The following is a 52,652-nucleotide window of genomic DNA, read 5'->3' as shown; positions in this document are numbered from 1 at the left end:
AATACCCGGTCCCATCCCGAACCCGGAAGTCAAGCCCTTCAGCGCCGATGGTACTGCAACCGAGAGGTTGTGGGAGAGTAGGACGCCGCCGGACAAAATTTCAGGTAGAGGCCGCCCTTCGGGGCGGCCTCTACTGCTTTTACTGGCGAATTGATCTGCGGATCGTTCGAATTCGGCTGCGGTACGCAGCAGTGAGGAAGGCAGCTATGGCTGACGAGCGCCGTAGCAACAGAGGCGGAAAGCCCGCTGGACGCCCCGGGCGTCCGAAGAGCTCAGGGTCGTCATCCACCGGCGGCCGTGGCGGCCGATCGGGTGACGGCAAGCCGAGCGCTGGTCGACCGAGTGGCGGTCGGCCGGGTGCTGCTCGGAGCAGCGATCGCCGTGACGGCTCCGCTGGCGGCAGCGGTCGCGGCGGCGAGCAGCGTCGTGACGGTGGCCGCGGAGGCGACGAGCGTCGCACCGGCGGCCGTTCTGACGGCCCGAAGCGCTCTGACGGTCCGAAGCGTGGTGGCAGCAGCGACCGCAAGGGTGGCTACTCCAAGGACCGTGGCGGCCAGCCCGGTGGCAAGCCGCCACGTCGCTTCGACGAGCCGCGCGAGGAGCGCACTGCGGACCAGCGGATCTACGACGGTCCGGAGCTGCCGGAAGAGGTGACCGGCAAGGAGCTGGACCGTGCGATCTCGGCTCAGCTGCGAGGCCTGCCTGAGAAGCTGGCGGCGCGGATCGCCCGCCACCTGGTCGCTGCCGACATGTTCATCGATTCCGACCCCGAGCTCGCCTACCAGCACGCGAAGGCGGCGAAGTCGCGTACGCAGCGGATCGCTGTGATCCGTGAGGCGCTGGGCGAGGCTGCGTACGCTGCCGGCCACTACTCCGAGGCGCTCGCCGAGCTGCGTGCGGCGAAGCGGATGAACGGCGCGACGGCGTACCTGCCGATCATGGCGGACTGCCACCGCGCGCTCGGCCAGCCCGAGCAGGCGATCAAGCTCGCACACAGCCCGTCGGTGGCGAACTTCGAGGCGCCGGCGAAGGCCGAGATGACGATCGTCGAGGCCGGTGCTCGTCGGGACATGGGTCAGTTCGACGCTGCACTACGGATCCTCGAGCAGTCGCCGCTCAACAACAAGGGCCGCGAGGCCTGGGTCGTGCGGCTACGCTACGCGTACGCCGACACGCTCCAGGACGCCGGTCGGGACAAGGACGCGCTGACCTGGTTCCACCGCACCTACGCGATCGACTCCGAGGAGATCACCGACGCCGCGGCGCGGGCCGAGGTACTCGAGAAGACGGTCGAGAGGGACTGAGGTCCGCCGCAAACCCGCAATCAGTGGCGATCGGCAGCTATGCCGGTCGCCACTGGCCGTTTTGCTCCGATACTGGAGATCCTGGGCGCGGTAGGTAAGAATAGAAGGACAACTACATCCGTGTGATCACCGAAATGATCCTTCACGCATGATCGAGCCCGCTGGGGAAGGCGTAGCTCGCGCCGCAACGAAGGAGATATTCGGTGACCACTCAGATCAAGGACCCGAGCGCCTCGCGTGGCATCGCACGAGGCGTTGTGTTCGTGCATTCGGCTCCCTCCGCGCTCTGCCCTCACATCGAATGGGCCGTCGCGGGGGTGCTAGGTGTGCCGGTGAACTTCGACTGGACGGCGCAGCCCGCCCAGGCCGGCACCTACCGAGCCGAGCTCTTCTGGTCGGGTGCGGTCGGTTCCGCAGCGGCGATCGCGTCGGCGCTGAAGGGATGGACGCACCTGCGCTTCGAGGTCACCGAGGACGGTACGTCGACCTCTGAGGGTGCGCGCTACTCCTTCACCCCTGACCTCGGCGTCTTCCATGCCGTCACTGGGATGCACGGCGACATCATGATCCCGGAGGACCGGCTCAAGGCCGCGGTCGTCAAGGCCGCCCTCGGTGACACCACGCTCGAGCTCGAGGTCGACAAGCTTCTCGGCAAGCCGTGGGACGACGAGCTGGAGACGTTCCGTCACGCGGGGGAGGGTGCCCCCGTACGCTGGCTGCACCAGGTCGTCTGATCGACCCCGTCGGCCGCAGAGCACGGCCGACGACGACTGAGGCCCCGGAGCGCGAGCTCCGGGGCCTCAGTCTGTGTCTGAACGGTGTCGGTCAGAGTGGGATGTTGCCGTGAGCACCGCGGCGTACGCCGACGGTCTGGATCGCTTCCTCGAAGGCGGCCGCGATCGCGCCGCGGGTCGCCGACGGCTCGATGACTTCGTCCACGACACCGATCTCGACAGCCTTGTCGACACCACCGGCGAGACGCTCGTGCTCGGCCGCGAGCTCCGCCTCGACCTGAGGACGGAGGTCGGGGGCGACCTCGGCGAGCTTGCGGCGGTGCAGGATGCGGATGGCGGCGACCGGGCCCATGACCGCGACCTCCGCGCCGGGCCAGGCGAAGACCTTGGTCGCGCCGAGGGAGCGGGCGTTCATGGCGATGTAGGCGCCACCGTAGGTCTTGCGGGTCACCAGGGTGACCCGGGGGACCACGCACTCCCCGAAGGCGTGCAGGAGCTTGGCGCCGCGGCGTACGACCCCGTCCCACTCCTGGCCGACGCCGGGCAGGTAGCCGGGGACGTCGACGACGACGATCAGCGGAACACCGAGGGCGTCGCAGAGGCGTACGAACCGGGAGGCCTTCTCCGCGGAGAGGGAGTCGAGGCAACCGCCGAGCCGCAGCGGGTTGTTGGCGACGACACCGACGGTGCGACCGCCGAAACGACCGAGCGCGGTGACGATGTTGGGGGCCCAGCGAGCGTGCAGCTCCTGCATGGTGCCCTCGTCGAGGATGTTCTCGACCAGCGGGTGCACGTCATAGGCGCGCTTCTTCGACTCGGGCAGCTGCTCGGCGAGGTCCTTGTCCTCGACCGCGGCGACGTCGAGGCCACCCTGGGAGCCGAGGAGGGAGGTGACCGTGCGGGCCTTGTCGAGCGCCTCGCGCTCGGACTCGGTGAGGATGTGCACGACGCCGGAGCGGCGACCGTGCGGCTCGGGACCACCGAGGCGCAGCATGTCGACGTCCTCACCGGTGACGGAGCGTACGACGTCGGGACCGGTCACGAAGATGCGGCCCTCGGGGCCGAGGATGACGACGTCGGTGAGGGCCGGACCGTAGGCGGCGCCGCCGGCTGCCGGGCCGAGGACGACGGAGATCTGCGGGATCTTGCCGCTGGCCTGCGTCATCGCGTGGAAGATGCGGCCGACCGCGTGCAGGGAGAGTACGCCCTCGGCGAGCCGGGCACCGCCGGAGTGCCACAGGCCGATGATCGGGCTGCCGTCGGTCATCGCGCGGTGGTAGGCGTCGACGACCACCCGGCAGCCGAGGTCACCCATCGCGCCGCCCATGACGGTGGCATCCGAGCAGAAGGCGACCGCCCGGGTGCCGCCCACCTCGCCGACGGCGGCCAGCATGCCCGAATCGTCGTCAGGGGAGATGAGCTGGACGGTGCCCTCGTCGAAGAGCGTCCTGAGGCGGGTCAGCGGGTGACGGGGGTCCTGGTCGCGAGGAAGCTTCTGCTGCTTCCTCGCGGGAGCAGGCGAGGGGACCGTGATGGTCATCAGATGCTTCCGTAGACGACCGCGACGTTCGCTCCACCGAAACCGAAGGAGTTGTTGAGGGCCGCGATGTCGCCGACCGGCAGGTCGCGGGCCTTGGTGGCGATGTCGAGCTCGACCGCGGGGTCGAGGTTGTCGAGGTTGATCGTCGGCGGTGACTGGCGGTGGTGGATCGCCAGGACGGTCGCGACGGTCTCGAGGGCTCCGGCGCCACCGAGCAGGTGGCCGGTCATCGACTTGGTCGAGGTGACCACGACGTTCTCGACCTGCTTGCCGAGGGTGGCGTGGAGCATCAGGCCCTCGGCGATGTCGCCCTGAGGGGTCGAGGTCGCGTGGGCGTTGACGTGGACGATGGTGTTCGGGTCGATGTCGCCGTCCTCGAGCGCGCGCTTGATGGCGCGGCTGCCGCCACGACCCTCGGGGTCGGGCTGGGCGATGTCGTGGGCGTCGGCGGTCACGCCGGCGCCGAGGACCTCGGCGTAGATCCGGGCGCCGCGGGCCTGGGCGTGCTCGAGCGTCTCGAGAACGACGATGCCGGCGCCCTCACCGAGTACGAAGCCGTCGCGGCCGGTGTCCCAGGGGCGGCTGACCGCGGTCGGGTCGCCACCGTCGGGGCCGGAGGCGGTCTTGGACAGGGCCATCATGTTGGCGAACGCCGCCATCGGCAGCGGGTGGATCGCTGCCTCGGTGCCACCGGCGAGGACGACGTCGGCGCGGCCCAGACGAATCTGGTCGGCGGCCAGGGCGATCGCCTCGGAGCCGGAGGCACAGGCAGAGATCGGGGTCTGAGCTGCGGCGCGGGCGCCGTAGATCAACGAGATGTTGGCTGCCGAGGCGTTGGCCATCAGCATCGGGACGGCAAGCGGGCTGACCCGGCGCGGCCCCTTGGCCAGAAGCGTGTCGTAGTTGTCGAGCAGGGTGGTGACGCCGCCGATGCCGGTGGCGACAGCCACACCGAGGCGCTCGCCGTCGAGGCCGGCCTCGGTGGCCGTGCCTTCGAAGCCGGCGTCCTTCCAGGCCTGGGCCGCGGCGACCACGGCGAACTGCGCGGAGCGGTCCAGGCGTCGGGCCTTGACCCTCTCCAGGACCTCGGACGGCTCGACGGCGATGCGGCCAGCGATGCGTACGGGAAGGTCCTGGGCCCACTCCTCGGTGAGCTCGCGAATGCCGGAGCGGCCGGCGATCAAGGCATCCCAGGTGGTGGCTACATCTCCGCCTACCGGGTTGGTGGTGCCCAGTCCGGTGACGACGACTCGGGTGCGGCTGCTCATGTGGTCTCCGTGTGAGGTGTTGGCGCGTTGGGTCAGGTGAAGCAGATCCGGCGGCTCGGCCTGGGAGGGTTGGCCGAGCCGCCGGGGCGCGTCAGGCGTTCGCGGAAGCCTTCTCGATGAAGCTCACTGCGTCGCCAACGGTCTTGAGGTTCTTGACCTGCTCGTCGGGGATGGATACGCCGAACTTCTCCTCGGCAGCGACGACGACCTCGACCATGGACAGCGAGTCGACGTCGAGGTCATCGACGAAGGACTTGTCGAGCTGAACGTCGGCGACATCGATGCCGGCGACCTCGTTGACGATCTCGGCGAGGTCGGAGCGGATCTCTTCGGTGGTGGCCATATGTGGTGCTTCCTCTCGGATTTTTGTGTGGTGAAACTCTGGGGTGCTGCGGGACTACGGAACGACGACGACCTGGGCTGCGTAGACCAGACCGGCACCGAACGCGATGAGCAGGGCGGTGTCGCCCGACTCAGCCTGACCCTCCTCGATCATCCGTTCAAGGGCAAGCGGGACCGAGGCGGCCGAGGTGTTGCCCATGGTGGCGATGTCGCGGGCGATCTTGACCGACTCCGGAAGCTTCATGGAGCGGGCCAGGGCGTCGACGATGCGCATGTTGGCCTGGTGTGGGACGAAGCAGTCGAGCTCGTCGGCCGTGATGCCGGCCTTCTCGAGCGCCTCTTGGCCGACCTTTGCCATGGCGTAGGAGGCCCAGCGGAAGACGGGGTTGCCCTGCATCGTCAGCCAAGGAGTCTCCTTGGCCTCGTTCGCCTCGAACCAGTCGGGGGTCTGGATGTGGTCGGCCTTGTCGCCCGAGGAACCCCACACCACCGGGCCGATGCCAGGCTCCTCGCTCGGGCCGACGACCGCGGCGCCCGCGCCGTCGGCGAAGATGAAGGCGGTCCCACGGTCGTGCGGGTTCGTGATGTCGGAGAGGCGCTCGACACCGATGACGAGTACGTGACGGGCGCTGCCGCCGCGGACGAAGTCGCTGGCCATAGCGATGCCGTGGCAGAAGCCGGCGCAGGCCGCCGAGACGTCGAAGGCGGCCGGGTGGTCGGCACCGAGCTCGTCGGCGATCAGCGCGGCGACCGCGGGGGTCTGGCGCAGGTGGCTGACGGTGGCGACGATGACGCAGTCGATCTGGTCGATGCCGATCTTGGCGTGCTCGAGAGCCTTGCGGGAGGCGGCGACCGACATCATCTGCACGGTCTCCTCCTCGCCCGCCCAGCGACGCTCGGTGATGCCGGAGCGGGTGCGGATCCACTCGTCGGAGGAGTCGATCAGGTCGACGATCTCGCTGTTGGGGACCACCCGGGTCGGGCGGTAGCCGCCTACGCCGAGGATGCGGGCGTGCGGTGAACCTGTCGGGGCTGAGATCACGAGTTCTGGACTCCTGTCGGGTGCAGACGCAGCAGCGGCTGACCGGGGGAAACGAGGTCGCCGTCCTCGACGAGCCACTCTATGACCTCGCCGCCGTGGGCGGACGTGATCGCGATCGTGTCACGGAGGCTGGCGATGGCGCCGATCTCGGCGCCGGCCGGAATCACGTCGACCCCGGACACGGTCTCGGAGAGCTTGAAGGTGCCCTTGGACGGGGAGACGACCATGCGCCAGGTCGGCGTGGTCTCGATCGGATTGGACTCGCCATGCTTCTCGACGAACGCGCGGGCGTCCTCGAGCTGGTCGGGAGTCTTCAGGGCGAAGGTCTCGACGCCCTTGAGGGCGCGCTTGGAGATGCCGGTCAGGGTGCCGGCCGGCGGCATCTCCAAGATGCCGGTCACGCCGATGTCGGACATCGTGTCGAGGCAGAGGTCCCAGCGCACCGGGCTGGCGATCTGGCCGACGATCCGGTCCAGCGCCTTGGCACCGTCGTGGACGATCTGGCCGTCCTTGTTGCTGATCAGGCGCGTACGCGGGTCGTGGGTCGAGACGCTCTGGGCCAGCCGGGCGAGGTGGCCGACGGCGGGTTCCATGTGCTTGGTGTGGAAGGCGCCGGCGACACTGAGCGGCATCAGCCGGGCCTTGGCGGGCGGATCGGCGGCGAAGGCCTCGAGCTGCTCGAGGGTGCCCGCGGCGACGATCTGGCCGGGGCCGTTGTCGTTGGCGGGGGTGAGACCGTGCTTCTCGATCGCGGCCAGCACCTCCTCGCGGACGCCGCCGAGGACCGCGGTCATGCCGGTCGGCGTCTTCGCGGCGGCCTCGGCCATGGCCTTGCCCCGCTCGCGGACGAGCACCATCGCCTGCTCGGCGCTGATCGCGCGTGCTCCCGCGGCGGCGGTGATCTCACCGACGCTGTGGCCGGCGACGGCCCCGATCTTGCCGAAGGCGTCCGCGGGCTGCGGGAAGAGCTCGAGGGCCGCGACCAGGCCGGTGGCGACCAGCAGCGGCTGGGCGATCTCGGTGGCGCGGATGGTCTCTGCGTCGGCATTGGTGCCGTAGTCGATCAGGTCGATGCCTGCGACGGTTGAGAGCCACTCCATACGAGCGGCGAAAGCGGGGTCCTCCAGCCACGGGGTGAGGAATCCTGGTGTCTGAGCACCTTGTCCTGGGGCGACAATGACGAGCACGCAACGATAGTCCCGTCTGGAGGGGTGTCGGTTCACCTTCAGCGGCAACGAATATCTGTCACGCAATCTTGTAGGGGTTCTACAACTTGCGTCGCTGCCAGGGCTAGTGGTCCTGTTGCCGGCCGAGAATCAGGGCAACCTGGAGGGCGAGAGCGTCGCGGGAGTCGGTCGGAAGGAACCCGGTGAGCTCGGCGACCTGCTTGAGCCGGTAGCGCACGGTGTTGGGGTGCACGAAGAGCGTGCGACCGGTGGCCTCGAGGCCGCCTCCGGCGGCGAAGTACGCCGCCAGCGTCTCGATCAGGGTGCTGCGGGCCTCCACCAGCGGCCGATAGAGATTCTCGATCAGGTAGCGGTGGGCCCACGCGTCGCCGGCCAGGGCACGCTCGGGCAGGAACGACTGGCTGCGTGCCGGGCGAGGCGCGTCGGGCCAGCCGGGTGCGGCTCGGTAGGCGGAGAGCGCGGCCCGGGCGGACTCGGCGGCGGTGGCGAGCCCGGCCGCCATCGGTCCGACCACGACGGGACCGTCGGCGAACAGGTCGGCGATGCGCTCGGCCGCCTCCAGCGGGTCCTCGATGCCGCCGAGCAGGGCGACGAGGCGGTCACCCTGGACCGCGCACAGGGTGTGCAGGTCGTGGGCGCGGGCGCGGCGGCGTACCTCCTCCATGGCGGCGTCTAGGCGGACGCCGTCGGGGGCATGACCCAGCACCGCACATAGCGGCAGGTCGGCGTCCCAGCCGAGCGCGCTGGCCCGGGAGAGGACGACCTCGTCGGTCTCGGCACGCAGGACCGCGTCGACCACGAGCGCCTCGAGGCGGGCGTCCCAGGCGCCGCGCTGCTCGGCGGCGCGGGCGTACACCTCCGCCGTGGCGAAGGCGACCTCACGGGCATAGCGGCCGATCGCCTCGTGGACGTCGGCAGCGTCCTCGGGCCCGAGGAGGTGGTCGATGTTGGCCTCGACCACCTCGATGGAGAGGCGTACGAGGTCCACGGTCTGCTGAAGCGTGATGATGCCGGTCAGCGCACGGGGCGCGACGCCGAACATCGACGCTGCCAGGTCGGGCTTGGCGGTGTCGGCGGAGGCACCACCGCCATACCAGCCGACGAACTCCTTGATGCCGGCCTGGACGATCAGGCCGACGAGGGAGCGGTTCTTCGCGGAGAGGTCCTTGAACCACGGCATCGCGTCGTCCATGCGCGACGTGGCGGCCGTCGCCAGCCGGCCGGTCGCGCGCCGCAGCGCCGTCGCGGTCCGCCGACGCGTATCGAGGGTCGCCTGATTGGTCACACTGCTGATCCTTCCACCTGGAGATGCGGCTGGGGGCCCGGAACAGTTGCTCCGAGCCCCCGACCTGACGGACAGACGCTCAGGCGTCTCCGCCCTCCTGCATGATGCCCTTCGTCGACGTCGGGTCGTCGATGCGGTAGGTGTCGAAGGCCTTCTTCACCAACGTTGCGTCGATCTCGCCGGCCTCGGCCAGGGCCTGGAGGGCCTGGACGACGACGGACTGGGCGTCGATCTGGAAGAAGCGACGCGCGGCGGGGCGGGTGTCGGCGAAGCCGAACCCGTCGGCACCGAGGACGCGGTAGTCGTCCGGCACCCAGCGGGCGATCTGCAGCGGGACGGCCCGCATGTAGTCGGAGACCGCGATGACGGGGCCGCTGGACGCCGAGAGCTTCTCGGTGACGTACGGCGTGCGCGGGGTCTCACCGGGGTGGTTGAGGCTCCACTGCTCGGCGTCGATGGCGTCGCGAGCGAGCTCGTTCCACGAGGTGACCGACCAGGTGTCGGCCTTGACGCCCCAGTCCTCCTCGAGGATTCGGGCAGCCTCCTCGACCCACGGGAACCCGACACCGGAGGCCAGCAGGCGGACCTTCGGACCCTCGCCCTCGGCGGTCGAGACCTGGTGGATGCCCTTCAGGATGCCCTCGAGGTCGACGTTCTCGGGCTCCTTGGGCTGGCTGACCGGCTCGTTGTAGACCGTCAGGTAGAAGATGACGTTCTCGCCGTGCGGGTGCTCCTCGGAGGTGCCGTACATCCGCTCGAGGCCGCTCTGCATGATGTGCGAGACCTCGTAGGCGAACGCGGGGTCGTAGTGCACGACCGCCGGGTTCGTCGCCGCCAGCAGCGGAGAGTGACCGTCGGCGTGCTGGAGACCCTCACCGGTCAGCGTGGTGCGACCGGCGGTGGCGCCGACCAGGAAGCCACGGCCCATCATGTCGGCCATCGCCCAGATCGAGTCACCGGTGCGCTGGAACCCGAACATCGAATAGAAGATGTAGAACGGGATCATCGGCTCGCCGTGGGTGGCGTACGCCGTGCCGGCAGCGGTCGCCGAGGCCATCGCCCCCGCCTCCGAGATGCCCTCGTGCAGCATCTGGCCCTGCGCGGACTCCTTGTAGGAGAGCAACAACTTCCGGTCGACCGACTCGTACTGCTGGCCGCCCGGGTTGTAGACCTTCGCGCTCGGGAACATCGCATCCATGCCGAACGTGCGGTACTCGTCGGGCGCGATCGGCACGATGCGCTTGCCGATCTCCGGGTCACGCATCCAGTCCTTGAGGAGCCGGACGGTAGCCATGGTGGAGGCGATCTTGTTCTTGCCGGAGCCCTGCTTGAGCTCGGCGTAGACCTTCTCGCCCGGCAGGGTGAGCGGCTTGAACTCGACCCGGCGCTGGGGGAGCGGGCCGCCGAGCTGCTTGCGGCGCTCCATCATGTATTCGATCTCGGCCGACTCGGGACCCGGGTTGAAGAACGGCGCCGCACCGGTCTGCTCGTAGGTCGCCTCGAGCTCCTTGTCGGAGATCGGCAGGAGCAGACGGTCGCGGAACTTCTTCAGGTCCGCCATGGTCAGCTTCTTCATCTGGTGGGTGGCGTTCTTGCCCTCCAGAGCGTCGATCGTCCAGCCCTTGATGGTGTGGGCCAGGATGACGGTCGGCTGCCCGACGGTCTTGGTGGCCGCGTCGAAGGCGGCGTAGACCTTGCGGTAGTCGTGGCCGCCGCGGGGGAGCTTGCGGATCTGCTCGTCGCTCATCTGCTCGACCATCTTGCGCAGGCGCGGGTCGGAGCCGAAGAAGTTCTCCCGGACGTAGGCACCGGTCTCGACCGAGTAGGTCTGGAACTGGCCGTCGGGGGTGGAGTTCATCTTGTTGACCAGGGTGCCGTCGACGTCCTTGGCGAGCAGTTGGTCCCACTCGCGGCCCCAGATGACCTTGATGACGTTCCAGCCGGCGCCGCGGAAGTTGGACTCCAGCTCCTGGATGACCTTGCCGTTGCCGGTCACCGGGCCGTCGAGCTGCTGCAGGTTGCAGTTGATCACCCAGACCAGGTTGTCGAGCTCCTCGCGGGCGGCGACCCGGATGGCGCCGAGCGATTCGGGCTCACCCATCTCGCCGTCGCCGAGGAAGGCCCACACGCGCTGGTCAGAGGTGTCCTTGACGCCGCGGTTCTGCAGGTAGCGGTTGAACCGCGCCTGGTAGATCGAGTTGATCCCGGTCAGGCCCATCGAGACCGTCGGGAACTCCCAGAAGTCGGGCATCAGGCGCGGGTGCGGGTAGGAGGAGATGCCCTGGCCGACGCCGTGCTGCACCTCCTGGCGGAAGCGGAAGAGCTGCTCCTCGTTGAGCCTGCCCTCGAGGAAAGCGCGCGCATAGATGCCGGGGGAGGCGTGGCCCTGGATGAAGACCTGGTCACCGCCACCGGGGTGATCCTTGCCGCGGAAGAAGTGGTTGAAGCCGACCTCGTAGAGGCTCGCGGAGGACTGGTAGGTGGCGATGTGGCCGCCCACCTCGAGGCCCTTGCGGTTGGCGGAGGAGACCATGACGGCGGCGTTCCACCGGATGAAGGCCCGGATGCGTCGCTCGATGTCCTCATCGCCCGGGAACCACGGCTCGCGGTCGGAGGGGATGGTGTTGATGTAGTCGGTGCTGCGCAGTGCGGGGACGCCGACGGACTTCTCTCGGGCTCGCTCCAGCAGACGCAGCATCATGTAGCGGGCTCGCTCGCGTCCGCTCGACTCGAGCATCGCGTCGAACGAGCCGAGCCACTCACTGGTCTCTTCGGGATCGATGTCCGGAAGCTGGGTCGGTAGACCCTCGTGGATTACGGTCGGCTGGGCGGGGGTAGGGCCCTGCGGACCACCAGTCGTCTCGGTGGATTCTTCGGTCACATCCTCAATGGTCGCACGCGGTCGAGAGCGGTCGCCCACCCGCGGTGGGTTACTGGACAGTAGGCGGTTTCTGCTGGTCAACCCCGGAAAATTCGTTCGTACGCCGAGTTGCTAATCTGCCGCCGTGACTAGCCTGGATCGTGACAATGCCGCCGCTGACGTCTTGGTGGTAGGTGAGGCGCTGGTCGACGTGGTCACGACGGCCGATGGCGTGACCCGGGACCACCCCGGCGGGAGCGGCGCCAACGTCGCGGTCGCGCTGGGCCGGCTCGGCCGTCCGGTGCGCTACGTCGCCTCCTACGCCGACGACGCCCGTGGGCAGGCGCTGGCCGCCCACCTGGCCGACTCCGGGGTCCGGATGGCGTGCGACCCGCACGTGCTGCCCCGCACCTCGACCGCGCAGGCCACCATCACGGCCGACGGGTCGGCGACGTACGTCTTCGACCTGGAGTGGAAGCTCGGCGAGATCGCGGTGGGGACGCCGCGCTTCGTCCACGTCGGCTCGCTCGCGCCGGTGCTGTCGCCGGGCGCCGAGACGGTCTTCGCGCTGCTCGACGGGCTCCCCGACTCCGTCCGGGTCCTCTACGACATCAACATGCGCCCCACGCTGACCGGAACCGGCCAGGAGGTCGTCTCGCGGATCGAGCGGGCGGCGGCGTACGCCGATGTGGTCAAGGCGAGCGACGAGGACCTGGAGACGCTCTACCCCGGGGTCGGGCTCGACAAGGCGGCCGCGCGGCTGCTCGAGCTCGGTGCCGGTGCGATCGCGGTGACCCGCGGCGGCGACGGCGCCAGCTGGATCACCGCATCCGAGCGGATCGACGTCGAGGCCGAGAAGGTGACCGTGGTGGACACCATCGGCGCCGGCGACACCTTCTCCGCGGGCCTGGTCGACGCGCTCTGGGACGACTTCGAGCGCGACCGTCGCGAGGTGCTCGCCCACGGCGTCCGGGCGGCGGCGGTCACCGTCTCGCGCGCCGGTGCCAACCCGCCGACCCGGGCCGAGCTCGACGGTTAAGCCGCGAGCCGCTCGGCGAGCGTACGTCCCAGCCAGGCCGCGGAGCGGATGGCGCTGCCGCAGTTGGCGACGAGGACGCCTGGGCTGGGCTCGTCGACCACCAGCGTCTTCTGTGCGGTGTCGACGCCCCAGAGGATGTCGTCGACGCGGGCATCGCGTAGCCAGGGGAGCGTCGTGGCGAGCCCGCTGTCGAGGATCTCCTTCCAGTGGTCGACGGGGCCGGAGGTGTCCTCGTCCTCGACGATGTCCTCCTGCCCGACGACGACGCGCAGCTGGCCGTCGATGAGCTTCACGAAGACGTAGCCGAAGCCGTCGCCGATCGGCACGATCGTGTGGGGCAGCTGCTCCCGTTCGGGGGGAACCGGGAGGTCGAGCACGAACAGCTGGCGCTTCTCGGCCTCGACGCTGGCCTGCGGAAACACCGAGGCGTTCGCTGCGCCCATCGCGCCCAGGACTCGGCGGGCGCGGATCGCGCCGCGCGAGGTCTCGACCACGTGACCGCTGCCATCAGGGCGTACGCCGGTGACGAGCGCGTCGACGAACGTCGCTCCCGCTTCCTGCGCCTGGTCGCGCAGGAGCCCGACGAGTCCGGTCGCGGAGACGTTGAGCGCGGGGATGTGCTCTCCGGTGTGCAGCAGGTGGTACGTGTTCTCGATCATCTCCAGCTCCGCGCCGGCCGCGGCCCCACGGATGAACTGCTCGGTCTGGGTCGTCATCTCGCGCTTCACCGGATCGGGCCACGTCCATCGGATGCTGCCGCCCGCATAGCGGTAGGTCGCGACATGGGCGGGGTCGTCGGCGGGGTCGTGGTCGATGAGGACCACGCGCAGGTCGGACCGGGCCAGGAAGGTGGCTGTCGCAGCGCCGATCGGGCCTGCTCCACAGATCGCCACGTCGGCCTCTGCGGGCTGAGTCATGAGTTGGTCAGCGGTCAGGTCGGCGGGGAGATCAGTCAACGAAGTCCTTCCGGGAGGTACATCAGGCCTGTGCGCGAATATTCGTCCAGAAGGCTATCGGCTGGGGTGCGCCCCGCGCTCAGCAACTGGTCCAGACAGTCGAGGTGGCCGGCCTCCGGCATGCCGGCGAGCGCTCGGTGGGCGGAGGCGAGCACGTCGCGCGCACCGGCGGCGATCTCCGGGTCGGCGAACGCGTCGGTCGCGGAGCGTTGGTGCAGGTCACGGCTGGGTTTGTCGGCATGTCCAGGCAGGTCGTCGGCGAGGCAGACGCCGAGCGTCAGCGCCGCGCCGGCGAGCAGAAGGTCGCGGGAGAGGAAGGCGTCGTAGGCCTTGAACTCGATGCGTCCCTCCTCGCGCGGGATCCGCGGCGGGTGGACCATGGTGGGCTCCGCGCCGGCGGGCGGTTCGACGAAGCAGCGCGCCGCCACGCGTCGCCAGGTGCGCTCGTAGGTGCGCTTGCTGGGGCCGCGCCACCTCCGGCCGGCGTGGAAGGGCGAGCTGAAGCTGAACGGCACCATGAAGGGGCTGTAGTAGGTCAGCCGGCGGGTCACCTCGACGACCTGCTCCGCAGAGAGCCCGGGAAAGGAGAGGTTGATGTCGGGGCCGTAGCTGAGGTTGGAGACCTCGGCGTGGTCGTACTCACGATGCTCGTCCCGCATTCTCTGCTCCCACCCGTTGAGCGGCGGGTCGAGGACGTACGCCTCGCGGATCGGGTTGAAGCCGACGATGCCCAGGTGCAGGCCGATGGGGGCGAGACGCTTGGAGATGTCGTCCTGCAGATCGATCAGCCGGTCGGCGGCCTCGGTGGTGCTCGAGCAGATCGGGGTGCGGATCTCCACCCCCTTGACCAGCATCGACGTGAAGGTGCCGTCGGCGTCGAACCGCTCGTCGCCCTCGAGGTACCAGTAGCCGCTCTTGATCCCGAGGTCACCGCGGACGAGGTCCTCGTCGGTGGTGCCGGAGTCGTCGGCAAGGGCGCGTTGGAGGGTGTCGAAGTCGAGATCCACGAAGTCATGGAAGGTGCCCATGTCGCGAAACGTGCCCGCGCCTACGTCGGGCGACTCCGTCACCAGGGCATACTCGAACTCGAACCCGGCGGAGTAGAGCACGGCGCAACTCTAGGGCAGTGCGCGGGCCGTCATCCGCATTTCTCGGAAATTAGGTTAGGCTCCCCTCATGTTTCGCGCGGTGAAGCCGGAGACAAAGCCGGAGACGAGGGTCGTGGTCACCTCGACCCGGCGTCTCAGCGCTGGGATGACCCGCGTCCATCTCCGCACCGAGGACCTCTCCGCGTTCGAGGGCAGCGTGTGCACCGATCGGTTCGTACGTCTGGAGATCCCGGTCGGCGACGGCTCGACCGTCTGCCGCACCTACACGGCGCTGGACCCCTCGGTCGCCGAGGGCACCCTGGCCATCGACTTCGTGCACCATGGCGACGAGGGCGTCGCCGGCCGGTGGGCGGCGACTGCCGGTCCCGGTGACGTGCTCACCATGCGCGGGCCGGGCGGGACGTACGCTCCGGACCCGGCCGCCGACTGGCACCTGCTCGTCGGTGACGAGTCCGGTCTGCCCGCGATCCGGGCGGCGCTGGCGGCGCTGCCGGCCGACGCGGTCGGCTATGCGGTGATCGAGGTGCCCTCCGCGTCGCATCTCCAGCAGGTCGAGGCGCCGGCCGGGGTCGAGGTGCGCTGGCTGGACGCCACCGTCGACCCGCCGCTGGATGCCGTCGTCCGTGAGCTGCCCTGCCTGCTCGGCCGGGTGCACGCCTTCGTGCACGGCGAGGCCGAGGTCACGATGCAGCGGATCCGTCCCTACCTGCTGCGCGACCGTGGGGTGCCGCGCGGCGACCTGTCGATCTCCGGCTACTGGCGCCGCGGGAACAACGAGGAGAGCTTCCGTACGTGGAAGCGCAGCCAGGCTGCCGAGCGCCAGGCCGCGTACGCCGCTCGCTGAGCTCAGGCCCTCCGCGGGACGATCTCGACAGGCCCGCCGACCCGGGCGGCGACCCAGGCGCGGTGGAAGTCGCTGCCGGGGGCGATCTCCGTGCGGCGCTCGGGTTCGCGGATCAGGTCGACGGGGCACTCGAGCTGCTGTCGTTTCGTGGGTGTCGGGCGAGGGCCGCTGTGCTCGGCGATCGCCTCGGCCAGCGCTTCGGCGACAGGCTTGCGACGGTGGTCGACGGTGAAGAGACCGAGGTCGTACTCCCGCTCGGGGAAGTCGACCAGCGATCGGTCCAGGTCGTGGGAGCACCACCAGGTGATGCCGTACAGGGCAGGGTTCTGGACGACGTGGTCGACGGTTCCGGTGACGAACTCGCGCACGCTGTCGGGTCCGATCTCCGGCAGGGGAGCGCCGATCTCCTGTAGCCAGACCGGGCGCCCGGGCTCGGCGGCGTACGCAGCGGCGAGCTCGACCAGGTAGTCGGCATGCGTGAGCGTGGCCGGACCCAGGGGCGCGTCGATCGCGCCGACGCCGTTGAAGACCCAGGAGTGCACGGTGCTGAGGTCGCCGAGGGTGGTGACGTCGGCGGGTCCGAAGGGGTGGTCGGGTGCGTAGAAGGCGTCGTCGAAGAGCGAGTGGAGGCAGAGCAGGCCAGGGGCGGCCTTGCGCGCGGTCTCGAGGAGCTCCTGGGCCCAGGAGCGGGACTCGGCGACGGTCGTCGGGTTGGACGGCCACAGGTTGTTGACCTCGTTGCCGAGGGTCAGCGCGAAGACGTTGTCCCGGGTGGCGACCGCACCGGCGAGGGCGTCGACGTAGGTGCGCAGACCCTCGCGCACCTCGGGGTGGCTGAAGAGCGAGCGCTGGTGGTGGGTGAGCACCCACGAGGGCAGGAAGTCGAAGCTGGACAGATGGCCCTGGATCAGGTCGACGCAGACGTCGAGCCCGCGGGCGGCGGCCAGGTCGACGGTGGTGAGCACGTCGTCGACCGCCGAGGACCGGATCAGCGAGCGGTTGGGCTGGATCCACGGCCAGACCGGGAAGATGCGTACGTGGTCGAGGCCGAGACCCGCGAGGTCGTCGAAGTCGCGCGCGATCTGGTCGGCGTCGAAGTCGAGCCAGGAGTAGAACCAGCCGGATGAGGGCACGTGGTTGGCGCCGAAGCGCAACGGGGCAGTCGTCGAGGGTGTAGGAATCGCTGGCACCCGCGCAATATATGGACCTCGACGCTGCGGCGCGAGGTTGAAGACGACCGTGAAGTGAGAATTCTAGTGAGCGAGGACGAGCACTGATGCACGACGACGTACACCTCACCGAAGGCCGGGTGAGCCGGGTCCTCAAGGAGCGCCTGTGGCCGGCGGTCCACACCATCGCGGCGCCGGTGAGCGTTGAGTGGCACGAGCTGCCGGGCGAGCCGATCCCTCCCACGGAGGGGTTGGCCCTTACGTACGAGAAGGTCGAGGTCGGCACCGACTGGGGCCCGGCCTGGGGGACGACCTGGTTCCGGATCACCGGAACGGTGCCCGCGGAGTGGGCCGGTAGGCGCGTGGAGCTGGTCTGCGACCTCGGCTTCGACGTCAACAAGCCCGGATTCCAGTGCGAGGGGCTGGTCTACACCCCCGAAGGCGAGCCGATCAAGAGCCTCAACCCGCGCAACCAGTGGGTGCTGGTGGCTTCAGCGGCGGCCGGTGGTGAAGAGATCGAGCTCTTCCTGGAGGCCGCGGCCAACCCGGTGCTGCTCGACTACCACCCCTTCCTGCCCACCCAGGAAGGCGACATCCGGACCTCCTCGCCCAAGAAGCTCTACACGACCCGTCGGATCGAGCTGGCCGTCTTCGAGGAGGACGTCTTCGAGCTCTGCCTCGACCTGGAGACGCTCCACGAGCTGCAGGTCGAGCTGCCCGAGGGGCCGCGCAAGTCCCGCATCCTGCAGGCCATCGACGACGCCCTCGACCGGGTCGACCTGCAGCAGATCGCGGAGTCGGCGGCTTCGGCCCGCTCGGCTCTCACCGGGGTCCTCGAGCCGACCGCGCACGACTCCGCCCACCAGATCGCCGCGATCGGCCATGCCCACATCGACTCCGCCTGGCTGTGGCCGGTGCGCGAGACGATCCGCAAGGTCGCCCGCACCACCTCCTCGATGACCGAGCTGCTCGGCGAGGACCCCGACTTCCGCTACGGGATGTCGTCGGCCCAGCAGTACGCGTGGATCAAGGAGCACCGCCCCGAGGTCTACGCGCGCGTGAAGGCCGCCGTCGCCGAGGGTCGCTTCATCCCGCTGGGCGGGATGTGGGTCGAGTCCGACACCACGATGCCGTCGGGGGAGTCGCTGGTGCGGCAGTTCCTCTACGGCCAGCGGTTCTTCGAGACCGAGTTCGGGATCCGCTGCCGTGGCGTCTGGTTGCCGGACTCCTTCGGGTATTCGCCGGCCCTGCCGCAGCTGATGAAGCGGGCGGGGTTCGAGTGGTTCTTCACCCAGAAGATCTCCTGGAACCAGGTCAACAAGTTCCCCCACCACACCTTCGAGTGGGAGGGCATCGACGGATCCCGCATCCTGAGCCACTTCCCGCCGATGGACACCTACAACTCCCGGCTCTCCGGCCAGGAGGTCGCCAAGGCGTCGCGCCAGTTCCGTGAGAACCGGCTCGCCACCGGGTCGATCGCCCCGGTCGGCTGGGGCGACGGCGGTGGCGGAACCACCCGCGAGATGGCCGGCAAGGCCCGCAGGCTCCGTGACCTGGAGGGCTCCGCCCAGGTGTCCTGGCGCCACCCCGACGACTTCTTCTCCGAGGCTCGTGCGGAGCTCGCCGAGCCGCCGGTGTGGGTCGGCGAGCTCTACCTCGAGCTCCACCGCGCCACCCTCACCTCCCAGCACCTCACCAAGCAGGGCAACCGGCGCTGCGAGCACCTGCTCGTCGAGGCCGAGCTGTGGTCGGCCACCGCTTCCGTTCGTGGTCTTCTCGACTACCCCTACGACGAGCTGGACGCGCTGTGGCAGCAGATCCTGCTGCAGCAGTTCCACGACATCCTGCCGGGCACCTCGATCGCCTGGGTCCACCGCGAGGCTGCTTCCCAGTATGCCCGGGTCGCGGAGGCGGCCACGGCCCTGATCAAGCGTTCCCTCACCGCCCTTGCAGGGGAAGGCACGGTCGCGCTGCGTGCCGACGGGCGCTCGGGTGCGGTCACGGCGGCCGAGCCCGTGGCGGCGGTCTCCGTGATCGAGCAGGACGGGGCGTACGTCTTGGACAACGGCATCGTCCAGGTCACCGTCTCTGCCGAGGGGCTGATCACCTCGGCGATCGATCTTGCGACCGGGCGCGACGCGATCCCGGCCGGGGCCGAGGCCAACCTGCTCCAGCTCCACCAGGACTTCCCGAACATGTGGGACGCCTGGGACGTGGACCGGTTCTATCGCAACCGGGTCACCGACCTGCGCGAGGTCACCTCGATCTCGGTCACGCCCGACGGGCTGGTCATCGAGCGCCCCATCTCCGCCGACTCCTCGACCATGCAGGTGCTCTCGCTCGCTCCCGGCTCGCGGGTGCTCGACATCTCGCAGAGCACCGAGTGGCACGAGACCGAGAAGTTCCTCAAGGTCGCCTTCCCGCTCGACGTCAAGGCCGAACAGACGCTCGCCGAGACCCAGTTCGGCTACCACCGCCGCCCGACGCACACCAACACCTCCTGGGAGGCGGCGAAGTTCGAGACCTCGATGCACCGCTGGGTGCTGGCTTCCGAACCTGGGTTCGGGGTGGCGCTGGTCAACGACTCGACGTACGGCTTCGACGTCACCCGGCCTACCGCGATGACGACGGAGGTACGGCTCTCGCTCCTGCGCGCGCCGCGCTTCCCCGACCCGGAGACCGACCAGGGCGTGCAGACCCACCGCTACGGCCTGGTCATCGGGGCTTCCGTCGCGGACGCCACGGAGGCGGGTGCCGCGCTCAACACGCCTGCCCGTCCTGTGTCGGGAGCCCGTGCGGTCGATCCACTGGTGACCGTCTCCGGCGCGGGTCTGGTGATCTCGAGCGTGAAGCTCGCCGCCGACCGCTCCGGCGACCTGGTCGTGCGTGTCTATGAGTCGACCGGCGCGCGTACGCAGGGGGAGCTGCGTGTCGCCGAGAGCTTCGGGCGGGTCGAGGAGATCTCGCTCGTGGAGGACCCCATCGCGGAGGTGAGCGCTGACGGCGGTGTCGTCGCGCTCGGGCTCGGTGCCTTCGAGGTCCGCACCCTGAGGTTCCACCGCGACTGAAGGAGACCAGCACCATGTCAGTTCCCCACATCTCACGCAGGCACATGCTGCTCGGCGTGGGCGCCGCCGGAGACGGCAACGTCTTCGACATCGGCCTGCGGCTGAGACGTTCGCCGACCAGGTCGCCTCGGTGGTGACCCGCTCTGGACCGGACGGGATCGACTTCGACGACGAGTGGGCCGACTACGGCGCCAACGGCACCGGTCAGCCCGACGACTTCTCCTTCGTCTACCTGCTCGACTACGCCTGGAATCCCTACTACGGGACCTGGGGTGTGCCTGACGTTCCTGGGCTCGGGAAGCAGCGCTGGCGCCTGCGGCGATCAACATCCAGGGCACCTCGTCTTCGACTGCTGCCAGTCTTGCCTCTCCGACGGTCTCTCAGGGGTACGGGGTGTTCAACACGCACAACCTCGGGTCTGCTGACGCGAGTGGGTATCTCTCGTCCGTCACCAAGGCGCTGTATGGGAAGGGGACGGTCTATACCGGCTGAGTCTCGGCTTGGGCTTTCTCGGAGGGACAGTGTTTCGTCGCTGCCGCATGCTTGGCCGCCGACCCTTTCGGGAGGGTCTTCGAGGTGGCGGCCGGCGTCAAGGCGATGTATCGAGCTTGTCGAGATGACGGGCCTTCGGCCCGCCGGCCACCTTCGGCGGTCCTGGACTCCGGCCACCACCTCGAAAAAGATGGCTGGCTATCGGGTCGGCGGCCTAGCCCTGTCGGGCTTCGGTTCGGGTCGGGTGCCGGCGTTGCCGAGCTCGGGCCCGGCACCTCGCGTCAGTTGGCGTGTCCCCGCCAACCCGCCCCCGAAACTGGCGTCAGTATGCCATCTGATCAGGGAAAATGCGTCGGATTCTGTCGGTGGTCACTGGTAAAATACGGGTCATGGAAGCACTCCTCGACCCCGACGACACCACCAGCGGTCTGCTGGCCGTGGTGCGTACGTCTCGGGCGGTTGCGGAGCAGGCTGACCGGGATGTGTTGATCGCTGCCGCCAGGTTCGCGGCACTGCATTCGGTCGACGACGTGGAGGAAGCAGCACGGCTCGATGGCGACGTGTTCGGGGACCGGATGCTGCCCCTGGCCGGGCCCGGGGCGCCGCTGGTCTCGGAGGCCGCGGCGGTGGAGTTCGCGGCTGCTCTGGGTCGGTCGACCCAGGCGGGCAAGAGGTTCCTCGGGGACGCGGTCGAGCTGCGCTACCGCCTCAAGCACGTCTGGGCACGGATCCTGGACGGGTCGCTGCTGACCTGGCGGGCGCGGCGGATCGCGGACCTCACCCGCCACCTCGATCCCGAGGTCGTCGCCTGGGTCGACCAGCAGATCGGGCCCTACGCCCACCAGATGGGACCCATCCAGCTCGAACGGGCGATCACCCAGGCCGCGGCACTGTTCGAGCCTGATGTCGCTGCCGATATCGCGGAATCGGATGCAGCCGAGCACCGCTCGGTCACCATTACGACCAACGAGACGACCCCGTTTGTCGGCACGGGCGCTGAACAAGGCCAAGCCGTCCTGGCGCTGGGCTATGTCGACGGGGTCCTCGACGCCGCCGACGCCCTCGACCTCGAACAAGCCGTCGCGACGATCGCGCACGGCCTCCTCGACCACGACGACTACGCCGACGCGAGCCTCGACCTACGACGGGCCGCGGCGCTCGGGGTGCTGGCACGGGCCTACAACTCCGGCTCCCTTGACGGAGTCCCCGGCGTCGCTCGGGTGATCGAGCTGGTCATCCACACCGAGACCCGCGAACTGGCTGGTACCGGGCTGGTGCGCCTCGCCAACACCCGTGGCCTGGTCAGCATCGAACGTCTCGAACAGTGGGCCACCACCCCCGGAACCGTCATCAAACCGACCATCGTGGTCGACCTGGCCGAAGATATCGAGACCGCCGGGTACATCCCGACCGCCCGGCAACGGCGTCAGGCCGTCCTGATCCACCAGAAGTGCAGCTTCCCGTACTGCCAGGCCCGCGCCGAACACTGCGATCTCGACCATCGAGCCGCCTACGCCGACGGCGGCCCGACCAGCAGTCAGAACCTCACTCCGCTGTGCCGTCAGCACCACCGGATGAAGACCCACCACGGCTGGCGCTATCACCGGATCCGAGCAGGCACCTACCGATGGCGCAGCCACCACGGCTACGAATACCTCGTCAGACCAGCCGGCACCGTCGACGTCAGCAGCGACATCGACCCACCACTCAGGCTCGCCGCCTGATCTGGTCGAGCGCACGGATCGCGGGATACGTGTTGATGTGGGGGAAGTCGGCCCGGTAATACTCCGACCAGTAGCTCGTCGCGCGCGCTCGTGTGAGCGCCATGAAAGCCGGGTTGGACTCAGCGAAGTGCTGGAGCCCGCGAGCCACGTTCGGATAGGTCATCGCGCCGTCAGCAAGAAGCTCCTCGATGTCCATGCAGATCTCGACGACGTACTCGCCGAGCAGCTGTACGACGAAGGGCGCGCACCAGTCCATATCCCCACTCAGTGCGAGGCCGAGGGCGCGCTGGCTTGGATCAGGCCGGGGGACGAGAACTCTGCTGGTGGAACCAGGTCGACGGCGCGATGAGCGGCCGAAAGCGCAGCCGAGGGGAAGGCACGGAGCAACTGGGATCGCAGTTGTGCCCCTCGATCTGGTTCCGCCCGGTCGATCACACGGACATTCTCTACCCGGTCGGGACCGCGGCGACCTGGCGCCTGGGAGTATCGTTCGCCCACGAATCGCGGCGGCCGGTCGTGAGGGAGAAGAGGCGGCTTAGATGGGTGTCACGAGCGAGAGCGGGCGGATCGTCGCGGGTGGCCGGAAGGGCACCTACGTACGTCTGGCCGAAGGGCCGCAGGAGCGCCACGTCTCGCGCACCGATCTGGCGCGGAAGCCCGAGGATCTGGGTGACCCGGTGCTGACCGTCGCGCACCTGTCCGACATGCACATCTGCGACCACCAGTCGCCGGCGCGGGTCGAGGTCCTGGACCGGCTCATGGACCCCGACACCACGACCCGTGAGCTGATCGACGAGATCGGGACGTACCGGGCCCAGGAGCTGCTGACCGCGCAGGTCGGCGCGGCGATGGTCGAGGCGGTCAACGAGATCACCGAGGGTCCCGTCGGCGGTGGCCCGCTGGACCTCGCGATCGCGACCGGCGACAACACCGACAACGGGCAGTACAACGAGCTCGATTGGTATCTGACCCTGCTCGACGGCGGCCGGCTGACCCCCGACTCCGGCGACATGCTGCACTACGAGGGCGTCGCAGCCCTGCCGGACAAGCGTTTTTGGCACCCCCAGGGCGAGACGTACGACATGCGTCGGGGAGACCACGGCTTCCCCCTCGTCCCCGGGCTGCTCAAGGCCGTGCGCAAGGCGATCGACTCACCCGGGCTGGAGGTGCCCTGGCTGGCGGTCAACGGCAACCATGACGGGCTGCTGCAGGGCACCGTGCCGGGCAGCTCCGCCATCGGCGAGATCGCGGTCGGCGACCTGAAGGCGATCGCCATGCCCGAGCACTGGACCGACGAGGCCAAGGCGAAGCTCATCGCCGGGCTGATCTCCGGTGACCCGGTGGCGCTCGGGATGCTGGCCGAGCTCGAGCCGTACGAGGTGACCCCCGACCGGCGCCGCCGGCAGACGACGCTGCAGGAGTTCGTCGACTCCCACGTGCACGACGAGGCGAAGCCGCCGGGCCACGGCTTCAAGGCAGGCGGCAAGCCCTACTACCGCTACGACGCCAACGACGAGGTCACCTTCGTCGTCCTCGACACGGTCAACCCGGCCGGCGGCTTCCAGGGATCGATCGACGCCGAGCAGCTGGAGTGGCTCGATGCCGTGCTCGCCTCCACGGACTACGACGAGCGGCTCGCGGTGATCGCCAGTCACCACGACGTGGCCTCGCTGGTCAGCGACATGAGCGGCGCCGGCGGTTCCCGCCGGGTGCTCAGCGACGAGGTCGAGCAGACCGTCTCACGTCATGAGAGCGCTGTGCTCTGGCTCAACGGGCACACGCATCGTACGTCGGTGAAGCCTCGCGGCTCGTGGTGGGAGGTCACCGCTCCGTCCCTGATCGACTGGCCGCAGCAGGGCCGGATCGTCGAGTTGATCTCCGACGGGGACGTGCTCACCATCGCGACCACGATGCTCGACCACGCCGGTCCCGCGCGCTGGAGCGGGTCGATCGAGGAGGTGGGCCACCTCGCCTCGCTGTCTCGTGAGCTGTCCGCCAACGACTGGCAGGGACCGAAGGTGCGCCTCGCCGAGCACCCGTCGGCAGGGACGGCGCAGGATCGCAACGTACTGCTCCATCTGCTCGATCCGAGGGCCTGAAAGGCCTCCGACACGCCGTTATCTAGCGTATGACAGGCGGGTGGGGTTGCGTGGACCAGCGTTCTCCGCTGGACTACCACCAACCAAGTTCATGCAAGCGGCGTGGACATCAAGCTTTTGGAGGAACGACACGTGAGCTCGACCGCAGCCACAGGGCCTGCGGACCGGCTGGGCCTCAAGTCCGGCATGGTCATCCAGGAACTGGGCTGGGACAACGATACGGATGACGAGCTGCGGGTCGCCATCGAAGATTCCGTCGACGCGGACCTGGTCGACGGCGATTACGGCAACGTGGTCGACGCTGTGCTGCTGTGGTGGCGCGACGACGACGACGGTGACCTCGTCGACAGTCTCGTCGACGCGCTGACCGATCTCGTCGGAGGCGGCGTGATCTGGTTGCTGACGCCGAAGGTGGGCCGCCCTGGTGCGGTCGACCCGGCCGACATCGCCGAGGCCGCACCGATCGCCGGACTGTCCCAGACCACCACCGCATCTGTGAGCAAGGACTGGGCCGCGACGCGTCTGCTGGCGCCGAAGACTCCGGTCTGATGCCGGCGAGTCTTGGGACCGCTGGACACCCACAGGAGACCTAGCGTGAGCCTGGCTACACTCCCAACGGTGTTCTCGACTACGGCTGCCAAGGCGCGCACCGCCGGATCCGCGGCGAAGATCCTGGCCGGTTCCGGCATCGTCCGGCCGGTCAACCCCCTCGGGCTCGCCCGGACCGGCCTGGCGCTGGCGCGCTGGGGCACCGGGCCGGCCGGCGGTTTCATCGGCCTCGCCCACCGCTACCCGCGACGCACCGCGCTCATCGACGAGCTCGGCTCGTTGACGTACGCCGAGCTCGACCGTCGCTCCAACGCGATCGCCCGGGCCTTGGCGGCCCGGGGGGTCGGTGAGGGCGACGGGGTCGCGATCATGTGCCGCAACCACCGCGGGTTCGTCGACGCGACCTTGGCGGTCGCGAAGCTGGGCGCCGACGCGCTCTACCTCAACACCGCCTTCGCCGGTCCGCAGCTCGTCGGGGTGCTGGAACGGGACAAGCCCGCACTGATCATCCACGACGAGGAGTTCACCGGGCTGCTGTCCTCGGCGACCTCGGCCGATCGCCTGGTCGCGTGGGTCGACTCCGCGGACCCTGGCGCGACTCTCGAGTCGCTGGTCCACGGCGACGCGCGTCCGGTGCAGCCGCCGAAGCGGCACGGGCGGATCGTGATCCTCACCTCCGGCACGACGGGAGCGCCCAAGTCGGCGCCGCGTCAGGAGGCCGGGGTCGACGCGGCGATCGCGCTGATGTCGCGGATGCCGATGAAGGATGGCTGGCGCTGCTTCATCGCCGCGCCGCTCTTCCACACCTGGGGGATCGCCCACCTGCTCTTCGCCGAGCTGCTCGGCACCACCATGATCCTGCGCCGCCGGTTCGACCCGGAGGACGCGCTGGCGACGCTGGAGGAGACCCGAGCCGACTCGTTCGTGGTCATCCCGGTCATGATGCAGCGGATCCTGTCGCTGCCGGAGGAGACGCTGGCTGCGTACGACCTGGAGGGCATCGCTTCCCGGCTGAAGGCCGTCGCGTCCTCCGGCTCGGCGCTGCCTGGCGATCTCGCGCTGGAGTGGATGGACCGGTTCGGCGACAGCCTCTACAACATCTACGGCTCGACCGAGGTCTCCTATGCCTCGATCGCCGACCCCGTCGACCTGCGGGAGGCGCCGACCTCGGCCGGCAAGATTCCGTGGGGCACACAGATGAAGATCCTCGACGGTGACGGCGTCCCGGTACCCGATGGTGAGGCCGGCCGGATCTTCGTCGGCAACGGGCTCCTCTTCGAGGGCTACACCAGCGGAGGCGGCAAGGAGGTCGTCGACGGTCTGATGGCGACCGGCGACGTCGGGCGGTTCGGGCCCGACGGCCGGCTCTACGTCGAGGGCCGTGACGACGACATGATCGTCTCCGGCGGCGAGAACGTCTTCCCGCAGGAGGTCGAGGACTGCCTCATGCGCCACCCGCTCGTCGCCGACGCTGCCTGTGTCGGGGTCGAGGACGCCGACTTCGGCAAGCGGCTGCGCGGGTTCGTGGTGCTGGTTCCTGGCGCCGAGGGTGACGTCGATGCGGCGTTGAAGGACTGGGTCAAGGAGAATCTGGCTCGCTTCAAGGTGCCACGCGAGATCGTCGTGACCGAGGCTCTGCCGCGCAACGCGACCGGCAAGGTGCTCCGGCGCGAGCTGGCCACCTGGGACAACGAGGCGGCAGAGTCGAACGGCGAGAGGGCGGCAGGGCAGTGAGTGGACTCGAGATCGGTGGTCCGGCTCCGGACTTTACGCTCCGCGACCAGTTCGGCGCCGACGTCACTCTCTCCGACTTCCACGGCAAGAAGGCCGTCGCGATCTTCTTCTTCCCGTTCGCCTTCTCCGGCGTGTGCACCGGCGAGATGAGCGGCCTGCGCGACCGGCTCGACGAGTTCGTCACCTTCGACACCGAGGTCCTGGCGATCTCGTGCGACCCGGTGTACGCCATGCGGCAGTTCGCCGACACCGACCGGCTCAACTTCTCGGTGCTCTCCGACTTCTGGCCGCACGGCGAGGTCACCCAGGCCTATGACGTCTTCAACGACCGCACCGGCGCCCCGCGACGCTCCTCCTACATCATCGACAAGTCGGGTGTCGTGCGGTGGGCCGTGCACAACGACAATGCCGACGGCCGCGACCTCGACGAGCATCTCCGGCAGCTCCACGCGGCGGCGTAGGAAGTAGTTTACGGGTCATCAAAGGTCCGTTAACAGGCTGGTTACATGGCTTTTCCTATGCCCTGGGTGGGATCTATTCTTTAGGTGTTGAGCCGCTGATGACCCGAGACGTCAGCGGCTCAACTTCCATTTACGGCCCGGTTCGTCGGGCCCGCCCCTGATCGCGTACTCTTGGGGCGCTTCGGACGCATAGCTCAGTTGGTAGAGCGCCTCCCTTACAAGGAGGATGTCGGGGGTTCGAGTCCCTCTGCGTCCACCATGTCTCACCTCGGATCCGGATCCTGGTTTTGGGATCGGGGTAGGAGCGTGCGGGCGGCGGCGTAGGCGATCAGGGTGATCGCGATGACCATGGTCGCGGTGCCGGTCCAGCCGGCCGCGAAGGCGAGACCGCCGAGCCAACCGAAGAGGCTGGAGCCGGCGTAGTAGAACAGCGTGTAGAGCGAGGTGGCCTGGGCGATCCCGGTGGTCGCCATCGGGCCCACCCAGCCTGACGCGATCGAGTGTGCCGAGAAGTAGGCAGTGGTGAACAGCAGCAGTCCGATCAGGACCGAGGGCAGCCGGTCGGGGATCGTCATCGCGGCGCCGGCGACCATGGTCAGGGACGAGGCCTGGAGTACGCGCCTGCGGCTGAAGCGTCCGGCGAGCGTGGCTGCGAGCCGGGCCGAGACGGCACCGGAGAGGCCGGCCAGGAAGATCACCGCCGTCAGTGCCGGCGGGAGGTCGAACGGCTCCAGCTCGAGCCGGTAGCCGAGGTAGTTGAAGACCGCCACCTGCGCGCCCATCAGGAAGAAGGCCTGTGCGTAGAGCGCGAGCTGCCCGGGGTTGGTGAGGTTGGCGACCATCCCCGGCCACACGCCGGCTGGTCCAGGCCGTGATGTCGCGGGGCTGAGTCGGTCGCGGCGCTCGCACGGCAGGGTGGTGACCGCGACGGCGGCGCCGAGCGCGCTGACGCATCCGGCCACGAGCGCCGCCGCACGCCAGTCGCTCACGTCGGCGATCGGCGCGGCGATCAGCCGCCCGACCAGGCCGCCGACGACCGTGCCGGAGATGTACGTCGCGCCGGCGGCCATGGCGTCGCGTCGGCTGACCTGCTCGGCGAGGTAGGCGAGGGCGAGCGCGGGGGTGCCGCCCAGGGCGATGCCCTGGACGACGCGGAGGAGAATGAGGACGGGGAACGACGTCACGAGCGGGAGGGCCAGCCCGATGGCCGCCGCGGCGACGATCGCGATCGTCATCGCCCTCGCGCGGCCGATCCGATCGGCGATCCAAGACCAGCCGAGCGCGGCGACGGCGAGTCCGATCGTCGCCCCGGAGACGGTCAGGGCGGCCCGCGAGGCATCGACGGCGAAGTCACGGCTGAGCGCCGGGATCAGTGCCTGGGGGTAGTAGAGCTGCACGAATGTCGTCATCCCGATCGCGACGAGAGCGATCAGTACCCGTCGACGCCCCGGGACGGTCGTTGCCTGCTCGTTCACCCCATCACGCTAAGGAGCAGAGAACCATGCGTCCAATGCATGGATGGTGCATAAAGAATGCTGATTCGCATACGATGGTGGTGTGGATGCCGCCGCACGAAACGTCCTGCCGATGCTCCCGGCCCTCGCCGCCCTGGCCGAGACGGGACAGACGCTCGCCGCCGCCGAGCTGCTGCAGATGCCGCAGCCCACGGTGAGCCGCATGCTCGCTCGCCTCGGTCGGGAGCTCGGCGTGGACGTGGTCGAGCGGCACGGACGAGGTCTGCGGCTCACCAGGGCGGGGGAGGCGCTGGCCCCGCACGCCGCCGCCGCGGTGGCGGCGGCCACCGCTGGCATCGAGGCGGTGCAGGCCCAGGAGTCAGGTGCCCGCGGACGGATCGCCCTCGCGTTCCAGAGCACCCTCGGCGAGCGGGTCGTGCCGGCGCTGGTCAAGGCGTTCCTCCAGGAGCATCCGGGCACGTCCGTCGACCTGATCCAGACCTCGCGTCCGCGGTGCCTGGAGGCGGTCACCGACGGCACCGCCGAGGTCGCGCTGATCTCACCGCTCGAGGAGGGCTCCGGCATGCGCCAGTGGCGGCTGCACACCGAGCCCCTGGTCCTGGTCGTACCGCCTGGCCACCGCCTGGCGACACGCGCCCGGGTGAGCTTCGAGGAGGCCGGCGCGGAGACGTTCATCTGCATGAAGCGCGGCTACGGGATGCGTACGCTGCTCGAGGGCCTCGCTCAGGCCAGCGGCGTCACGCCCACGATCGGCTTCGAGGGCGACGACCTCGCCACGCTCCGAGGGCTGGTCTCCGCCGGTCTCGGGGTGAGCCTGGCACCCCGCGACCCGCACGGAGCTGTCGGCTGCGTCGAGGTGCCGTTGACCGACCCCGAGGCCGTACGTCACATCGGTGCCTGCTGGCTCGACCGCAGGCCCTCGACGCTCGCGGCTGCCTTCCAGGACCTGCTCCGGCGCCGCGGTCGGCGACTGACCGAGATCGGCCTGCGTCCCCTGGCCGGGTGATCCTTCCGCTTCCTCGGTGAAATCGGTGCGGCACAGGATGGCGCAGTGCCATCATGAGGCGCATGGCAGGTCGGAACATCGCCGGACGACAGGACGCCTCGCCACGGGGCTACTTCGACGGGACCATCGAGGTCCTCCACCACGACGTTGCCCTTCCTGAGGCATCGGTCAGCCATTCCGGCGGTCCCGACCGGGTCCACACCGACGAGCCCGGGAGCGAGACCGAGTTCGACCCCGTACGACGCGTCGGGTTCACCGCGCCGCTCCCTACCCGTGAGCCGCTTGTCTGGGAGGGCGACCAGGCCTGAGCCCCTCCGTTGCTGCTCAGGAGTAGGTCGAGGCGGTCTCGACGAGCACGTCGTGCAGGGCCAGGTCGGCGGCGCTGCGGACCCGGCCCGCGCGGTGGGCGACGAGGACGCGTCGTGGAGGAGCGGTGTCGCCGAGGGAGATCACGCGTACGTCGGGATGCTGGTTGACGGTGGCCGTTCTCGGTGCGAGCGCGATGCCCAGTCCGACGCTGACCATGGCCTGGGCTTCCTGATAGTCGTTGGCCTGGAAGGCGATGGTCGGGTTGAAGCCCGCGGCGACGGCGCTCCGCTGCAGGACCTCGACGACCGGGTGGCCGCCCGCGCGGATGATCCAGGGCTCCTCGGCGAGATCGGCCATCCGCACCGTACGCCGCCTGGCCAGGCGGTGGGTGGCGCCGACGAGGAGCACGGTGGGGTCGGTGAAGAGCTCGGTCAGCACCAGCTCGTCGTTGACGACCCGCTCCCAGGCGTAGTCCCACAGCAGGGACATGGCGACCTTGCCCTCCTCCAGCATGCGCACGAGATCGTCCTCGCGACCGCTGTGGATGGTCAGCGCGATGTTGGGGTAGAGCTCGCGGTAGCGGCGGACGGCCAGAGGCAGGAACGAGCTGCCGATGGTGGGAAATGTCCCCAGGGTGACGCTGCCGCGCCGCACGCCGGCGATGTCGGCGAGGTCCGACTCGGCAGCGGCCAGCTGGCGCAGGACCTTGCGGGCGTGGGTGGCGAGGACGAGGCCGGCGTCCGTCGGGGTCATGCCCCGGGCATGGCGGTCGAGGAGCGGCTGCCCGGCTTCGCGTTCGAGCCTGAGCAGCTGCTGCGAGATCGCTGAAGGCGTATAGCCCAGCGCCGCGGCCGCGCTGGTCACTGACCCTTCCTCCACGATCGCCAACAGGATCTGCAGCCGTTTGATGTCGAGCACGATCCCAGTCTGCATGAAGGTCTTCTACATGGCCATGTAGGGGCGTGCAGTGCTGCTTCAGCCGCGCCGACGCCGGGCGGGGTGCAGAGGCGTCCCGGAGGCGCCTGTTGAGCATGCAGTTCTGCTACACGATCATGTTCGAACTCGTGATTGTGCTACAAGTCACGCGGCTCCAGTCTGTGTGGGTCCGGAACGCCCGGACGACTCGGCCCAGGAGGCAATATGCGCGAGATCGCCGCGACATGGATGCGGGGTGGCACCAGCAAGTGCTGGGTCTTCCGTCGCGACGACCTGCACGTCCCGGATCTGTCCGTCGACGAGGTGCTGCTGCGGATCTACGGCAGCCCCGACCACCGTCAGATCGACGGGGTGGGCGGTGGCACGTCCACCACGAGCAAGGCGGTCATCCTGGCGCCCTCGGCGACCTCCGGGGTGGACGTGGAGTACACGTTCGCCCAGGTCGGAATCGAGGAGGCCAAGGTCGACTGGGGGAGCAACTGCGGCAACTGCTCCGCGGTGGTCGCTTCGTTCGCGATCCGCGAAGGATGGGTGCGGACCGGCACACCGGAGACGGCTGTCCGGGTCCTCAACACCAACACCGACCAGCTCATCGTGCAGCGCGTGCCGACCCCCGGAGGCGTACTCGACGAGGACCCGTCCGAGGCCATCCCCGGCGTTCCCTTCCTCGGCGCTCCGGTGCGGATGGGCTTCGTCGACCCGGCGGGCCGGAGCACCGGACGGCTCTTCCCGACGGGTCATCAGCGCGACGTCCTGTCCGAGGCCGTGGGCGGGGTGACCGTCACGCTCATCGACGCGGGCGCTCCGGTCGTCGCGGCCAACGCCGCCGACTTCGGTGTGCGCGGCGGCGAGGACATCGCTGAGCTCGACACGGTGCCCGGGCTCCTCGCCCGCCTCGATGCCGTACGCCGGGAGGCAGGTGTCCTGATGGGGCTCGCCCCGACTCAGGAGAGCGTCGCCCGGGCCGTTCCGAAACTCGCGCTCGTCTCGGCACCCGATCCGGCCGGCGAGGAGGGGAGCGATCTGACCGTTCGCATGCTGTCGATGGGTCGCTTCCATCCGGCGGTGCCGGTGACCGGCTCGGTCGCGCTGACGCTGGCCGCGGACGCTCCCGGAACGGTGGTCCACGACCTCGTTCCGGCCGGGCGTCCCGCCACCGGCCTCCGGCTCGGAACGCCGGCGGGCAGGGTCAGCACCTTCGCCGAGGAGCACCACGGCGTCCCCGTCGTCGGTGTCGTACGCACCTACCGCCGCCTCGCCCACGGATCGGTCGTTCTGCCGGATCCCCCGCTGCTGCCGTCCGCATCGGCTTGACCATCTGACCCCTTGACACGGGATGCCCGTGTGAGGCTCGCTACACCTGGAGGAACCCATGACCCAGCACGTCGAAGAAGAGGACGTGACCACGACCGCAGACGAGGATGCCGGCCCGCCGCAGGAGCCGCCGGAGCGGCCTGCGCCGACCCCACGACTCGCCGGCGCCGTCCTCGCCGGCTTCACCGCGTTGGCGGTGGGCGTCTCCCTCCTCGGCGGGGACTTCCTGAATCCGGCCGCCTCCACGGCCGACGGCGACTACTCGGGTGAGACCGTCGAGATGATGATCCCGCTGGCCGAGGGTGGTGGCACGGACACTTGGGCGCGGTTCGTCGGAGCCGAGCTGACCGAGGCGGTGCCCGGTTCCCCGGGCCTGGCTCCGGTCAACGACGACGGTGGCGAGGGAATCCTCGGCACCAACCACTTCATGACCTCGGCGAAGACCGACGGCACCGAGGTGCTGGTCAGCACCGCCTCGACGGTGGTGCCTTACCTCCTTGACATGCCGGCGGTGCGCTACGACTTCAACAAGCTGCGGCCCGTTCTGGCCAACGGCACCGGCGCGGTGGTCTATGCCCGGACCGGCGCCGGGGTGGACGGCATCGAGGACCTCGTCGACCGGGACAAGCCGCTCATCTTCGGGGGCATCGCGGCCACCAGCCTCGACCTCACGACGATGCTGGCCTTCGACCTGCTCTCCGCCGACATCGACTCGACCTTCGGCTTCGAGGGCCGCGGGCCGGTCAACCTCGCGCTCCAGCGCGGCGAGGTCGACATCGACTACCAGACGACATCGTCGTACGAGCCGGCGGTCGAGCCGCTGGTCGAGGACGGCACCGCGGTGCCGCTCTTCTCGCTCGGGCAGGTGAACGAGGACGGTGAGATCGTGCGCGATCCCAACTTCCCCGACCTGCCGACCGTCGTCGAGGCGTACGAGAAGCTCCATGGCAAGCAGCCGGACCCCGAGGCGATGGAGACCTACCGCGCCATCTTGGCGCTGACCTACACCTACCAGAAGGCGCTCTGGGTGCCCGAGGGCACACCGGACGAGGCGGTCGAGCTGCTGCGCTCGACGGCTGACGAGATGGGTGCCGATCCCGCGTTCCAGAAGTCCGCCGCCGAGGTGCTCGGTGGCTATCCGCTCGATGCCTCACCCGACCTCGCCGACCGGATCGGTGAGGCGTACCAGGTGGACGAGAGCGTCCGCCAAGACGTCCTCGAGCTGCTCGAGACCGACTACGACATCACGATCGACTGAGGGCAGAGACATGACTGACGCAGCCTTCTCGGCCCTGGCCTCCCTGGCCGATCCCTCGCTTCTCATGATGCTTGCCGTCGGCGTGGTGGCCGGTCTGGTCATCGGCCTGATCCCGGGCCTCGGTGGCACCGGCGCGGTGGCGATCCTCCTCCCGATCACGTTCGGCATGGAGCCCGAGCCCGCACTCGCGATGCTCATCGGAGCACTGGCCGTGGTGCACACCTCGGACACGGTCGCCGCCGTACTTCTCGGCGCACCCGGCTCCGCCTCGGCCAGCGTGACGATGCTTGACGGCTACTCGATGGCACGACAAGGACAGGCCAAACGGGCGCTGTCGCTCGCCTTCCTCTCCTCGATGGCCGGCGGCCTGATCGGAGCGGTCGGGCTCACCCTCGCCATCCCGCTGGCCCGGCCCCTGGTGCTGTCCTTCGGCAGTCCGGAGCTCTTCATGCTGACCATCCTCGGGGTCTCGCTCGCGGCCGTGCTCTCGCGCGGCAACGTCGTCAAGGGCCTGACGGCCGGCCTGCTCGGGCTCCTGCTCGGTCTCGTCGGCACCTCGCCCACGACCGCCGAGGAGCGGTTCTCCTTCGGGTCACTGTTCCTCAGCGACGGCATCTCCCTGGTCGCGGTCGCGCTGGGCGTGTTCGGGCTCGCCGAGATCGCCAGCCGGGTGGGGCAGCGACGAGTCACCGAGAAGCCGGTGGAGCTCACCGGCGGCTGGGGATCCGGCATCCGCGAGTGGCTGACCCACTGGACACACGTCATCCGGGGCGCTCTGATCGGCATCTGGGCCGGCGTGCTGCCCGGCGTCGGTGCCACCGCCGGCACCTGGCTCGCCTACGGGCAGGCCGTCGCCACCGCGAAGGACAAGCGGAAGTTCGGCAAGGGTGACCCGCGAGGGATCGTGGGTCCGGAGAGCGCCAACAACTCCGTCGAGGCCGGCGACCTGATCCCGACCTTCCTCTTCGGCATCCCCGGTGGCGTGCCGTCGGCGATGCTGCTCGGGATGCTGCTGACGTACGGTATCCAGCCGGGGCCGGCGATCGTCACCGACCATCTCGACCTGATGTACCTGATCGTATGGGCCTTCGCCATCGCCTCGGTCGCCGGAGCGTTCCTCTGCTTCCTGGCCACCGGCTCGCTCGCCAAGCTCACCAAGGTGCCCTTCGCGGTGCTCGGGCCAGGTCTTCTCGTGGTGATGCTCCTGGGCGCGTTCCAGGAGGGTGGCCAGATCGGCGACCTGTGGGTGATGGTCGCGCTCGGCGTGGTCGGCTTCTTCCTCAAGGCCACCGGGATGCCGCGGGCTCCGTTCCTGATCGGCTTCGTCCTGGCCATCCCGATGGAGCGCTACTACTACCTGACCGCGAGCCTGTACGACGGTGCCTCCTGGGTCGCGCGACCCGGCGTGCTCGTCTTCGCCGCGCTGCTGATCGTGCCGTTGGCTTGGTCCCTGATCAAGAGGTTCCGGCGAGCCTCGGGGGCTGCCGACGACGGCCACCGGGACGAGCACGAGAGCGACGACAAGGACGGCGACGAGCTCGAGGGCTCGCTGGCCCGTACTCCCTGGTCCCTCGCCGTTGCCGTCGTCGCGGTGCTCGTCTTCGTCGGCGCGCTGTGGGTGAGCGGGTCGTTCTCCGCAGAGGCCGCGCTGATGCCGCGACTCGTAGCCGTCGGCGGTCTGGCCGCGGCGCTCATCCTGACCTGGCAGGAGCTGCGCGCGAGGCGGCAGGCCACCCGGCGCGACACGCTCGATGACAGCCTCGAGCCGACGGGTGGGTCCGGTGGGTCCGGTGGGTCCGGTGCCACGACGGTCGCCACCCGTGTGGACCATGCGCTCGACGCCCGAGCCCTGGCCCGGCGTCACGACCTGGTGATCGCCATGCGCACCTTTGTCGCGATGGCCGCGTTCCTGGTTCTCGTCATGCTCGGCGGCTACCTCGCGGCGACCCTGGTGTTCACCCCGGTGTTCCTCCTGTACGCAGCCCGCACCCGGCCACGCACGGCGATCATCTACACCCTCGTCCTGGGTGCAGTGCTGCTGGCTCTGCCGTCGCTGCTTCCGGTCGACCTGCCGATGGGACTGCTGCAGTGACCGCGCCGACCTCTTGCCCGTCCACGCACCGCCGAAAGGAACGCCGATGACGATCGTCGTCGCCTACGCAGACACCCCGCCCGGACACGCCGCCGTCACGGCCGCGGTCGCCGAGTCCCGAGAGGGAGAAGCCGTGGTCATCGTGCCCGCCGTGCGCGACGAGCGTGTCCCCGACGTCGCGGAGATCGAAGGTCGGTGGCCGGAGCTCGGCGGCCGGGTCGAGGTCGAGCGCGGAGACCTGGGTGACCCCAGCGACACCGTCATCCAGGTCTCCCAGCGGCTCGACGCGCGCCTGGTCGTCCTGGGCCTGCGCGCGCGGACGCCGGTCGGCAAGCTGGTCTTCGGCAGCACCGCCCAGCGGATCCTGCTCGACGCCACCTGCCCCGTGCTCTCGGTCAAGCCGTCCGTGGCCGTCACCTGAGCGAGGACAAGGCGCTGCCACATCAGCCATTTGGCTGATCCCCGGCTCAGCCTTGTTCGCGATGATCTGCCATGCCACCGCTGATGGAGTTGGTGGCATGGCAGATTCTCTGGTTCGTACGCGGTCGGGTGCTCGTCCGCATGTCGCAGACAGGTTGACCTCGCGTCGTGGGGCCTGGGTGGCGCTCGGTCTCGCGGTGGTGGTGATGGGGGTGCTCTTCGGGGCCTTCGCCGGGGCGGAGGCTCCGGCACAGACCGGGCAGGCGCCGGCGGGGTCGGAGTCGACGAGGGTGGGCGAGCTCTTGGAGGAGTTCCCCGGTGCGGATCGACAGTCGGTGCTCGTCGTCGCCTCTCGCGAGGACGATGGTGCCCTCTCCAGCGGTGATCTCGACGACCTCGAGCGGCTCGGCGTCCAGGTGGGTGCGCAGGCCGCGCCGGGCGCCGCCGGCCCGATGCTCAGCGAGGACGGGAAGGCAGCAGCTCTCGCCGTCCCGATCGCGGTCGGCAGCGACAACGCCGAGACGTCCGGGGTGATCAAGGCCCTGCGTACCGACATCGCGGCGCAGACACCCGACGGGCTCACCCTGCAGGTGACGGGCGGACCGGCGTTCGGGGCCGATGCGGCCGCGGCCTTCGACGGCGCGGACATCACGCTGCTGCTGGTGACGGTCCTGATCGTGGCGGTGCTGCTGATCATCACCTACCGCTCGCCGGTGCTGTGGCTGATCCCGCTGATCGTGGTGGCCGTCGCCGATGCGCTCGCCGGGCGGGTCACGGCGGCAGCGGGAGCGCTGTGGGACTTCGGGTTCGACGCCGGCATCGTCAGCGTTCTCGTCTTCGGCGCGGGGACGAACTACGCGCTGCTGCTGATCTCGCGGTACCGGGAGGAGCTGCAGCGGACCGAGGACGACCGGCTGGCCCTGAGCACGGCCTGGCGGAAGACGGCGCTCGCGATCCTCGCCTCCAACCTGACCGTGGTGCTGGCCCTGCTGACGCTGGTCCTGGCCACGATCCCGATGACCCGCGGGCTGGGCGTTCCTGCGGCGATCGGTCTGCTGATCGCCCTCGTCGCGGTGCTGTTCGTGCTCCCGCCGGCCTTGGCGGTGTGCGGGCGTCGACTCTTCTGGCCGTTCGTCCCTCGCCCGGGTGAGTCGCGTGAGGAGGGCGGGGTCTGGCGCGCGGTCGCGTCGCGGGTGGTGAAGCGTCCGGTGGCGAGCCTGCTGGGTGGGCTCGCGCTGCTCGCGGTGATGGCCTCCGGCCTCTCCGGTACGTCGGTCGGGCTCGATCAGATCGAGAAGTTCCGGGTGCAGTCCGAGTCGGCCGCCGGTCTGGAGACGCTCTCGGCCCACTTCCCGCCCGGCGAGGCCCAGCCGGTCTACATCCTCGCCGACACCGAGATCGCCGCCGAGGTGGCCGCGGTCGCGGGTGACGTGGAGGGCGTGGTGCGCGCCCAGCCGGCCGGGGTCACCGACGACGGGTCCCTGACGAAGATCATGGTGACCAGCGACTACTCGCCCGGCACCGAGCGGAGTCTCGAGCAGATCGCCGACCTGCGGGAGGCGGTCCACCCGGTCGAGGGCGCGGACGCTCTCGTCGGCGGTGCGGTCGCGACCGAGCTGGACGCCGCCGAGGGGAGCGAGCGGGACCTGATGGTGATCGCGCCGCTGGTGCTCGCGGTGAGCTTCCTCGTGCTCCTGGTCCTGCTGCGCTCGCTCGTCGCACCCGGTCTGCTGCTCCTGGTGAACCTCGCCAGCGCGGTCGCCGCGATCGGCGCCGGGGCCTGGCTGAGCCGGGTCCTCTTTGATCAGCAGGCGCTCGACCAGCAGGTGCCGATCCTGGCGTTCCTGTTCCTGGTCGCGCTGGGGATCGACTACACGATCTTCCTCGTCCATCGGGCGCGCGCGGACGCGGCACGGCTCGGCACTCGGGCGGGCGTGGTCGAGGCGGTCGCCCACACCGGCGGTGTGATCACCAGCGCCGGCATCGTCCTCGCCGGGGTCTTCGCCGCTCTCGGTGTGCTGCCGCTGGTCACTCTCGGACAGCTGGGCCTGATCGTCGGTGTGGGCGTGCTCGTGGACACCCTGGTGGTGCGTACGGTGATCGTGCCGGCGATCTTCGCCCTGGTGGGCGACCGCATCTGGTGGCCGGGACGACCGCAGCGGGCCGGGGGAGAATCGAGCACATGAGTGTCGTACACGCACCGTTGAGGCAGCTCGGCGTCTCGCAACAGGCCCCGGCCGCCTCGACGGTGCGGGCGATGGAGATCGGGCAGCACGTCATCGCGGTCGTGCTGACGGCGATCGGCGTCAGCAGGGCGATCGGCGAGGGGGTGCCGCTTCCTGCCGCGGTCGTCTCGGGGCTGGCGATCCTCGGGTGGCACACCGCCGGCACGATCCTGCCGGTCAGGACGGGCTCGCGGCGGCTCCCGGTGTGGTGGCTGCTCGGCTTCGCGCTGATCTGGGTCGCCGCGGTCGCGGTCTCGGACGAGTTCGTCTGGCTCGCGTTCCTGCTCTGGCTGCTCGCCGGGCATCTGCTGCCGCTGCGCTGGGGCCTGGTCTTCTCGGCGGCGATCCTCGTGGTGGTGGTCGTGGCCCCGATCCTGCACCGTGGCTCGACCAGCTACGCGGACGTCTTCGGCCCGCTCATCGGCGGCATCTTCGCGTTCGGCATCTCCCGCGGATACCTGCAGCTCCTCCGCGACGCCGCCGAGCGAGAACGGCTGGTGACCTCATTGCGGAAGGCTCAGCAGGAGATGGCCGAGCTGCAGGACGAGCTCCTGCTCGCCCAGCGCCACTCCGGAGCGATCGCCGAGCGCACCCGGATCTCGCGAGACATCCACGACACCGTCGCGCAGGCGCTCTCCTCGATCCGGCTCCTCACCCACGCCGGGGGCAACCGCACCACGGACCCCGAGTCGTCGCGCACCTTCGAGCAGGTCGAGGCGCTGGCGGGCGACAGCCTCGCGGACGTACGCCGGATCGTCGAGGCCCTGGCACCGGCCGAGCTCGAGGACGCGGCCCTGGCATCGGCGCTTCGGCGCATGCTCGACCGCACGCACGAGGAGACCGGGCTGCACGTCGAGCTCCATGTCGACGACACGCTCCCGCTGCTGCGGACCGAGGTCGAGGTCGCGCTGCTCCGCACCGCTCAGTCGGCCCTCTCCAACGTACGTCTCCACGCCGGGGCGACCCGGGTCGTGGTCACGCTGATCGATGACGGTGACTCGGTGCGGATGGACATCAGCGACGATGGCGACGGGTTCGATGTCGCCGCCTGGGAACAGGACGCCGACGCCGGCTCTTCCAGCTATGGCCTGCGCTTCATGCGGGCCCGCCTGCGCGAGCTCGGAGGTGGACTCGACGTGGAGAGCACGCCCGGTGAGGGCACCGCCGTCTCCGCAAATCTCCCGATCCACATCGAGGCGTCGCGATGACCACGGTGCTCCTCGTCGACGACCACCCGGTCGTACGCAGCGGCCTGCGCGCCGTGATCGAGGCGGGCGACGCCCTGACGGTCGTCGGGGAGGCCGCCACCGGCGAAGAGGCGATCGTCCTCGCCGGTCACCTTCGCCCCGACGTCGTCCTGTGCGACCTACGCCTCGGGAGCGGGATCGACGGCATCCGGACCACCGTCGCGCTACGCGCCCTCGAGCCGGCGCCGGCCGTGCTGATCCTGACCACCTTCGACCGCGACGCCGAGGTGCTCGGTGCGATCGAGGCGGGTGCCGCCGGCTACCTGCTCAAGGACGTCGACCCCGAGGTCATCGTCCAGGGAATCCGCCGCGCCGCCGCCGGCGACATGGTCCTCGCCCCGGACCTGGCCACCCGGGTGCTCAAGGGCATGCGCAGCCCGCTGCCGCGGCTCACCGATCGCGAGATCGAGGTGCTGCGGCACCTCGCCAGGGGCGCGACCAACAAGGAGATCGCGCGCACTCTCTTCGTCACCGAGGCCACCGTGAAGAGCCACCTCGCGCACATCTTCACCAAGCTCGACGTCGACAGCCGCTCTCGGGCCATCCACGTCGCGCAGGAGACCGGGCTGATCTGACCGGTCTGGCCCGCCTCAGGTCTCGACGAGTCCCGACTGGTAGGCCCACACGGCGGCCTGGAGGCGGGACTTCACGCCGAGCTTGGGCATCATCCGGGCCAGGTGGGACTTGACCGTGGAGACCTCGAGGACGAGCGCCTGGGCGATCTCCTCGTTGGACATGCCCTCGGCCAGGTGGAGAAGGATGTCGAGCTCGCGGGTGGTGAGGAGCTCGCTGGCGCGCGCGGCGGTCACGGGTTGCGTACGCCTGCGGGTGACGACCTCGCGAAGGACGCGGCGGGTGAGCGAGGTGTCGAGGGTGCCGTGGCCGGCGGCGACGGAGCGTACGGCGGCGACGATGGCGTCGGGGTCGGCGTCCTTGAGGAGGAAGCCGGAGGCGCCGGCCTCGAGGGCACCGAAGACGTAGTCGTCGATGTCGAAGGTGGTCAGGACGAGCACCGGGATCGGGTCGGCGACGTCGGGACCGCAGAGCTCGCGGGTGGCGCTGATGCCGTCGCGGCCGGGCATGCGGATGTCCATGCAGACCACGTCGGGCCGCAGCGCGAGCGCCCGCTCGACCGCCACGGCACCGTCCTCGGCCACCGCGACGACCTCGATGTCGGGCTCGGTCTCCAGCAGCGTACGCAGCCCGGCACGCACCAGCGGCTGGTCGTCGGCGACCACGACCCGGATCATCCGGCCACCTCCGCGGTCGCGGGGGCGGGGATCCGCAGCCGCGTCTGCCAGCCGCCCTCGGCGGTCGGTCCGGCCTCGAGGGTCGAGTCGGTCAGGTCGGCGCGCTCCTGCATGCCGACCAGGCCCAGGCCACGCCGACGCGGCGTCCCAGCGGGGGTGATCGGCGGTGGCCCGTTGCGCACCGTCACCACCACCTCGGCCGGGTCCCGGGCGTCCAGGAGCACCTCGCACCGGGCACCCGGCGCGTGCCGGGCGGCGTTGGCGAGGCACTCCTGCACGGTGCGATAGGCGGAGAGCTGGGCGAGCGGCCCGACGCTCCCGGTGACGGAGCCGGCCCCCAGGGTGGAGAACGACACCTCGAGCCCGGCACGACGTGCGTCGTCGACGAGGGAGCCCAGCTCGGACAGCCGCTCGTGCCCGCTCGCCTCATCGGCCTGCCCCGGGCTCCGCAGCAGCGTGACCAGTCCGCGCAGCTCGCGCAGCATCGCGGTGCTCTGGGTGCGGACCTGGCGTACGGACTCCTTCGCTCCCGCCGGGTCGGTGTCGATCTGCCGCTCGACCGCGCCGGTCATCACCGCGATGCCGGTCAGGTGGTGGGCGGCGATGTCGTGGAGCTCGCGGGCCATCGCCGTACGCTCCTCCGCGATCGCCGCGGCGATCTGGGCGGACTGCTCGCGGTCGACGGCGTCCGCGAGGTCGGTCCGGGCCGACCTCGCGTCGCGGCGTGCGCGCACGGTGGCGGCGAGCAGCGCCGGAGCGGCGATCACGCCCGCACCCTGGACGAGACCGGCCAGGACCGCGGTGCCGACCGGGAGGCCGATGCTCGTCTGGCTCAGGCAGGTGCCGAGCGCGACCAGCAGCCCGGCCCCGGTCAGCGCCCCAGCGAGCGGCCGGGCCCGGAGGGGGAGTGGCACCGAGGTCACCGCCGACCACACCGCGACCAGCACGGCCGCCGAGGCGAGGCTGGTGGTGTCACCGGCGCCGCTGACGGCCAGCAGGACGGAGGCGGCGGCCACGACCAGCAGCACCGCCAACGGCCGCGAGCGCCGCTCGAGGAGCACCGCCGCCTGGACGGTGAGCACCACCAGCGCGACCCACCAACCCGCGCTGCCGAGTGCGGGGCTGCCGCCGATCTCGGCGTCGGCCGAGTCGAGGCTCGGCGCGGCGACCAGCAGCGTCGTGGTGACCAGCCAGACCACCACGGGAGGGATCAGTCGCGGCAGCATCCGTGTCGTCTCGTCGCTCACGCGACCACCTCCGTAGCGCAAGCGCCAGAATACGGACGAGGTCGCGTGTTGTTTTGTTGGTTCACTCGCTGACGCTCGCTCACGCCATCATCCTTTCCGCAACCGGTCCCGGTCGCCAGCATCTTTCGATGCAAGTACGAAGGTTCGCTCTTTTGCCCGGCGCGACGGGACCGGCCCCGTTCCTAGGTTCAGGTCAGGAAAGCGACCCATGCCGAAAGGGAACGACCATGACCACGACCACGACCCAGCCAGTGACGCAGCCAGATCAGGGCTTACGAGCATTTGTCACCCGCCACCAGCTCTCCACCTTCTTCGTGCTCGCCCTCGCGGCGAGCTGGTTGGCCTGGACACCGTACGTCCTGTCCAACAGCGGCCTCGGCGTCTGGGACCTCACCTTCCCCGGCGGCATGATCGGCGGCCAGCTCCTCGGGATGCTCCCGGGCGCGTACCTCGGCCCGATCGGCAGCGCCGCGCTGGTCACCGGCCTCGTCGGCGGCCGAGCGGGCCTGCGGGCCTGGGTCGTCGGGATGTGGCGCTGGCGGGCGAGCTGGCGCTGGTACGCCGGCATCCTGATCGGCGTCCCGGCCACGATCATCATCGCGACCCAGGCCGTCGGTGGGCAGATGGCGGCGCCGTCGCAGGCGTGGCTGTTCGTGCTGGTGGCGTACGTCCCCGGGCTCATCCTGCAGATGATCACGACCGGCCTCGCCGAGGAGCCGGGCTGGCGCGACTTCGCCCTGCCCCGCCTGCAGCGGAAGGTCGGACCGCTCGGCTCCGCCTTCGTGCTCGGCCCGATCTGGGCGCTGTGGCACATGCCGCTCTTCCTGACCGACTGGGCCGGCTGGCCGGACGTGCGCTGGTACGCCCCGCTCGTCTTCGCGGCCTTCTGTGTCACCTTCGGGATCGTGATGACCTGGGTCTTCAACCGCACCGGACAGAGCCTGCCGCTGGCGATGCTCCTGCACACCAGCGTCAACAACTACGCCTCGGTGGCCTCCACCGAGCTCTTCCCGGGCGTCGACGCCGACCGGTTCCAGTTCGCGGGGCTGCTCGCCGCGGGGATCGGCGCGGCGATCGTCATCGTCGCCACGCGCGGGCGGCTCGGCTACGACGTGAGGCGTTAGTCGGCGGCCGCCTGGACGGGCTCCCGGAGGGTCTCGGCCTCCGGGGCGCCGTCCTCGGCCGCGGTGAGCAGGAACCGGAGTCTGGTCAGCACCAGGCCCGCGGTGAGGGTGCCGCCGATCACGACGACCGCCCACAGGTGGCCGAGACCGCTGCCGATGAGGGATCCGGCCAGCGCGGGCCCGAGGATCTGGCCGAGGGTCAGGGTGAGGCCGAGGGAGGCGTTGTAGCGGCCGCGCAGGTGGTCGGGGGCGATGGTGTTCGCCAGCCCGGTCACGATCGGCGCCCACAGCGTCTCGCCGAGTCCGAAGATCGCCAGGCCGATCACGACGGCAGCGATCGCGCCGGCGACCGGCATCAGGTCAGCGGCCGCCAGTACGCTCCAGGCCAGCGACCAGGTGAGCACGGCGCACGCCAGTGCGGTCGTACGCCGCCACCCGGAGGTGAGCCGCAGCAGGATCACCTGCCCGCAGACGATCACGGCGGCGTTGGCGGCGAAGGCCCAGCCGAGCGCGGTCGCCGGCACCCCGGCCACGTCGACGGCGTAGGCGGTCGCGCCGGCCTCGAGCTGTCCGTAGCCGAAGGTCACCGCGAGCACGCCGCAGGCGACCAGGGCCACCGCCCGTCGGTCGCGAAGCACCTCGACCCAGGATCCAGCGGTCGCGTCGTTCGCGTCGTCCTGCGCGGGACGGGCCGGGGAGCGGACCAGGAACGCCAGTACCGCGGCGTAGACGAGATAGGCGACGGCGTCGCACAGGTAGAGCACCTGGAAGGTCTCGGGGCGGGTCACGTCGATCAGGAACGCGCTGACCAGGCCACCCACGCCGATGCCCGCGTTCAGTCCCAAGAAGGCGAAGCCGTAGGCCCGCTCGCGGTCCGCGGCAGGGACCATCCCGGCCAGCAGCGTCGTCGTGCCCGGCCACAGCGGAGAGGCGCCCACGACCACTCCGGCCAGCACCGCCATCGTCGGCACGGTCCCGTCGACGAAGCCGAGCGACCCGATCGAGACCGACTCCACGACCAGCGCGGCGATCAGGACCGCGCGAGGCCCGAAGCGGTCGAGGAGCGCTCCGACCCCCGGGGCGGCCGCCAGCCCGACCAGACCCATCCAGGCGAACATCCAGCCGGCCGTCGATGACCCGAGGTCCTGGACCTGGGCCATGTAGACGTAGAGGAACGGGAGGGTCAGGCCGTTGCCGAGGGATGCGAAGGCGAAGCCTGCGAGCACGCGGGTGGCCTGGGTGGGGGAGTGCGGCACGGGTGTGATCGTCCTCTCTCTGGCCCACCTGTCTGGCGGGGGCGTGTTTAGGGTAGCCTCACTTAGGTTCGCCTAACCTAATCCCCCGTGTCGAAGGAGACCAGTGAGCGCACCGCACTTGGAGCATCTGTTCCACCCCGACAATGCTCGTGAGTACACCAGCGGCATCACCGAAGCAATCCGGCTGCTCGTCGACCAGCTCGCCACCCTGGAGGGTCCCACCACCGGGATCTCGCCCGAGGCGGCCGCCGGACCGGTCGCCGAGGTCGACCTGGACAACCCCCTCGTCGACGGCGCCGCCGCGCTGGCCGAGGTCAGCAAGCTGTGGCTCCAGGACGCCGTCTGGTTCCACGACCCTTCCTATGCCGCCCACCTCAACTGCCCGGTCGTGATTCCCTCCCTCGTCGGGGAGCTGCTGATCGCGGCCGTCAACACCTCGATGGACACCTTCGACCAGTCCGTGGGCGGTACGTTCATGGAGCGTCGTCTCATCGACTGGACCGCGGCCCGCGCGGGCTACCCGGAGGCAACCCGCGACGGCATCTTCACCAGCGGCGGCAGCCAGTCCAACCTGCAGGCGCTGCTCCTGGCCCGCGGTGAGGCGGAGCGCCGCGGCGTACCTCTGGACCGGCTGCGCTTCCTGACCTCCGCGGACAGCCACTTCTCCATCGCCAAGTCGGCCCGCCTGCTCGGCATGGGCGACGCGGCCGCGATCGCGATCCCGACCGACGCCGAGCACCGGATGGACGTCGTCGCGCTGCGCGAGGCGCTCGACGAGTGCGTCGTCGACGGTCTCGTCCCGGCCGCGGTCGTGGCCACCGCCGGCACCACCGACTTCGGTGTCATCGACCCTCTCCACGCCATCGCCGACGCCTGCCAGGACTTCAACGTCTGGTTCCACGTCGACGCGGCGTACGGCGGTGGGCTGCTCGCCTCGCCGAAGTATCGCCACCTGCTCGACGGCATCGAGCGGTCGAACTCGATCACGATCGACTACCACAAGACCTGGTTCCAGCCGGTCTCCTCCAGCGCGCTCCTGGTCCGCGACCTGGCGACCATGCAGCACGCCTCCTGGTACGCCGACTACCTCAACCCGCGGGAGTCGGAGAACCCCAACCAGGTCGACAAGTCTCTCCAGACCACCCGCCGCTTCGACGCGCTCAAGCTGTGGCTCACGCTGCGCACGATGGGCCCCGACCAGATCGGCGCCTACCTGGAGACCGTCATCGACCTCGCGCGCGAGGTCTACGACATCCTCAGCGTGCAGCCCGACATCGAGGTCATCACGCCCTCCCAGCTCTCCACGGTCGTGTTCCGCTACGTCGACCCGCACCTCGACGAGGACGCTCTGGGTGACCTCAACCGCCGTATCCGTGCCGAGATGTGGAGCGGCGGTCGCGGTGTCGTCGCCGCGACCAAGGTCGACGGCCGGCAGTTCCTCAAGCTCACCCTGCTCAATCCCAAGGCCTCGGTGCAGGACGTACTCGAGATCATCGAGCAGGTCCGTACGCTGGGCCGCGCCGTTCCGGAGGTCGCCCGATGACCGCACCGACCACTGTGTTCACCGACGCCCGCGTCCACGACCTGATCGGGATCGGGCTCGGCCCCTTCAACCTCGGCCTGGCCGCTCTCGCCGATCCGATCGACGAGCTCGACTGCCTCTTCCTCGAGGGACGCGACCGGTTCGACTGGCACCCCGGGATGATGCTCGACGAGGCCACCTTGCAGGTGCCGTTCCTCGCCGATCTGGTGACCATGGCCGACCCGACCTCGCGGTTCAGCTTCCTCAACTTCCTCAAGCAGACCGGCCGGATCTACCCGTTCTACATCCGCGAGAACTTCCTGCCACACCGGCGCGAGTACAACCAGTACTGCCAGTGGGTCGCCGAGCGGCTCGACTCCGTCCGCTTCGGACAGCAGGTCACCTCCGTGGAGCACGACGGGGAGACGTACGTCGTCACCACCGCCTCCGGCGAGACCCATCGGACCAGGCGGCTGGTGCTCGGGACCGGGACGACCCCACGCGTCCCGGAGTGTGCGGCCGAGGCCGTCGCCGCGGAGGGGCCGGCGCTGCACAGCGCCGAGTACCTGGCCCGCAAGGACGAGCTCGTCACCCGGCGCAGCATCACCGTCGTCGGCAGCGGCCAGTCGGCCGCCGAGGTCTACCTCGACCTGCTGACCGCCCAGCCCGACCACGACTACCAGCTGGCCTGGCTGACCCGCAGCCCGCGGTTCTTCTCGATGGAGTACACCAAGCTCACCCTCGAGCTGACCTCCCCGGAGTACTCCGCCTACTTCCAGGCGCTCCCCAGCGAGAAGCGTGACCGGCTCCTGAAGGCGCAGCAGAGCCTCTACAAGGGCATCTCGGGCGACACCATCGACGCGATCCATGAGGCGCTCTACACCCGCTCGGTCACCGAGGCGGCCGAGACCACGCTGCTCACCAACACCGAGGTGCGCGGCGTGACCCGCACCGAGAGTGGCTACCACCTCGCGCTGCACCACGTGGAGCAGGAGGAGGACTACGAGATGTCGACCGAGGCGCTCGTCCTCGCCACCGGCTACCGCGCCGGCATCCCGGACTTCCTGGAGCCCGTCCGCGACCGGATCCGCCTCGACTCGCAGGGCCGTTTTGCGGCCAGCTCGACCTTCTCGGTCGACACCGCCGACCGCGAGATCTGGGTGCAGAACGGCGAGGAGCACACCCACGGCTTCGTCGCCCCCGACCTCGGCATGGGCGCCTACCGCAGCTCGGTGATCCTCGCCGCCGTCCTCGGCCGCGAGCCGTACCCGATCGAGAAGCGGGTCGCCTTCCAGGAGTTCGGCGTCCCGGACCGGTTCCGGATCTTGCCTGAGCACAGCCAGCCTACGGAGGAGAACCGATGAGGATCACGATCGAGCCGCTCGAGATCGAGGCCCACCTCGGCACCGTCCACTCCTGGGTGACCCACCCGCGCTCGGCGTACTGGATGATGCTGGACGCCACCCTGGAGGACGTCGCCGCGGAGTACGCGCGCATCGCCGGCCACCCGCACCACGACGCCTGGCTGGGCCGGGTCGACGGCGCACCCGCGTTCCTGGTCGAGACCTACGACCCCGCCCACAGCGAGCTCGCCGGAATCACCCACGTGCCCGACCTCGCCGCCGGCGACCTGGGCATGCACGTCCTGGTCGCGCCGACCTCGGGCGAGCCCGTCACCGGCTACACCACCCGGGTCTTCCGGGCGGTCATGCGGCACTGCTTCGCGGACCCCGGCGTGCGTCGCGTGGTGGTCGAGCCGGACGTACGCAACGAGGCGATCCGGCGCAAGAACACCGAGGCGGGCTTCGTCGAGCTGCGCGAGATCAGCATCGGCGAGAAGATCGCGATGCTCTCGGTCTGCACCCGGGAGATGTACGCAGCCGCCCACCTGCGCCCGGAGAACCTGCGTGTCGCGCACCGCCACCTGGTCGCCAAGGCGATCGCGGAGTTCAGCCACGAGCGGATGATCGCGCCCGTGGCCACCGACACGGGCTGGGAGCTGCAGGGGCCGTCCTCGACCTACGCCTTCACCGGGCGCCGCTTCCAGCTCGAGCACTGGGTGGTGGACCCGGCCTCGATCGTCCGGATGGCCGGAGGTGAGGAGGCCGAGGTCGACGCGCAGGCGTTCGTCGCCGAGTTCGCGCCCGATCTCGGGATCCCGGACAAGCTGCTGCCGACCTACCTGGAGGAGCTGGCGGCCACGATCGCCTCGGCCTGCTGGAAGCTCGAGCACCAGACGCTGACCGCCGCCGACCTGGTCGATGCCGACCACCAGAGCGTCGAGGGTGCGATGAGCGAGGGCCACCCGGCCTTCGTCGCCAACAACGGCCGGATCGGCTTCGACATCGATGACCACGCCCGCTGGGCGCCGGAGACGAGCAATGACCTGAGCCTGCTCTGGATCGCCGTCTCGCGGGACCAGTCCCACCTGGCCCTGGGCCGTGGCGAGAACGAGGGCCGTCTTTATGCGGCCGAGCTCGGCGAGGCGACCCTGGCCCGGTTCGCGGCCAAGCTGCGTGGGCTCGGGCTCGACCCGGACAAGTTCCGCTATCTGCCGGTCCACCCGTGGCAGTGGCGTCACAAGCTGGCGGTCACCTTCGCCACCGACGTCGCCGCGCGCCGGATCGTGCTGGTCGGCGAGGGCGAGGACGTCCACCGCCCGCAGCAGTCGATCCGGACGTACTTCAACACCTCGCGTCCGGAGCGGCACTACGTCAAGACCGCGCTGTCGATCCAGAACATGGGCTTCATGCGCGGTCTCTCGCCGGCCTACATGGCGGCCACCCCGGCCATCAACGACTGGGTCGCCGACGTGGTGGAGGGCGACGCGGAGCTGAAGGAGCGCGGCTTCGGGGTCCTGCGCGAGCTCGCCTCGATCGGCTGGACCGGCGACGTGTTCCACTCCCTGCCGAACCCGTCGCCCTACCGGAAGATGATCGCCGCGCTGTGGCGGGAGTCGCCGGTGCCGCGCCTGGCCGAGGGGGAGCGGTGCGCGACGATGGCGGCGATGCTCCACCGCGACGCCGCCGGTGCCTCGTACGCGGTCGAGCTGGTCCGCGCCTCCGGGCTGCCCGCTCGGGAGTGGGTCCGCAGCTACCTCGACGCCTATCTGCGCCCGCTGGTGCACTGCCTGCTGGCGTACGACCTGGTGTTCATGCCGCACGGCGAGAACCTGGTGATGGTGCTGCGCGACCATGTCCCGGTGCGGATGTTCATGAAGGACATCGGCGAGGAGGTGGCGGTGATGGGTGACCTGCCGCTGCCCGAGGAGGTCTCCCGGATCCGCGGCTCCTTCCCCGACGACGTCAAGGCTCTGGCCGTCCACACCGACATCTTCGACGGGGTGCTGCGCTACGTCGCCGCGATCCTCGATGATGAGGGGGTGCTGCCGGAGACCGAGTTCTGGGCCGAGACGCGGGCCTGCATCGTCGACCATGCCGCCGACCACCCCGAGCTGGCGGATGCGGTCGCGCGCTACGACTTCCTCCGCCCGCGCTTCCGCCACTCCTGCCTCAACCGGCTCCAGCTGCGCAACACGCTGCAGATGGTCGACATCACCGACCAAGCCGAGTCGCTCATGTTCGCCGGCACGCTGGCCAACCCGATCGCATGAGCGTTCTCCTTCGAGACGAGTGGGGCATCCCGCATGTGCGGGGTGCCTCGCTCGCCGAGGTGGCCCGGCTGCAGGGCTGGGCCACCGCGCGGGACCGCGCCTGGCAGCTCGAGATCGAGCGGCTGCGCAGCGAGGGCTGCACCGCGGAGCTGCTCGGCCCGGCCGGGCTCGAGTGGGACATCTTCGCTCGCCGTGCCCGGCTGGCGGCGGTGGCGCAGGCGGCCTACGAGCGACTCGACGAGGAGACGCAGCGGTTCCTGACGGCGTACGTCGAAGGGGTCCGCTCCGGTCTTGCGGAGACCTCCTGTGTCGAGCTCGACGGGCCCGACGGGCTCGGGCCCACGCCGGGGATCTGGCAGCCGTGGACGCCGCTGGCGGTCTTCTGGGTGCACCAGATCCTCTTCGGGTCCTTCCCCTCGAAGCTCTTCGGTGCCCGGGCCGCGCGGGTGCTCGGTGCCGAGGCCGAGCTGTTCCGCACCGAGGGCCTCTCCGGTGGCTCGAACGCGTACGCCGTCGGCGGCGGCCGCACCCGCTCCGGTATGCCGCTGGTGGCCGGTGACCCGCACCGGGTCTTCGAGGCGCCCAACGTCTACCTCCAGGTACGGCTCGCGTGCACCGACCCCGACGACTCCTTCGACGTGGTCGGGCTGACGTTCCCCGGCGTACCTGGCGTGCAGCACTTCGCGCACGCCGGTCGGGTCGCGTGGGGGATCACCAACGCGATGGGCGACTACCAGGATCTCTTCCGCGTCGACCTGCGTCCCGGCGGTGATGTGGCGCGGCGGAGCATGGAGACGGTGCTCGTCCGCGGACAGGAGCCGGTCGAGGTCGAGGTCCTCGAGACCGAGCGTGGCCCGGTGGTCCTCGAAGATCCGGAGGAGGGCTGGGGCCAGGCGCTGCGTACGCCCGGGCACGAGCTCGCAGACCTGGGCTTCGGGGCGTTGCTTCCGCTGCTGCGGGCACGCTCGGTCGCCGATGTCGAGGCCGCCGTGGCGGGATGGGTCGAGCCGGTCAACAACTGGGTCATCGCCGACGTGGCGGGCCAGGTCGTCCACACGGTCGGCGGCCGGGTGCCGCGGCGCGACGAGGCGGGGGAGTGGACCGGCTGGGTCGACCCGCTGCCGCGGCGTACGGCGCCGGCGGACGGTTCCGTCGTGACCGCCAACGACCGCTGCATGCCGGAGTTCGACGTGCTCGCGGTCGGTTTCGCGCCGCCGTTCCGTGCGGACCGGATCGCGCACCTCCTTGACGAAGCCGGGCCCCTCGATGCTGAGCAGGCAGTGGCGGTCCTCGCCGACACGACCCAGACCGCTGGCAAGCCGCTGCTCGGGCTGGTCCCGGCCGATCTACGGCCCCGGGCACTGGCCGGGTGGGACGGAGCGATGGACGGCTCGCCGGGCGCGGCCTGGTACGCCGCGCTGCGTGCCGAGGTCGTCGACCGCATCTGCGCGGCACCGGTGCTCGCGCCGCTGCGGGAGCCGTCGGAGCATGGCCCCCTCTACGAGCCGTGGTTCAGCCTCTCCGCGCGGGTGGCCGGGGCCCTGCACGTCATCTTGGCCGCGGAGAAGCCCTTCGGTCTGGACCCGCGAGCGCTTGTGGCCGAGGCTGCGAAGGCCGTACGCGACGCCGGCGGCGAGCCGACGCCCTGGCCGGAGTGTCACCGCTTCTGGCCGCTACACGCGCTGGAGCAGTTCGACCTCCCGCACACGCGTACCGCCCCCGCCACCCCGCTGCCCGGCGACACCGACACGGTCCGCTGCAACGCCTGGATCCCGGGCACCACCGTGACCGTCCGGGGCTCTGTGGCGCGCTACGCCTGGGATCTGGCCGACCGCGACAACAGCCGCTGGGTCGTACCCCTCGGTGTCAGCGGTTCCCCCGACAGCCCCCACCACGCCGACCAGCACGCCGCCTGGGCCAGGGGAGGCGCGGTCCGCGTCGTCACCGACTGGTCCCTGCTCACCGAGGAGAAGACATGCCCCTGAAAGATCCAGCCCTGACCATTCGTGACCTGGAGCCGTCGGCCGACATCGACCTGCTGTGCGACTGGCTGCACGACGACCGGGCCCGGTTCTGGGGCATGGTCGAGAAGCCGCGCGAGGAGATCGAGGAGATCTACACCTGGCTTCAGGAGCAGCCCCATCTGGCTGCGTACATCGTCGAGCTCGATGGCGATCCGGTCGCGCTCTTCCAGACCTGGGACCCCGAGGTCGACGAGCTCGGCACCTTCTACGATCGCCGCCCCGGCGACATCGGCGTCCACCTCTTCCTGGCCGACACCCCGACCCGCAAGGGCCGGACGGAGGAGGTCCTCGAGTTCTTCCTGGAGGAGGTCATCTCCAAGTCCGGCGCCCGCCGCGCCGTCGTCGAGCCCGACGCCTCCAACGAGGCCTCGCTCGCCAGGCTCGACGACTACGGCTTCAAGCGGGGCCCTGTCGTTCAGCTTCCGCACAAGGTCGCCCAGTACGCCTTCCTAGACCTGCGCTGACTCATGCGAGCTTCGAGGCGACCTCGTTGAGGTTGGCCCGGAGCTTGGCGCGGTAGGCGTCGTGCTGCTCGGGCAGCCGTGCGTCACAGAAGGCGGCGAGGTCGGTTCCGGTGACCTCGATGACCGAACGCCCCGCAGCGGCCTCGGTCTCGAAGAGGTCGAGGATCTCGCGGAGGACCTCGACGATGTCCATGCCGTCGCCGGCGGTGAAGCGCCACATGTAGTTCTTCATCTCGCCGTAGACGGTGCGGTAGTCGGCGGGCAGTTCTGCGGCGCGGGCTTCCATGCGCTTCCAGTCCTTCTTGTCGCCGATGAGGCGGGTGAGGAGGTTGTTCATGTCGGGCTCCTTCTTCGGTGGTGTGTTTCTCCGGCTCCTTGTTTGGGGCCGTGGAAGAAGCGTGCGGCCCTGACGTAGCGTCAAGGTCAAGCACCGATCCGAAGAAAGTTCTCGGGGGCCCTCGGGCCTCAGGCGGCGAGGGTGTGGTCGAGAAGTACGTCGCGCAGCACGAACTCGGCCCGGGACAGGGGTGGTGGATCCGGTGCCCAGGCGTCGGGCGGCGGGCTGACATAGGTATGGCCCGTTGGCGTGATGGTGATGATGCTGCCGTCGGGTCCTGGTCTGGCTTGCCAGCCGAGGGCTTCCTTGGCCTGATTGCACCTTTCACAGAGACCCTGCAGGTTCTCCGCACTGGTTTCGCCGCCGTCCGCGTGACGTTCGATGTGGTCGATGTTCCGGATCGGGGCGTCGCAGCCGTTGGTGCGGCAGATCCCGCCGTCACGCGTGGTGATGAACTCGGCGAGCCCGTCGGGTGCTTTGCGGGAGCGGGATTCCATCGCGATCAGTTGTCCGGTGGGGTCGGTGAAGAGTCGGCGGACGAAGACCTCGGCGTCGGCGAGTGCTTCGCGGGCCCATCCGGCGGGGACGGGTCCGTAGCCCTCGACCATGGCCGGCTGGTCGCCGTCGTTGGTGAGCGAGTCGGCGGTCATCACGATCTTGACCTCGATCCGAGGCTTGGCTCCGGTGGTGCTGCGGCCGGTGACTCGGTCGACGAGGGTGTCGGCCA

Annotated in this window: 44 protein-coding genes, 1 tRNA gene and 1 rRNA gene; 28 read left to right on the top strand and 18 right to left on the bottom strand. The window is 69.9% G+C overall.

Annotated features, from left to right (window positions below; translation table 11 throughout):
- From rrf to ACFWQC_RS23780, 3 genes are all read left to right on the top strand, one after another.
- A 5S ribosomal RNA gene (gene rrf, locus ACFWQC_RS23790) occupies positions 1 to 94 on the top strand; the annotation flags it as partial.
- A gap of 112 nt (positions 95 to 206) precedes the next feature.
- Positions 207 to 1,304 carry a tetratricopeptide repeat protein gene (locus ACFWQC_RS23785; RefSeq protein WP_378683792.1) on the top strand — a complete coding sequence of 366 codons (1,098 nt, stop codon included), beginning with the start codon at positions 207 to 209 and terminating at the stop codon, positions 1,302 to 1,304.
- A gap of 242 nt (positions 1,305 to 1,546) precedes the next feature.
- Entirely contained in the window at positions 1,547 to 2,038 is a 492-nt protein-coding gene (locus ACFWQC_RS23780) for a DUF3145 domain-containing protein (RefSeq protein WP_355019179.1), read from the top strand.
- A gap of 91 nt (positions 2,039 to 2,129) precedes the next feature.
- On the opposite strand, the gene ACFWQC_RS23775 is transcribed toward ACFWQC_RS23780, so the two are convergent.
- The 7 genes from ACFWQC_RS23775 to aceE form a co-directional block, all read right to left on the bottom strand.
- Positions 2,130 to 3,578, bottom strand: a complete 1,449-nt coding sequence (locus tag ACFWQC_RS23775) for an acyl-CoA carboxylase subunit beta (RefSeq protein WP_378683790.1) — start codon at positions 3,576 to 3,578, stop codon at positions 2,130 to 2,132.
- Complete coding sequence (locus ACFWQC_RS23770; RefSeq protein ID WP_378683787.1) at positions 3,578 to 4,846, bottom strand: beta-ketoacyl-[acyl-carrier-protein] synthase family protein; 1,269 nt, start codon at positions 4,844 to 4,846, stop codon at positions 3,578 to 3,580. The genes ACFWQC_RS23775 and ACFWQC_RS23770 overlap by 1 nt, the downstream gene beginning before the upstream one ends.
- A gap of 91 nt (positions 4,847 to 4,937) precedes the next feature.
- The gene (locus ACFWQC_RS23765; protein WP_091051955.1) at positions 4,938 to 5,189 is read right to left on the bottom strand and encodes an acyl carrier protein; all 252 of its coding nucleotides are present in this window, start codon (positions 5,187 to 5,189) and stop codon (positions 4,938 to 4,940) included.
- A 54-nt stretch (positions 5,190 to 5,243) separates the two neighbouring features.
- Complete coding sequence (locus ACFWQC_RS23760; protein WP_378683784.1) at positions 5,244 to 6,230, bottom strand: beta-ketoacyl-ACP synthase III; 987 nt, start codon at positions 6,228 to 6,230, stop codon at positions 5,244 to 5,246.
- Entirely contained in the window at positions 6,227 to 7,417 is a 1,191-nt protein-coding gene (locus tag ACFWQC_RS23755; RefSeq protein WP_378683781.1) for an acyltransferase domain-containing protein, read from the bottom strand. The genes ACFWQC_RS23760 and ACFWQC_RS23755 overlap by 4 nt, the downstream gene beginning before the upstream one ends.
- Before the next feature lie 103 nt (positions 7,418 to 7,520).
- Positions 7,521 to 8,702 carry a helix-turn-helix domain-containing protein gene (locus ACFWQC_RS23750; RefSeq protein ID WP_355019171.1) on the bottom strand — a complete coding sequence of 394 codons (1,182 nt, stop codon included), beginning with the start codon at positions 8,700 to 8,702 and terminating at the stop codon, positions 7,521 to 7,523.
- 79 nt (positions 8,703 to 8,781) lie between these two features.
- Positions 8,782 to 11,583, bottom strand: a complete 2,802-nt coding sequence (gene aceE, locus ACFWQC_RS23745; RefSeq protein ID WP_378683778.1) for a pyruvate dehydrogenase (acetyl-transferring), homodimeric type — start codon at positions 11,581 to 11,583, stop codon at positions 8,782 to 8,784.
- 124 nt (positions 11,584 to 11,707) lie between these two features.
- Here aceE and ACFWQC_RS23740 point away from each other — a divergent pair, with 124 nt between their 5' ends.
- Entirely contained in the window at positions 11,708 to 12,601 is an 894-nt protein-coding gene (locus ACFWQC_RS23740; protein WP_378683776.1) for a carbohydrate kinase, read from the top strand.
- Here the strand turns inward: ACFWQC_RS23740 and ACFWQC_RS23735 are convergent.
- A complete protein-coding gene (locus tag ACFWQC_RS23735; protein ID WP_378683773.1) occupies positions 12,598 to 13,557 on the bottom strand; it encodes an NAD(P)/FAD-dependent oxidoreductase in 960 nt (319 codons plus the stop codon). The two genes, ACFWQC_RS23740 and ACFWQC_RS23735, sit on opposite strands and share 4 nt — an antisense overlap.
- Entirely contained in the window at positions 13,554 to 14,666 is a 1,113-nt protein-coding gene (locus ACFWQC_RS23730) for a glutamate-cysteine ligase family protein (protein WP_378683770.1), read from the bottom strand. The genes ACFWQC_RS23735 and ACFWQC_RS23730 overlap by 4 nt, the downstream gene beginning before the upstream one ends.
- 79 nt (positions 14,667 to 14,745) lie before the next feature.
- Between ACFWQC_RS23730 and ACFWQC_RS23725 the strand changes: the two genes are divergently transcribed.
- On the top strand, positions 14,746 to 15,510 hold the full coding sequence (locus ACFWQC_RS23725; RefSeq protein ID WP_378683767.1) for a siderophore-interacting protein: 765 nt from the start codon (positions 14,746 to 14,748) through the stop codon (positions 15,508 to 15,510).
- 2 nt (positions 15,511 to 15,512) lie between these two features.
- On the opposite strand, the gene ACFWQC_RS23720 is transcribed toward ACFWQC_RS23725, so the two are convergent.
- Positions 15,513 to 16,700 (bottom strand): glycosyl hydrolase, encoded by a 1,188-nt coding sequence (locus ACFWQC_RS23720; protein WP_378683764.1) that lies wholly within the window; start codon positions 16,698 to 16,700, stop codon positions 15,513 to 15,515.
- 86 nt (positions 16,701 to 16,786) lie between these two features.
- Between ACFWQC_RS23720 and ACFWQC_RS23715 the strand changes: the two genes are divergently transcribed.
- From ACFWQC_RS23715 to ACFWQC_RS23705, 3 genes are all read left to right on the top strand, one after another.
- Positions 16,787 to 19,747, top strand: a complete 2,961-nt coding sequence (locus ACFWQC_RS23715; RefSeq protein ID WP_378683761.1) for an alpha-mannosidase — start codon at positions 16,787 to 16,789, stop codon at positions 19,745 to 19,747.
- A gap of 14 nt (positions 19,748 to 19,761) precedes the next feature.
- Complete coding sequence (locus tag ACFWQC_RS23710; RefSeq protein WP_378683758.1) at positions 19,762 to 19,884, top strand: hypothetical protein; 123 nt, start codon at positions 19,762 to 19,764, stop codon at positions 19,882 to 19,884.
- 744 nt (positions 19,885 to 20,628) lie between these two features.
- Entirely contained in the window at positions 20,629 to 21,963 is a 1,335-nt protein-coding gene (locus tag ACFWQC_RS23705; protein WP_378683756.1) for a hypothetical protein, read from the top strand.
- Here ACFWQC_RS23705 and ACFWQC_RS23700 read toward each other — a convergent pair.
- Positions 21,947 to 22,219, bottom strand: coding sequence for a hypothetical protein (locus ACFWQC_RS23700; RefSeq protein WP_378683753.1), 273 nt, complete (start codon positions 22,217 to 22,219; stop codon positions 21,947 to 21,949). The genes ACFWQC_RS23705 and ACFWQC_RS23700 overlap by 17 nt on opposite strands.
- A gap of 283 nt (positions 22,220 to 22,502) precedes the next feature.
- Here ACFWQC_RS23700 and ACFWQC_RS23695 point away from each other — a divergent pair, with 283 nt between their 5' ends.
- The 5 genes from ACFWQC_RS23695 (at position 22,503) to ACFWQC_RS23675 (ending at position 27,065) form a co-directional block, all read left to right on the top strand.
- Positions 22,503 to 24,062 (top strand): TIGR03767 family metallophosphoesterase, encoded by a 1,560-nt coding sequence (locus ACFWQC_RS23695; RefSeq protein WP_378683750.1) that lies wholly within the window; start codon positions 22,503 to 22,505, stop codon positions 24,060 to 24,062.
- Positions 24,063 to 24,194: 132 nt separating this feature from the next.
- Positions 24,195 to 24,611: a DUF3052 domain-containing protein gene (locus ACFWQC_RS23690; protein WP_357340428.1), complete on the top strand. Its 417-nt coding sequence runs from the start codon at positions 24,195 to 24,197 to the stop codon at positions 24,609 to 24,611.
- A gap of 69 nt (positions 24,612 to 24,680) precedes the next feature.
- The gene (locus tag ACFWQC_RS23685) at positions 24,681 to 26,345 is read left to right on the top strand and encodes an AMP-binding protein (RefSeq protein ID WP_378683747.1); all 1,665 of its coding nucleotides are present in this window, start codon (positions 24,681 to 24,683) and stop codon (positions 26,343 to 26,345) included.
- Entirely contained in the window at positions 26,342 to 26,806 is a 465-nt protein-coding gene (locus ACFWQC_RS23680) for a peroxiredoxin (protein WP_378683744.1), read from the top strand. The genes ACFWQC_RS23685 and ACFWQC_RS23680 overlap by 4 nt, the downstream gene beginning before the upstream one ends.
- 183 nt (positions 26,807 to 26,989) lie before the next feature.
- Positions 26,990 to 27,065 (top strand) — tRNA-Val (locus ACFWQC_RS23675).
- 4 nt (positions 27,066 to 27,069) lie between these two features.
- On the opposite strand, the gene ACFWQC_RS23670 is transcribed toward ACFWQC_RS23675, so the two are convergent.
- Positions 27,070 to 28,281, bottom strand: a complete 1,212-nt coding sequence (locus ACFWQC_RS23670) for an MFS transporter (RefSeq protein ID WP_378683741.1) — start codon at positions 28,279 to 28,281, stop codon at positions 27,070 to 27,072.
- 82 nt (positions 28,282 to 28,363) lie between these two features.
- Between ACFWQC_RS23670 and ACFWQC_RS23665 the strand changes: the two genes are divergently transcribed.
- Together ACFWQC_RS23665 and ACFWQC_RS23660 are read left to right on the top strand one after the other, a co-directional pair.
- The gene (locus ACFWQC_RS23665; RefSeq protein ID WP_378683738.1) at positions 28,364 to 29,287 is read left to right on the top strand and encodes a LysR family transcriptional regulator; all 924 of its coding nucleotides are present in this window, start codon (positions 28,364 to 28,366) and stop codon (positions 29,285 to 29,287) included.
- A 62-nt stretch (positions 29,288 to 29,349) separates the two neighbouring features.
- A complete protein-coding gene (locus tag ACFWQC_RS23660; RefSeq protein ID WP_378683735.1) occupies positions 29,350 to 29,595 on the top strand; it encodes a hypothetical protein in 246 nt (81 codons plus the stop codon).
- 16 nt (positions 29,596 to 29,611) lie between these two features.
- Here the strand turns inward: ACFWQC_RS23660 and ACFWQC_RS23655 are convergent, their stop codons facing one another.
- The gene (locus tag ACFWQC_RS23655) at positions 29,612 to 30,529 is read right to left on the bottom strand and encodes a LysR family transcriptional regulator (protein ID WP_378683732.1); all 918 of its coding nucleotides are present in this window, start codon (positions 30,527 to 30,529) and stop codon (positions 29,612 to 29,614) included.
- Between the two features lie 207 nt (positions 30,530 to 30,736).
- On the opposite strand from ACFWQC_RS23655, the gene ACFWQC_RS23650 reads away from it, so the two are divergent.
- The 7 genes from ACFWQC_RS23650 to ACFWQC_RS23620 all read left to right on the top strand — a co-directional run bounded on the left by ACFWQC_RS23650 (position 30,737) and on the right by ACFWQC_RS23620 (position 39,663).
- Positions 30,737 to 31,846: a PrpF domain-containing protein gene (locus tag ACFWQC_RS23650; protein ID WP_378683729.1), complete on the top strand. Its 1,110-nt coding sequence runs from the start codon at positions 30,737 to 30,739 to the stop codon at positions 31,844 to 31,846.
- Positions 31,847 to 31,904: 58 nt separating this feature from the next.
- On the top strand, positions 31,905 to 33,104 hold the full coding sequence (locus ACFWQC_RS23645; protein ID WP_378683726.1) for a Bug family tripartite tricarboxylate transporter substrate binding protein: 1,200 nt from the start codon (positions 31,905 to 31,907) through the stop codon (positions 33,102 to 33,104).
- 10 nt (positions 33,105 to 33,114) lie between these two features.
- Positions 33,115 to 35,196: a tripartite tricarboxylate transporter permease gene (locus ACFWQC_RS23640; RefSeq protein WP_378683723.1), complete on the top strand. Its 2,082-nt coding sequence runs from the start codon at positions 33,115 to 33,117 to the stop codon at positions 35,194 to 35,196.
- A gap of 46 nt (positions 35,197 to 35,242) precedes the next feature.
- Positions 35,243 to 35,617, top strand: coding sequence for a universal stress protein (locus ACFWQC_RS23635; RefSeq protein ID WP_378683720.1), 375 nt, complete (start codon positions 35,243 to 35,245; stop codon positions 35,615 to 35,617).
- A 97-nt stretch (positions 35,618 to 35,714) separates the two neighbouring features.
- Complete coding sequence (locus ACFWQC_RS23630; protein ID WP_378683717.1) at positions 35,715 to 37,802, top strand: MMPL family transporter; 2,088 nt, start codon at positions 35,715 to 35,717, stop codon at positions 37,800 to 37,802.
- Entirely contained in the window at positions 37,799 to 39,049 is a 1,251-nt protein-coding gene (locus ACFWQC_RS23625) for a sensor histidine kinase (protein WP_378683714.1), read from the top strand. The genes ACFWQC_RS23630 and ACFWQC_RS23625 overlap by 4 nt, the downstream gene beginning before the upstream one ends.
- Positions 39,046 to 39,663, top strand: coding sequence for a response regulator (locus ACFWQC_RS23620; protein ID WP_378683710.1), 618 nt, complete (start codon positions 39,046 to 39,048; stop codon positions 39,661 to 39,663). The genes ACFWQC_RS23625 and ACFWQC_RS23620 overlap by 4 nt, the downstream gene beginning before the upstream one ends.
- A gap of 15 nt (positions 39,664 to 39,678) precedes the next feature.
- On the opposite strand, the gene ACFWQC_RS23615 is transcribed toward ACFWQC_RS23620, so the two are convergent.
- Together ACFWQC_RS23615 and ACFWQC_RS23610 are read right to left on the bottom strand one after the other, a co-directional pair.
- The gene (locus ACFWQC_RS23615) at positions 39,679 to 40,338 is read right to left on the bottom strand and encodes a response regulator (RefSeq protein ID WP_378683707.1); all 660 of its coding nucleotides are present in this window, start codon (positions 40,336 to 40,338) and stop codon (positions 39,679 to 39,681) included.
- Entirely contained in the window at positions 40,335 to 41,585 is a 1,251-nt protein-coding gene (locus ACFWQC_RS23610) for a sensor histidine kinase (protein ID WP_378683704.1), read from the bottom strand. Before ACFWQC_RS23610 ends, ACFWQC_RS23615 begins: the two co-directional genes overlap by 4 nt.
- 227 nt (positions 41,586 to 41,812) lie before the next feature.
- On the opposite strand from ACFWQC_RS23610, the gene ACFWQC_RS23605 reads away from it, so the two are divergent.
- Complete coding sequence (locus tag ACFWQC_RS23605) at positions 41,813 to 42,709, top strand: type II CAAX prenyl endopeptidase Rce1 family protein (protein ID WP_378683701.1); 897 nt, start codon at positions 41,813 to 41,815, stop codon at positions 42,707 to 42,709.
- On the opposite strand, the gene ACFWQC_RS23600 is transcribed toward ACFWQC_RS23605, so the two are convergent.
- Positions 42,706 to 43,965 carry an MFS transporter gene (locus ACFWQC_RS23600; RefSeq protein ID WP_378683698.1) on the bottom strand — a complete coding sequence of 420 codons (1,260 nt, stop codon included), beginning with the start codon at positions 43,963 to 43,965 and terminating at the stop codon, positions 42,706 to 42,708. The genes ACFWQC_RS23605 and ACFWQC_RS23600 overlap by 4 nt on opposite strands.
- 103 nt (positions 43,966 to 44,068) lie before the next feature.
- On the opposite strand from ACFWQC_RS23600, the gene ACFWQC_RS23595 reads away from it, so the two are divergent.
- From ACFWQC_RS23595 to ACFWQC_RS23575, 5 genes are read left to right on the top strand one after another with little or no spacing between them, the layout of a single operon-like run.
- Complete coding sequence (locus ACFWQC_RS23595) at positions 44,069 to 45,508, top strand: pyridoxal phosphate-dependent decarboxylase family protein (RefSeq protein ID WP_378683695.1); 1,440 nt, start codon at positions 44,069 to 44,071, stop codon at positions 45,506 to 45,508.
- Positions 45,505 to 46,851, top strand: coding sequence for a lysine N(6)-hydroxylase/L-ornithine N(5)-oxygenase family protein (locus tag ACFWQC_RS23590; protein WP_378683692.1), 1,347 nt, complete (start codon positions 45,505 to 45,507; stop codon positions 46,849 to 46,851). Before ACFWQC_RS23595 ends, ACFWQC_RS23590 begins: the two co-directional genes overlap by 4 nt.
- Positions 46,848 to 49,100 (top strand): GNAT family N-acetyltransferase, encoded by a 2,253-nt coding sequence (locus ACFWQC_RS23585; protein ID WP_378683689.1) that lies wholly within the window; start codon positions 46,848 to 46,850, stop codon positions 49,098 to 49,100. The genes ACFWQC_RS23590 and ACFWQC_RS23585 overlap by 4 nt, the downstream gene beginning before the upstream one ends.
- On the top strand, positions 49,097 to 51,085 hold the full coding sequence (locus tag ACFWQC_RS23580; protein WP_378683686.1) for a penicillin acylase family protein: 1,989 nt from the start codon (positions 49,097 to 49,099) through the stop codon (positions 51,083 to 51,085). The genes ACFWQC_RS23585 and ACFWQC_RS23580 overlap by 4 nt, the downstream gene beginning before the upstream one ends.
- Positions 51,076 to 51,588: a GNAT family N-acetyltransferase gene (locus ACFWQC_RS23575; RefSeq protein ID WP_378683683.1), complete on the top strand. Its 513-nt coding sequence runs from the start codon at positions 51,076 to 51,078 to the stop codon at positions 51,586 to 51,588. The genes ACFWQC_RS23580 and ACFWQC_RS23575 overlap by 10 nt, the downstream gene beginning before the upstream one ends.
- Before the next feature lies 1 nt (position 51,589).
- Here ACFWQC_RS23575 and ACFWQC_RS23570 read toward each other — a convergent pair whose 3' ends face one another.
- Both ACFWQC_RS23570 and ACFWQC_RS23565 read right to left on the bottom strand, forming a co-directional pair.
- A complete protein-coding gene (locus tag ACFWQC_RS23570) occupies positions 51,590 to 51,925 on the bottom strand; it encodes a DUF1048 domain-containing protein (RefSeq protein ID WP_378683680.1) in 336 nt (111 codons plus the stop codon).
- Between the two features lie 128 nt (positions 51,926 to 52,053).
- Positions 52,054 to 52,652, bottom strand: a 599-nt coding sequence (locus ACFWQC_RS23565) for an HNH endonuclease (RefSeq protein ID WP_378683677.1), incomplete at its 5' end; no start/stop codon positions are given.

The sequence above is a fragment of the Nocardioides sp. NPDC058538 genome, assembly GCF_042719275.1.
In the GTDB taxonomy this organism is placed as follows: Bacteria; Actinomycetota; Actinomycetes; order Propionibacteriales; family Nocardioidaceae; genus Nocardioides.
This window is presented reverse-complemented; position numbering and strand designations above follow the sequence as displayed.

Bases quoted from the DNA above. Each gene is read 5' to 3' on its own strand.
- ACFWQC_RS23785 (WP_378683792.1), top strand. From the start codon at position 207: ATGGCTGACGAGCGCCGTAGCAACAGAGGCGGAAAGCCCGCTGGACGC.
- ACFWQC_RS23775 (WP_378683790.1), bottom strand. From the start codon at position 3,578: ATGACCATCACGGTCCCCTCGCCTGCTCCCGCGAGGAAGCAGCAGAAG.
- ACFWQC_RS23770 (WP_378683787.1), bottom strand. From the start codon at position 4,846: ATGAGCAGCCGCACCCGAGTCGTCGTCACCGGACTGGGCACCACCAAC.
- ACFWQC_RS23765 (WP_091051955.1), bottom strand. From the start codon at position 5,189: ATGGCCACCACCGAAGAGATCCGCTCCGACCTCGCCGAGATCGTCAAC.
- ACFWQC_RS23715 (WP_378683761.1), top strand. From the start codon at position 16,787: ATGCACGACGACGTACACCTCACCGAAGGCCGGGTGAGCCGGGTCCTC.
- ACFWQC_RS23710 (WP_378683758.1), top strand. From the start codon at position 19,762: ATGTCAGTTCCCCACATCTCACGCAGGCACATGCTGCTCGGCGTGGGC.
- ACFWQC_RS23705 (WP_378683756.1), top strand. From the start codon at position 20,629: ATGGAAGCACTCCTCGACCCCGACGACACCACCAGCGGTCTGCTGGCC.
- ACFWQC_RS23700 (WP_378683753.1), bottom strand. From the start codon at position 22,219: ATGGACTGGTGCGCGCCCTTCGTCGTACAGCTGCTCGGCGAGTACGTC.
- ACFWQC_RS23695 (WP_378683750.1), top strand. From the start codon at position 22,503: ATGGGTGTCACGAGCGAGAGCGGGCGGATCGTCGCGGGTGGCCGGAAG.
- ACFWQC_RS23660 (WP_378683735.1), top strand. From the start codon at position 29,350: ATGGCAGGTCGGAACATCGCCGGACGACAGGACGCCTCGCCACGGGGC.
- ACFWQC_RS23655 (WP_378683732.1), bottom strand. From the start codon at position 30,529: ATGCAGACTGGGATCGTGCTCGACATCAAACGGCTGCAGATCCTGTTG.
- ACFWQC_RS23650 (WP_378683729.1), top strand. From the start codon at position 30,737: ATGCGCGAGATCGCCGCGACATGGATGCGGGGTGGCACCAGCAAGTGC.
- ACFWQC_RS23645 (WP_378683726.1), top strand. From the start codon at position 31,905: ATGACCCAGCACGTCGAAGAAGAGGACGTGACCACGACCGCAGACGAG.
- ACFWQC_RS23640 (WP_378683723.1), top strand. From the start codon at position 33,115: ATGACTGACGCAGCCTTCTCGGCCCTGGCCTCCCTGGCCGATCCCTCG.
- ACFWQC_RS23635 (WP_378683720.1), top strand. From the start codon at position 35,243: ATGACGATCGTCGTCGCCTACGCAGACACCCCGCCCGGACACGCCGCC.
- ACFWQC_RS23630 (WP_378683717.1), top strand. From the start codon at position 35,715: ATGGCAGATTCTCTGGTTCGTACGCGGTCGGGTGCTCGTCCGCATGTC.
- ACFWQC_RS23625 (WP_378683714.1), top strand. From the start codon at position 37,799: ATGAGTGTCGTACACGCACCGTTGAGGCAGCTCGGCGTCTCGCAACAG.
- ACFWQC_RS23620 (WP_378683710.1), top strand. From the start codon at position 39,046: ATGACCACGGTGCTCCTCGTCGACGACCACCCGGTCGTACGCAGCGGC.
- ACFWQC_RS23615 (WP_378683707.1), bottom strand. From the start codon at position 40,338: ATGATCCGGGTCGTGGTCGCCGACGACCAGCCGCTGGTGCGTGCCGGG.
- ACFWQC_RS23605 (WP_378683701.1), top strand. From the start codon at position 41,813: ATGACCACGACCACGACCCAGCCAGTGACGCAGCCAGATCAGGGCTTA.
- ACFWQC_RS23590 (WP_378683692.1), top strand. From the start codon at position 45,505: ATGACCGCACCGACCACTGTGTTCACCGACGCCCGCGTCCACGACCTG.
- ACFWQC_RS23585 (WP_378683689.1), top strand. From the start codon at position 46,848: ATGAGGATCACGATCGAGCCGCTCGAGATCGAGGCCCACCTCGGCACC.
- ACFWQC_RS23580 (WP_378683686.1), top strand. From the start codon at position 49,097: ATGAGCGTTCTCCTTCGAGACGAGTGGGGCATCCCGCATGTGCGGGGT.
- ACFWQC_RS23575 (WP_378683683.1), top strand. From the start codon at position 51,076: ATGCCCCTGAAAGATCCAGCCCTGACCATTCGTGACCTGGAGCCGTCG.
- ACFWQC_RS23570 (WP_378683680.1), bottom strand. From the start codon at position 51,925: ATGAACAACCTCCTCACCCGCCTCATCGGCGACAAGAAGGACTGGAAG.